The 57,248-nt window shown below is 71.5% G+C and carries 46 protein-coding genes and 3 tRNA genes (2 of these 49 running past the window's edge); 25 read left to right on the forward strand and 24 right to left on the reverse strand.

Features of this window, described 5'->3' with window-relative positions:
• Window positions 1-100, reverse strand: partial view of a carbohydrate kinase gene (locus tag ABZT12_RS04750; protein ID WP_356377253.1) — the 5' portion only. It extends 863 nt beyond the left edge of the window; the window shows 100 of its 963 coding nt (coding positions 1-100); the start codon lies at window positions 98-100; its stop codon lies off the left edge, out of view.
• Between the two features lie 260 nt (window positions 101-360).
• Between ABZT12_RS04750 and ABZT12_RS04755 the strand changes: the two genes are divergently transcribed.
• The 4 genes from ABZT12_RS04755 (at window position 361) to ABZT12_RS04770 (ending at window position 4,504) form a co-directional block, all read left to right on the forward strand.
• Window positions 361-1,377, forward strand: a complete 1,017-nt coding sequence (locus ABZT12_RS04755; RefSeq protein ID WP_356377257.1) for a sugar ABC transporter substrate-binding protein — start codon at window positions 361-363, stop codon at window positions 1,375-1,377.
• A gap of 184 nt (window positions 1,378-1,561) precedes the next feature.
• Window positions 1,562-2,557: an ABC transporter permease gene (locus tag ABZT12_RS04760; RefSeq protein ID WP_356377260.1), complete on the forward strand. Its 996-nt coding sequence runs from the start codon at window positions 1,562-1,564 to the stop codon at window positions 2,555-2,557.
• Window positions 2,554-3,390, forward strand: coding sequence for an ATP-binding cassette domain-containing protein (locus ABZT12_RS04765; RefSeq protein ID WP_356377263.1), 837 nt, complete (start codon window positions 2,554-2,556; stop codon window positions 3,388-3,390). The genes ABZT12_RS04760 and ABZT12_RS04765 overlap by 4 nt, the downstream gene beginning before the upstream one ends.
• A 76-nt stretch (window positions 3,391-3,466) precedes the next feature.
• Window positions 3,467-4,504 (forward strand): LacI family DNA-binding transcriptional regulator, encoded by a 1,038-nt coding sequence (locus ABZT12_RS04770; protein WP_356377266.1) that lies wholly within the window; start codon window positions 3,467-3,469, stop codon window positions 4,502-4,504.
• A 143-nt stretch (window positions 4,505-4,647) separates the two neighbouring features.
• Here the strand turns inward: ABZT12_RS04770 and ABZT12_RS04775 are convergent, their stop codons facing one another.
• Entirely contained in the window at window positions 4,648-6,111 is a 1,464-nt protein-coding gene (locus ABZT12_RS04775) for a benzaldehyde dehydrogenase (RefSeq protein ID WP_356377269.1), read from the reverse strand.
• A gap of 155 nt (window positions 6,112-6,266) precedes the next feature.
• Here ABZT12_RS04775 and ABZT12_RS04780 point away from each other — a divergent pair, with 155 nt between their 5' ends.
• Together ABZT12_RS04780 and ABZT12_RS04785 are read left to right on the forward strand one after the other, a co-directional pair.
• A complete protein-coding gene (locus ABZT12_RS04780; RefSeq protein ID WP_356377272.1) occupies window positions 6,267-8,738 on the forward strand; it encodes a SpoIIE family protein phosphatase in 2,472 nt (823 codons plus the stop codon).
• 367 nt (window positions 8,739-9,105) lie between these two features.
• Window positions 9,106-10,860 carry a LamG domain-containing protein gene (locus tag ABZT12_RS04785; RefSeq protein ID WP_356378091.1) on the forward strand — a complete coding sequence of 585 codons (1,755 nt, stop codon included), beginning with the start codon at window positions 9,106-9,108 and terminating at the stop codon, window positions 10,858-10,860.
• Between the two features lie 88 nt (window positions 10,861-10,948).
• Here ABZT12_RS04785 and ABZT12_RS04790 read toward each other — a convergent pair.
• From ABZT12_RS04790 to ABZT12_RS04800, 3 genes are all read right to left on the reverse strand, one after another.
• A tRNA-Ile gene (locus tag ABZT12_RS04790) sits at window positions 10,949-11,022 on the reverse strand.
• Window positions 11,023-11,189: 167 nt separating this feature from the next.
• Window positions 11,190-11,262: transfer RNA gene (locus tag ABZT12_RS04795), tRNA-Asn, on the reverse strand.
• Window positions 11,263-11,267: 5 nt separating this feature from the next.
• A tRNA-Asn gene (locus ABZT12_RS04800) sits at window positions 11,268-11,340 on the reverse strand.
• Window positions 11,341-11,496: 156 nt separating this feature from the next.
• Here ABZT12_RS04800 and ABZT12_RS04805 point away from each other — a divergent pair.
• The 4 genes from ABZT12_RS04805 (at window position 11,497) to ABZT12_RS04820 (ending at window position 17,078) form a co-directional block, all read left to right on the forward strand.
• A complete protein-coding gene (locus tag ABZT12_RS04805) occupies window positions 11,497-11,802 on the forward strand; it encodes a YtxH domain-containing protein (RefSeq protein WP_356377275.1) in 306 nt (101 codons plus the stop codon).
• Between the two features lie 51 nt (window positions 11,803-11,853).
• Window positions 11,854-13,308 (forward strand): FGGY family carbohydrate kinase, encoded by a 1,455-nt coding sequence (locus ABZT12_RS04810; RefSeq protein ID WP_356377278.1) that lies wholly within the window; start codon window positions 11,854-11,856, stop codon window positions 13,306-13,308.
• A gap of 108 nt (window positions 13,309-13,416) precedes the next feature.
• Window positions 13,417-15,150, forward strand: coding sequence for an ABC transporter ATP-binding protein (locus ABZT12_RS04815; RefSeq protein WP_356377281.1), 1,734 nt, complete (start codon window positions 13,417-13,419; stop codon window positions 15,148-15,150).
• Window positions 15,150-17,078, forward strand: coding sequence for an ABC transporter ATP-binding protein (locus tag ABZT12_RS04820; protein ID WP_356377284.1), 1,929 nt, complete (start codon window positions 15,150-15,152; stop codon window positions 17,076-17,078). The genes ABZT12_RS04815 and ABZT12_RS04820 overlap by 1 nt, the downstream gene beginning before the upstream one ends.
• Before the next feature lie 51 nt (window positions 17,079-17,129).
• On the opposite strand, the gene ABZT12_RS04825 is transcribed toward ABZT12_RS04820, so the two are convergent.
• The 5 genes from ABZT12_RS04825 to ABZT12_RS04845 form a co-directional block, all read right to left on the reverse strand.
• Window positions 17,130-18,302 carry an RNA polymerase sigma factor gene (locus ABZT12_RS04825; protein WP_356378094.1) on the reverse strand — a complete coding sequence of 391 codons (1,173 nt, stop codon included), beginning with the start codon at window positions 18,300-18,302 and terminating at the stop codon, window positions 17,130-17,132.
• Window positions 18,303-18,674: 372 nt separating this feature from the next.
• On the reverse strand, window positions 18,675-20,579 hold the full coding sequence (dnaG, locus tag ABZT12_RS04830; protein ID WP_356377287.1) for a DNA primase: 1,905 nt from the start codon (window positions 20,577-20,579) through the stop codon (window positions 18,675-18,677).
• Between the two features lie 48 nt (window positions 20,580-20,627).
• Window positions 20,628-21,893 (reverse strand): FAD-dependent oxidoreductase, encoded by a 1,266-nt coding sequence (locus tag ABZT12_RS04835; RefSeq protein ID WP_356377291.1) that lies wholly within the window; start codon window positions 21,891-21,893, stop codon window positions 20,628-20,630.
• A 115-nt stretch (window positions 21,894-22,008) separates the two neighbouring features.
• The gene (locus tag ABZT12_RS04840; protein ID WP_356377294.1) at window positions 22,009-23,313 is read right to left on the reverse strand and encodes a deoxyguanosinetriphosphate triphosphohydrolase; all 1,305 of its coding nucleotides are present in this window, start codon (window positions 23,311-23,313) and stop codon (window positions 22,009-22,011) included.
• A gap of 87 nt (window positions 23,314-23,400) precedes the next feature.
• Complete coding sequence (locus ABZT12_RS04845) at window positions 23,401-24,252, reverse strand: sirohydrochlorin chelatase (protein ID WP_356377297.1); 852 nt, start codon at window positions 24,250-24,252, stop codon at window positions 23,401-23,403.
• Window positions 24,253-24,519: 267 nt separating this feature from the next.
• On the opposite strand from ABZT12_RS04845, the gene ABZT12_RS04850 reads away from it, so the two are divergent.
• From ABZT12_RS04850 to nirD, 5 genes are all read left to right on the forward strand, one after another.
• Entirely contained in the window at window positions 24,520-25,218 is a 699-nt protein-coding gene (locus ABZT12_RS04850) for an ElyC/SanA/YdcF family protein (RefSeq protein WP_356377300.1), read from the forward strand.
• A gap of 378 nt (window positions 25,219-25,596) precedes the next feature.
• A complete protein-coding gene (locus tag ABZT12_RS04855) occupies window positions 25,597-26,115 on the forward strand; it encodes a hypothetical protein (protein WP_356377303.1) in 519 nt (172 codons plus the stop codon).
• A gap of 120 nt (window positions 26,116-26,235) precedes the next feature.
• Window positions 26,236-26,856, forward strand: a complete 621-nt coding sequence (locus ABZT12_RS04860) for a class F sortase (protein ID WP_356377306.1) — start codon at window positions 26,236-26,238, stop codon at window positions 26,854-26,856.
• A gap of 309 nt (window positions 26,857-27,165) precedes the next feature.
• Window positions 27,166-29,763 (forward strand): nitrite reductase large subunit NirB, encoded by a 2,598-nt coding sequence (gene nirB / locus ABZT12_RS04865; RefSeq protein WP_356377309.1) that lies wholly within the window; start codon window positions 27,166-27,168, stop codon window positions 29,761-29,763.
• Window positions 29,760-30,113, forward strand: coding sequence for a nitrite reductase small subunit NirD (nirD, locus tag ABZT12_RS04870; RefSeq protein ID WP_356377312.1), 354 nt, complete (start codon window positions 29,760-29,762; stop codon window positions 30,111-30,113). Before nirB ends, nirD begins: the two co-directional genes overlap by 4 nt.
• A 58-nt stretch (window positions 30,114-30,171) precedes the next feature.
• Here nirD and ABZT12_RS04875 read toward each other — a convergent pair whose 3' ends face one another.
• The 3 genes from ABZT12_RS04875 to ABZT12_RS04885 all read right to left on the reverse strand — a co-directional run bounded on the left by ABZT12_RS04875 (window position 30,172) and on the right by ABZT12_RS04885 (window position 35,641).
• Window positions 30,172-31,101, reverse strand: a complete 930-nt coding sequence (locus tag ABZT12_RS04875) for an oxidoreductase (protein WP_356377315.1) — start codon at window positions 31,099-31,101, stop codon at window positions 30,172-30,174.
• A 191-nt stretch (window positions 31,102-31,292) separates the two neighbouring features.
• Window positions 31,293-34,028, reverse strand: a complete 2,736-nt coding sequence (gene ppdK / locus ABZT12_RS04880) for a pyruvate, phosphate dikinase (RefSeq protein ID WP_356377318.1) — start codon at window positions 34,026-34,028, stop codon at window positions 31,293-31,295.
• A gap of 416 nt (window positions 34,029-34,444) precedes the next feature.
• Window positions 34,445-35,641, reverse strand: coding sequence for an ROK family protein (locus ABZT12_RS04885; RefSeq protein WP_356377321.1), 1,197 nt, complete (start codon window positions 35,639-35,641; stop codon window positions 34,445-34,447).
• A 120-nt stretch (window positions 35,642-35,761) separates the two neighbouring features.
• On the opposite strand from ABZT12_RS04885, the gene ABZT12_RS04890 reads away from it, so the two are divergent.
• The 3 genes from ABZT12_RS04890 to ABZT12_RS04900 all read left to right on the forward strand — a co-directional run bounded on the left by ABZT12_RS04890 (window position 35,762) and on the right by ABZT12_RS04900 (window position 41,492).
• Window positions 35,762-37,246 (forward strand): hypothetical protein, encoded by a 1,485-nt coding sequence (locus ABZT12_RS04890; RefSeq protein WP_356377324.1) that lies wholly within the window; start codon window positions 35,762-35,764, stop codon window positions 37,244-37,246.
• Complete coding sequence (locus ABZT12_RS04895; protein ID WP_356377327.1) at window positions 37,243-39,180, forward strand: glycogen debranching N-terminal domain-containing protein; 1,938 nt, start codon at window positions 37,243-37,245, stop codon at window positions 39,178-39,180. Before ABZT12_RS04890 ends, ABZT12_RS04895 begins: the two co-directional genes overlap by 4 nt.
• A 191-nt stretch (window positions 39,181-39,371) precedes the next feature.
• On the forward strand, window positions 39,372-41,492 hold the full coding sequence (locus ABZT12_RS04900) for a CDP-alcohol phosphatidyltransferase (protein WP_356377330.1): 2,121 nt from the start codon (window positions 39,372-39,374) through the stop codon (window positions 41,490-41,492).
• Between the two features lie 15 nt (window positions 41,493-41,507).
• On the opposite strand, the gene dusB is transcribed toward ABZT12_RS04900, so the two are convergent.
• A complete protein-coding gene (dusB, locus tag ABZT12_RS04905; protein ID WP_356377333.1) occupies window positions 41,508-42,650 on the reverse strand; it encodes a tRNA dihydrouridine synthase DusB in 1,143 nt (380 codons plus the stop codon).
• Window positions 42,651-42,731: 81 nt separating this feature from the next.
• On the opposite strand from dusB, the gene ABZT12_RS04910 reads away from it, so the two are divergent.
• Complete coding sequence (locus tag ABZT12_RS04910) at window positions 42,732-44,177, forward strand: MFS transporter (protein WP_356377337.1); 1,446 nt, start codon at window positions 42,732-42,734, stop codon at window positions 44,175-44,177.
• Window positions 44,178-44,434: 257 nt separating this feature from the next.
• On the forward strand, window positions 44,435-44,653 hold the full coding sequence (locus tag ABZT12_RS04915; RefSeq protein ID WP_356377340.1) for a hypothetical protein: 219 nt from the start codon (window positions 44,435-44,437) through the stop codon (window positions 44,651-44,653).
• A gap of 49 nt (window positions 44,654-44,702) precedes the next feature.
• Here ABZT12_RS04915 and ABZT12_RS04920 read toward each other — a convergent pair whose 3' ends face one another.
• From ABZT12_RS04920 to ABZT12_RS04930, 3 genes are all read right to left on the reverse strand, one after another.
• Window positions 44,703-45,284, reverse strand: a complete 582-nt coding sequence (locus ABZT12_RS04920; RefSeq protein WP_356377343.1) for a TetR family transcriptional regulator — start codon at window positions 45,282-45,284, stop codon at window positions 44,703-44,705.
• 26 nt (window positions 45,285-45,310) lie between these two features.
• Complete coding sequence (locus tag ABZT12_RS04925) at window positions 45,311-46,321, reverse strand: aldo/keto reductase (protein WP_356377346.1); 1,011 nt, start codon at window positions 46,319-46,321, stop codon at window positions 45,311-45,313.
• Between the two features lie 186 nt (window positions 46,322-46,507).
• A complete protein-coding gene (locus tag ABZT12_RS04930; protein ID WP_356377348.1) occupies window positions 46,508-47,890 on the reverse strand; it encodes a glycine--tRNA ligase in 1,383 nt (460 codons plus the stop codon).
• Between the two features lie 161 nt (window positions 47,891-48,051).
• On the opposite strand from ABZT12_RS04930, the gene ABZT12_RS04935 reads away from it, so the two are divergent.
• From ABZT12_RS04935 to ABZT12_RS04950, 4 genes are read left to right on the forward strand one after another with little or no spacing between them, the layout of a single operon-like run.
• Window positions 48,052-49,008 carry a metal ABC transporter substrate-binding protein gene (locus ABZT12_RS04935; RefSeq protein WP_356377350.1) on the forward strand — a complete coding sequence of 319 codons (957 nt, stop codon included), beginning with the start codon at window positions 48,052-48,054 and terminating at the stop codon, window positions 49,006-49,008.
• 23 nt (window positions 49,009-49,031) lie between these two features.
• Entirely contained in the window at window positions 49,032-49,802 is a 771-nt protein-coding gene (locus ABZT12_RS04940) for a metal ABC transporter ATP-binding protein (RefSeq protein WP_356378097.1), read from the forward strand.
• Complete coding sequence (locus ABZT12_RS04945) at window positions 49,802-50,704, forward strand: metal ABC transporter permease (protein ID WP_356377352.1); 903 nt, start codon at window positions 49,802-49,804, stop codon at window positions 50,702-50,704. The genes ABZT12_RS04940 and ABZT12_RS04945 overlap by 1 nt, the downstream gene beginning before the upstream one ends.
• Window positions 50,705-50,763: 59 nt before the next feature.
• Window positions 50,764-51,180 carry a transcriptional repressor gene (locus ABZT12_RS04950; protein ID WP_356377354.1) on the forward strand — a complete coding sequence of 139 codons (417 nt, stop codon included), beginning with the start codon at window positions 50,764-50,766 and terminating at the stop codon, window positions 51,178-51,180.
• Window positions 51,181-51,497: 317 nt separating this feature from the next.
• On the opposite strand, the gene ABZT12_RS04955 is transcribed toward ABZT12_RS04950, so the two are convergent.
• The 3 genes from ABZT12_RS04955 to ABZT12_RS04965 form a co-directional block, all read right to left on the reverse strand.
• Complete coding sequence (locus ABZT12_RS04955) at window positions 51,498-52,679, reverse strand: serine hydrolase domain-containing protein (protein WP_356377356.1); 1,182 nt, start codon at window positions 52,677-52,679, stop codon at window positions 51,498-51,500.
• A gap of 158 nt (window positions 52,680-52,837) precedes the next feature.
• Entirely contained in the window at window positions 52,838-53,497 is a 660-nt protein-coding gene (locus ABZT12_RS04960) for a response regulator transcription factor (protein ID WP_356378100.1), read from the reverse strand.
• Between the two features lie 83 nt (window positions 53,498-53,580).
• The gene (locus ABZT12_RS04965; protein WP_356377358.1) at window positions 53,581-54,864 is read right to left on the reverse strand and encodes a sensor domain-containing protein; all 1,284 of its coding nucleotides are present in this window, start codon (window positions 54,862-54,864) and stop codon (window positions 53,581-53,583) included.
• 178 nt (window positions 54,865-55,042) lie between these two features.
• On the opposite strand from ABZT12_RS04965, the gene ABZT12_RS04970 reads away from it, so the two are divergent.
• Window positions 55,043-55,255, forward strand: a complete 213-nt coding sequence (locus ABZT12_RS04970) for a hypothetical protein (RefSeq protein WP_356377361.1) — start codon at window positions 55,043-55,045, stop codon at window positions 55,253-55,255.
• Window positions 55,256-55,273: 18 nt separating this feature from the next.
• Here the strand turns inward: ABZT12_RS04970 and ABZT12_RS04975 are convergent, their stop codons facing one another.
• The 4 genes from ABZT12_RS04975 to ABZT12_RS04990 form a co-directional block, all read right to left on the reverse strand.
• Complete coding sequence (locus ABZT12_RS04975; RefSeq protein ID WP_356377364.1) at window positions 55,274-56,125, reverse strand: isoprenyl transferase; 852 nt, start codon at window positions 56,123-56,125, stop codon at window positions 55,274-55,276.
• A 77-nt stretch (window positions 56,126-56,202) separates the two neighbouring features.
• On the reverse strand, window positions 56,203-56,952 hold the full coding sequence (gene recO / locus ABZT12_RS04980; RefSeq protein WP_356377367.1) for a DNA repair protein RecO: 750 nt from the start codon (window positions 56,950-56,952) through the stop codon (window positions 56,203-56,205).
• 30 nt (window positions 56,953-56,982) lie between these two features.
• On the reverse strand, window positions 56,983-57,198 hold the full coding sequence (locus ABZT12_RS04985) for a hypothetical protein (RefSeq protein WP_356377370.1): 216 nt from the start codon (window positions 57,196-57,198) through the stop codon (window positions 56,983-56,985).
• Window positions 57,195-57,248, reverse strand: the final stretch of a protein-coding gene (locus ABZT12_RS04990) for a hypothetical protein (protein WP_356377373.1). 153 nt of this gene lie beyond the right edge of the window; the window shows 54 of its 207 coding nt (coding positions 154-207); the start codon falls outside the window, past its right edge; it ends in the stop codon at window positions 57,195-57,197. Before ABZT12_RS04990 ends, ABZT12_RS04985 begins: the two co-directional genes overlap by 4 nt.

Below are 57,248 nucleotides of genomic sequence, written 5' to 3' on the forward strand. Positions count from 1 at the left end.
CGGGCAGCACCCGCAGAGCGAGTTCGTTCGGGGCCGTCGCCGGTTCGGCGAAGGCGTCCGCGACGCACTCTCCCAGAACGGTGATCTGACGCGGGCTCATGGGCTTCTCTCTCTCGGAAGGGCGCGCGGGGACCGGGCAGAGGGGCGCGGCGGCCCAGCGCGGCCGCTGACCGGCTGCGCGGGGACGACGGCTGCGGGCGTTGCCGATTTGTGACGAGTGGAAGGCATTGACGTTGCCGGGATCCGGAGTCCATCATCCTCGCCAGGCGGTGTCAACGATGACATAAGTCATCGTTGACACCTCGGGCGGCCTGCTCCGATCCCCACCCCGTGCCGCCCGCTATCTCACAGGAGTCGATCATGTCTCGCACCACTCGCCTGTCCTCCTCCGTCCTCAGAGCCGCCGCGATCACGGGCGTCGCCGCACTCACCCTGACGGCCTGCGGTTCGGGCTCCGGTTCCGGCTCAACGGGTTCCGGCTCGGGCAGCGTCAAGGTCGGTCTGATCACCAAGACCGACACCAACCCGTTCTTCGTGAAGATGAAGGAGGGTGCGGAGAAGGCCGCGAAGGAGAACGGTGCCCAACTGTCCACCGCCGCCGGCAAGTTCGACGGGGACAACGCGGGTCAGGTCACGGCCATCGAGAACATGGTCGCCGCCGGGGTGAAGGGCATCCTGATCACCCCGAGCGACTCCAAGGCGATCGTGCCCGCGATCCAGAAGGCCCGCGCCAAGGGTGTCCTGGTCATCGCCCTGGACACCCCGACCGAGCCGGAGAGCGCGGTCGACGCCCTCTTCGCCACCGACAACCTCAAGGCCGGCGAGCTGATCGGCGCGTACGCCAAGGCCGCCATGAAGGGCAGGTCGGCGAAGATAGCCGCGCTCGACCTGGCGCCGGGCGTCTCCGTCGGCGTCCAGCGGCACAACGGCTTCCTGAAGGGCTTCGGCGCGACCGACAAGGACGTCGTGTGCGCCCAGGACACCGGCGGCGACCAGGCCAAGGGCCAGACCGCGATGGAGAACTGCCTGCAGAAGGCGCCCGGCATCAACGTCGTCTACACCATCAACGAACCGGCCGCGCTGGGCGCGTACACCGCGCTGAAGGCCAAGGGCCGGGAGAAGGACGTGCTGATCGTCTCCGTCGACGGCGGCTGCAGCGGCACCCAGGCCGTCAAGGACGGCAAGATCGCCGCCACCTCCCAGCAGTACCCGCTGAAGATGGCAGCCGAGGGCGTCAAGGCCGTCGTGACGTACGCCAAGGACGGCAAGAAGGCGTCCGGTTACACCGACACCGGCGTCACGCTGATCTCCGACAAGGCGCAGTCCGGGGTCACCTCGAAGAACACCGCCTACGGCCTGGAGAACTGCTGGGGCTGAGCCGCCCCGGCAGGACCGTACGACACCGCCTCTCCCCTCAGCGGGGCGGTCGGCCCGCCTCCCCGACCAGGGGCGACCGCCCCCCTTGTCCCGGCCGCGGGGCCCGTGCCCACGTCCTTTTGACGACGGGGGCCTCGGACCTCGTCCTCCGACAAGGGCATCTGTCTTCCGACAAGGATCCCGCATGACAGCCACGACCACGCCGTACTCGGAGCTCAGAGCACCGACCACGGCCCGCAGACTGCTCACCGCACCGACCACCGGGCCCCTGGCCGCCCTCCTCCTGGCCTGCGTCTTCTTCTCCCTCTCGACCGGCCAGTTCCTGACCGGCGGCAACTTCTCGCTGATCGTGCAGCAGGTCATGGTCGTGGGCACCCTCGCCATCGGGCAGACCCTGATCATCCTCACGGCGGGGATCGACCTGTCGTGCGGGGCGGTGATGGCGTTCGGCAGCATCGTGATCGCCAAGATGGCGGCCGAGGGCTCCGTCCCACCCCTCGTCGCGATCGCTCTGGGCCTGGTCGTCTGCGGCGGCTTCGGCCTGATCAACGGGCTGCTGGTGCAGAAGATCCCACTGCCGCCGTTCATCGTCACCCTCGGCATGCTCAACGTGGCGTTCGCACTGACCCACATCTACTCCGAGGAACAGACGGTCACCGACCTGCCCAGCCCGCTGACGGCCCTCGGGCAGACCTTCCCGCTCGGCCACACGGACATCACCTACGGCTCCCTGGTCACCATCGCCCTGTTCCTCCTCCTCGCCTACGCGCTGAGCAGCACCGGCTGGGGCCGGCACGTCTACGCCCTGGGCAACAGCGCCGAGGCCGCCCGGCTGAACGGCATCCGTACCTCCCGCCTGACCATCGGCATCTACACCGTGGCCGGCCTGCTGTACGGCGTCGCCGCCCTGCTGCTCATCTCCCGCACCGGAGTCGGCGACCCGCAGGCCGGCCAGACCGACAACCTCGACAGCATCACCGCCGTGGTCCTCGGCGGCACCAGCCTCTTCGGCGGACGCGGATCGGTTCTGGGCACCTTCATCGGTGTCCTCATCGTCGGCGTCTTCCGCAACGGCCTCCAGCTGATGGGCGTCGCCTCCATCTACCAGACCCTGATCACCGGAGTCCTGGTGATCCTCGCGGTGACCGTCGACCAGCTCTCCCGGAAGAAGGCACGATGACCGCCACCTCCTCCCCCGTCCCCGTCCTCCAGGCCCGCGGCCTGGTCAAGCGGTACGGCCAGGTCACCGCCATCGACGGCGCCGACTTCGACCTGCTGCCCGGCGAAGTCCTCGCCGTCATCGGCGACAACGGCGCCGGCAAGACCAGCATGATCAAGGCCCTCACCGGCGCGGTGGTCCCGGACGCGGGCGAGATACGTCTCCACGGCGAACCCATCACCTTCTCGGGCCCGCAGAGCGCCCGCGCCCACGGCATCGAGACGGTGTACCAGGACCTCGCCGTGGCCGCCTCCATGGACATCGCCTCGAACATGTTCCTCGGCCGCGAGCTGCGCCGGCCGGGTGTCCTCGGCAGCGCCTTCCGCATGCTGGACAAGAAGCGCATGCGCCAGGAGGCGGCCGAGCACATGGCCGACCTGAAGATCGGCCTGCGCTCGCTGACGCAGTCCGTCGAGACGCTCTCCGGCGGACAGCGGCAGGCCGTGGCGGTCGCCCGTTCCGTCGCCTGGGCCCGCAGCGTCGTCGTCATGGACGAACCCACCGCCGCCCTCGGCGTCAAGGAGTCGGGTCAGGTCCTGGACCTCATCCGCCGAGTCCGCGACAAGGGCATGCCGGTCGTTCTGATCAGCCACAACATGCCCCACGTCTTCGAGATCGCCGACCGGATCCACGTCCACCGGCTGGGCCGACGTGCCGCCCTGATCAAGCCCTCCGACTACTCCATGGCCGAAGTCGTCGCCATCATGACCGGCGCACTCGGCATCGACGACGCCGGAGATACTGTCGTAGCGGATTCGGAGGCCGCGAAGGCCGCCGGAATCCAGGCCACTTGACAGCACAACTCAGCTCTCGCAGTTGCCGGCCGAGGCCGCGGCCGCAACCGAGAGCCATCAGGAGACGGCTTCCTCCATGGCAGCGAACCGACGCCCTACCCTGGCCGATGTCGCCCGAGAGGTCGGCGTCAGCGCCAAGACCGTCTCCCGAGTCCTCAACGAGGACGGACCCGCCTCCGCGCAGACCAGGGAACAGGTACTCGCCGCGGTGGCCAAGCTCGGCTTCCAGCCGAACCTCATGGCCCGCAACATCCGCGTCGGCGGCCCGGACACCACCATCGGCCTGGTCATTCCCGACCTCGCCAACCCCTTCTTCGGAGCCGTGGCCCGCGCCATCGAGGACACTGTCCGCGAACGCGGACTGACCCTGCTCATGGGCTCCTCCGCGGACGACCCCGAGCGCGAACGCGCCCTGACGGACAAGTTCCTCGCCCGCCGTGTCAGCATCCTGATCGTCGTTCCGTCCGTCGGCGCCGACCACTCCCACCTCAGGTCCCACCGCACGGCGGGCCTACCCGTGATCTTCCTCGACCGACCCGGCGTCGGCCTCGCCACGGACAGCATCGTCAGTTCCAACCGTGCCGGAGCCCACGACGGGGTCGTCCATCTCATCGCCCACGGACACCGGCGCATCGGCTTCATGGGCGACCTGCCCCCGACGCTGTACACCCGCCGTGAGCGTCTGGCCGGCTACCGCTCGGCGCTGCGGGAAGCCGGCCTCCCCTACGACCGCTCGCTCGTCACCAACGCCCATGACCAGCAAGGAGCCGAGACCGCGACCACCCACCTCCTCGGCCTGGCCGATCCCCCCACCGCCCTGTTCGCCGGCAACAACATCATGGCGCTGGGGATAATCGCGGAACTGGCCCGCAGCAAGCGCAAGGACGTCGCCGTCGTCGCCTTCGACGACGTGGCGCTCGCCGAGGCACTGGAGCCGGCCCTGACCGTCGTCGCCCAGGACGCGGAGGAACTCGGCAGAACGGCAGCGGCCACCGCGCTGCTCCGCCTGGACGGGGACCGCTCCCGAGCCCTGACCCTCACCGTCCCCACCCACCTGATCGTCCGGGGTTCGGGCGAGCTTCCCGCCCCCGCCCCTGGGCCACGGGGAGCCTGACGCGGAGTCGGCGCCGGGCAGAGAGCCGTGATCGCCGGGATCGGGCCGACGGAGGCAGGGCGTCCCCACCACAGGTGGTGGCCGACGCCCTCCGCCCTGCGCCCTCCGTCGCCCCTGTGGTCGCGGCAGTCGTCACCCTTCGATCACGCGGACCGTCGGACCGTCATCCAGCGCCATTGGGTGAACTGCTCCAGATTGGCGGTGCCACCGATGCGGGAGCCGTTGCCGGACGCTCCCATCCCGCCGAAGGGGGCGTTCGCGGCGTCCTTGGCGGACACGTCGTTGAGGTGCACCATGCCGGTGCGCACCTGCTCGGCGATGACCGCGGCCCGCGACGCCGAACGGGAGTGCACGGCCGCCGTCAGGCCGTAGGCGGTGTCGTTGGCGATCTCGACGGCCTCTCGGTCGGTACGGAACGCGACGACGGGGGCGACGGGGCCGAAGATCTCCTCGGTGAAGACGGGCATGGTCCGCTCGACGTGGTCCAGGACGGTGGGCGGATAGAACAGCCCGTCGCGGCGCCCGCCTGCCAGCACCCGTGCGCCGGCGGCCACGCTCTCGTCCACGATGCGTTCGATCCTCGCGGCCTGGCGCTCGCTGATCACCGGACCGAGGGCCACACCCTCCTCGCGGGGGTCACCGACCCGCAGCTCCTCGGCCTGCCTGATCAGTGCCTCGGTGTAAGGCTCCACGAGGTCGGCGTGCACCAGATGACGTCCGGCGGCGACGCAGGCCTGCCCCTGATATCCGAAGGAACTCATCGCCCCGGCCGCCGCGGCGGAGTCGACGTCCGCGTCGTCGAGCACGACGATCGAGTTCTTGCCGCCCAGTTCCAGGACCACCCGCTTGAGCCCGTCGCCCGCGGCGCGGGCGACCGCCCGTCCCGCCTCGCTGGAGCCGGTGAACACGACCATGGCGACGTGCGGATCGGCCACGACCGCCTCACCGGTGCCGGGGCCTCCCGGCAGCACGTGGAGCAGCCCCTCGGGCAGTCCCGCCTCCTCGAACAGCCGCGCCACGACGACGCCACCGGACACCGGCGTGTGGGGATCGGGCTTGAGCAGGACGGCGTTGCCCAGCACCAGCGCGGGCGCCAGGGCCCGCATGGCGAACAGCAGGGGGGCGTTCCAGGGGTTGATGACGCCGACCACCCCCAGCGGTACCCGCCACGCGCAACTGGTCTGGCCAGGTGCCGACGGGGTCAGGATCTCGCCGCGGGGCGACGACGCGAGTCCCGCCGCCTGCGCCAGCTGGCCGAGTCCGGCCGCGATCTCGTAGTCGCCCTTCGCCGGGACGCCCGCGGACTCCCTGACGATCCACTCGCGTACCGCCCCGCTGTGGTCGCGGAGCGCCCGGGCGGCGCGGAGCAGGACCTCGGCACGCTGCTGGGGTGCCGTCTCGGCCCAGGCCCGCTGAGCCCGGGCGGCCAGAGTCCCGGCCCGGGCGACATCCGCGGGCGCTGCCACACCCACCTCCGCCAGCCGCTCACCCGTGGCGGGTTCGGTGACCGGCAGGACCCCGCCCTCGGTCCGCCGCCAACCGCCGCTGTAGATCTTCCCGGTCCATTCGGCCGCGTTCGGCCATGTCTCCTCGCCGGTGGCAGTCATGGCACGATCCTCCAGCCCCGATCGCTTGGTATCCCTTTTTACATTGGTATCTCTTGCACTCTTATGGCCTTATTGAGCATATATGTCCAACCACTCCCTGTCGGGTGCTCGTGCGGCCGGGCCGGGCACCCAGGGGAAGGCCGAGGTGAGGGCGGATGAACGCGATGACGGGTTCGGACACCGCCGGCGACGACCCGGCGGCGTGGCGGCCGGACGACCCCATCGACACGTCGGCCACGGCCAGAGCCCGCCTGGACGCGAACGGCATCGTGACCGGGTGGAGCGAGGGAGCACGGCGGCTGCTCGGATACCGGTCCGCCGAGGTCATCGGCCGGCCCGCGGCACGGCTGCTCCCCGAGGAGCCGCCCACCGAGACCCTGCGCTCCCTGAAGACGCAGCCGAGGTGGAACGGGACGGTCACTCTCCTGCACCGGGACGGCCACCGCCTCGCGGTGCACCTGCTGGCCCACCGCCGGGCGCCCGACCACGAGGGCGAGGGGGGCGGCGAATGGCTCCTGGTCTCCCCCCTGACCCGGCCGTCGTCGCCGCGCCAGGACGACGCGCTGGTGATGTGGGCTTTCACCCGGTCCCCCTTCACCACGGCGCTCTACGACACCGGCCTGCGGCTGCGACGGGCGAACACGGACATGGAGCGGGTGATCGGGCTGCCCGAAGCCGCGATGCGGGGGCTGCGCGTATCGGAGATCGTGGTCGATCCGGAGAGCGACCGGACGGAACAGTGCATGCGGCGGGCGCTGGAGACCGGCGAACAGCAGCATCTGCAGCAGTCCCTGCACCTCGCCGGCCAGGAGAGCGAGAGCGTCTGGACGACGTTGCTCGTCCCCGTGCGGGACGCCGAGGGGACCGTACGGGGAGTGCTCCTTTCCGCACACGACGTCACCGAGGAACACCTGGCCCGAGGGCGCCTGGCCCTGCTCAACGAGGCCAGCATCCGCATCGGCAGCACCCTGGACCTCGCCCGGACCGCACAAGAACTCGCCGACGTGGCCATCCCGCACCTCGCGGACTTCGTCACCGTCGACCTGCTTCCCGCCATCGAAGGCGGCGACGACCCGCGGGCCGGCTCCCCGCCCAGCCCCGTCGTGCTGCGCCGTGTCGCCTACCAGTCCGTCCTGGAGGGCTGCCCCGAGGTCGTGGTGAGGCGCGGAACGGTGGCCGCCTACCCGGACGAGTCGACCGCGGCCAGGTGCCTGACCACCGGCCGGCCACTGATCGAGAACGTGACCGTCCCCGGGATCGACCAGGTGGCGAGGCAGGCCCCGGACCGGGCCGAGCAGATGCGGCGCTTCGGCTTCCACTCGGTGCTGGCCGTGCCGATGCGCGCCCGCGGCATCACCCTCGGCGTAGCCACGTTCTCCCGCCACCGGCGCCCGGAACCCTTCGAGCGGGACGACCTGCTTCTCGGCGAGGAGATCACCGCCAGGGCCGCCGTCTGCATCGACAACGCCCGCCGCTACACCCGCGAACGCCTCACCTCCCTCACCCTTCAGAGCAGCCTCCTGCCGCAGCGGCTGCCCCCGCAGGCCGCCGTCGACGTCGCCTCCCGCTACCTCCCCGCCAGCACGCGGGCCGGCGTCGGCGGCGACTGGTTCGACGTGATCCCGTTGTCCGGCACGCGGGTGGCGCTCGTCGTCGGCGACGTCGTCGGCCACGGCATCCAGGCCTCGGCCACCATGGGACGACTGCGCACCGCCGTACGCACCCTTGCCGATGTCGACCTCCCGCCCGACGAACTGCTGACCCACCTGGACGACATGGTCATCCGCATGTCCGCCGAGGGCGAGAGCGCGGCCGACACCGTCGGCGACATCGGCGCCACCTGCCTGTACGCCGTCTACGACCCGGTCTCCCGGCGCTGCACACTGGCTCGCGCCGGCCACCCCGGACCCGCACTGGTGACCCCGGACGGCGCCGTGGAATTTCCCGACGTCCCGGCCGGCCCGCCGCTGGGGCTGGGCGGCCTGCCCTTCGAAGTCGCCGAGATCGAACTGCCCGAAGGCAGCCTCCTCGCGCTGTTCACCGACGGCCTCATCGAGGCCCGTGGCCGCGACTTCGACGAAGGCCTCGACGTGCTGCGCAAGGCGCTGGCCCGGCCGGCTCAGTCCTTGGAGAGCACCTGCGACACCGTGCTCCAGGCACTTCTCCCGGACCACGCCGCCGATGACGTGGCGCTGCTGATAGCCCGCACCTGCGCCCTGGACGCGGCCCATGTCGCCACCTGGGACGTGCCACCCGATCCCTCAGCGGTCGCCGAGACGCGCAAGAAGGCCACCCGGCAGCTGGACGCCTGGGGCCTGGACGAGGCCGCCTTCGTCACCGAACTGGTCGTCAGCGAACTCGTCACCAACGCCATCCGCTACGGCGGTGCCCCCATCCAGCTCCGGCTGATCCTCGACCGCAACCTCATCTGCGAGGTCTCCGACGCCAGCAACACCGCCCCCCACCTGCGCCGCGCCCGCACCTTCGACGAAGGCGGCCGCGGCCTGCTCCTCGTCGCCCAGCTCACCCAGGGCTGGGGCACCCGCCAGACGTACACCGGCAAGACGATCTGGGCCGAACAGGCCCTCTCCGTCCCCCCTTCCCCGCCGTCGACGAGGACGGACTGACCGGCGGCCACTTCTCCGCCCGGTGGATCGGCGCGGCCCTGCCCCCGCCCCCGGAATCCTCCCGTCCCCCAGGTCGGTCGGGGTCGTCCAGGCGAGTGCTTCGCAGCCGGCAAGGCAGCGGCCAACGAGATGATGGGCGAACACGAACAGCAACCGCACTTCCGGGCCTCTGCCGAGCCTCCCCGGCGTTGTCGGTTGTTCTGCTTCGACGACACCGAAGGTCTGGAACAGGTCGGCCAGGAAACCCTTCCCGTGCTGTCAGTGGTCTCTGTTAGCTTCAGGCGCTCGTGTGATCCATGAGCGTCAAATACCCACAGGGGAGAGTCACTTGACCAGGTTCACAAGGACAGGCAGACGCAGACGCACGGTGGTGGGGAGTTGTGCGGCGGCGCTGTTGGCCACGGCTGCCGGGACGGCGTATGCGGTGGTCAACCTGCCGCCGAATCAGCCGCTCGTCCAAAACCTCCAGTCGGGAGGCAAGGCATGCACGACTGGTGACGACACGCCATACGTTTCGACGCCGCCCAGGCTCAGTGCGGTGCTGTACGACCCGGAGGAGGACAACCAGCCCTCCGAATCCAGCCCGGTCAGTGGCGAGTTCGAAGCCTGGTGGACGGACGCGGCCGGAGTGGAACAGCGGCGTACCTACACCACCATCGTTCTTTCCTCGGGGTCGCGCCAGTACTGGACGATGCCGAACGACATCCCGGCGAACACCGTCGTCTCCTGGCATGTCCGCGCGAACGACGGCAAGGCGACCTCCGCATGGAGCGACGAGGGCGACGGCTCGGTCTGCTCGTTCGTGTACGACGACGTGAGCCCGGAGAAGGCGACGATCACCTCTCCCGAATATCCCAACCCGGAGGACGTGTTCTGGGTGGACGGAGTGGGCGTCTACGGCCACTTCACCATGGACTCGCCCTCCGACGACGTGGTGTCGTACGCGTACGGCTTCGTGGGCGGCCCTTACGGCACCGTCTCCGCGGAGCGGCCGGGCGCGGCCGTGACCATTCCGTACCTGCCGCTCTCCGCGGGACCCAAGTCGCTGACGGTCCGCGCAATCGACCGGTCGGGCCGAAGCAGCGGGGAGTCGCGTTACGACTTCAACGTGCAGGCCGGCCGTGCTCCCGTCGCCCGCTGGAAGCTGGACGACCCGGCGGACTCCCGCTCGGCCGCCGCCGGGACCGGCACCCCCGCCCGTGCCGGGACCGGCGTGACCTTCGGCGGCCCGGCGCCCACGGGCACCACGGCCACCGCCACGGTCGGCCTCGACGGCAGCGGCCAAGCCTTCCTCACCCCGGACGCCCCGACGACCGACATCCGTAAGACGTTCGCGGTGAGCGCGTGGGTACGGCCCGCCGAAACCGACCGGAACATGACCGTCGTCAGCCAGGATGCCGACGGGGCGCCCGGCTTCGACCTCGGGCTGCGTCTCCAGGACTCCGGGCCCGCCTGGTCGTTCGCGATCGGCGGCGCGCAGGTGTCCGGCGGCACCCCCGAGACCGGCGAGTGGGCCCATCTGCTGGGGCTGTACGACGCCGAGACCGGAAAGGCGCGGCTGTACGTCAACGGCCACGAGGCCGGGACCGCGGCCGACGCGACTCCCGCCGAGGCGGCCGGCGCTTTCCAGATCGGGCGCGCCCTCGGTGCTGCCGACTACGGGGAGCAGTGGCACGGGGACATCGGTGACGTACAGGTTCACGACCGGGTCGTGGTGCCGGCCGAGGTAGCCGAACTCGCCTACCGCAAGCCGAAGTTGCTCGGCCACTGGTCGCTGGAGAACGCGACGGACGGGGTGAGCCCCGAGCAGTCGGACGGCGCGCCGCTGCGGCTCGGCGCGGGGGCTTCGATCTACCGGGGCTCCGACAGTTCCTGTATCCCGGAGATCGACCCGGACTGTACCTACGTGCCGCCGCCACTCGTCGGTGACGGGCATCTGCTGCTGGACGGCGAGAGCGGGTACGCCGCTGCCGACGGGCCCGTCGTGGACACCGGGGACAGTTTCACCCTCGGCGTCGTCGTACGCCTCGCGGACTCCGGACCCGCCCACCCGATGACCGTACTCTCGCAGGCAGGCGAGCACACCGACGCCTTCAAGGTGCGCTCCGGCAGCGTCTCGTAGTCGCGAGCAGCGGATGCAGCCCCGTGGGCCCAACGTCCTGGTTCCGCACCCCTGATGAGACGTTTCCGCGGGTCAGAAGCCTGCACAGTGGGGCGGGTGGGACTCGAACCCACGGCCGACGGATTATGAGTCCGCTGCTCTAACCGGCTGAGCTACCGCCCCGATACGGCGCGTCGCGCACATCTGTGCGCGCCGTCTGCCGCAGCATAGCCGCTCATACGATCTCCTGCTTCGGATGGTCGGCTTCGCTCGACCGTGGAGACAGCGGTGCGCGCCGGGTGGTTCCGGGGGACATGAAAAAGGACCCCAACGGGGTCCCCTTCAGCATGCTCCCCCGACTGGACTCGAACCAGTAACCTGCCGGTTAACAGCCGGCTGCTCTGCCAATTGAGCTACGGAGGACCGAGCTCCCCCGACTGGACTCGAACCAGTAACCTGCCGGTTAACAGCCGGCTGCTCTGCCAATTGAGCTACGGAGGAATGCCTCGTTGCATCGATCGTGCCGGCCTGGGTATTCGCCAGAAGGCGCTCGCTCGCTGCGACACATACATTAGCGCAAGCAGGGGGGTGCTCCGCCAATCGGTTCCCCCGGCGCGGAGCGCGCGCCACGATCTACGCAACGGAAGGGTGGCCACCATGCGGTACAAGCTCACGTTCGTCGCCGGACTGGCTCTGGGTTACGTGCTGGGCACGCGGGCCGGACGAGAGCGCTACGAGCAGCTGAAGAAGTCCGCTCGCCAGATCACGCAGAACCCCGCGGTCCGCAACACCGCGGAGACGGCCGCCCAGCAGGGCCGCCAGTACGCGGGCAAGGCCTACCAGGCGGTGAGCGACAAGGTCGGTGACCGGGTGCCGGAGTCGGTGGCACAGCGCGTACGGTCCCTGCGTGAGCGCAACGCGAACGGCAGCGGCGAGGACGACTGGGGCACCAGCAACACCTAGTGACCCCCGACCCGGCACGGTCACCTCCCGCCGTACGGCAGAATTTTCGCCATGGGGATAGTCGCCGGGTTGGACAGTTCGCCCGATTTCACTCGTATCGTCGTCTGCGACGCGGACTCCGGGTCCGTGCTGCGGCAGGGATACGCACCGCATCCGGTGGAGACGTCGGAGGGCGGCGGGCGGCCCTCCGACGTCGACCCGCAGGCCTGGCTGCTCTCGCTCGGCGAGGCGGCCGGCGGCGGGCTGCTCGAAGGGGTGCAGGCCATCGGGGTGTCGGCCCAGCAGAACGCCGTCGTGCCGCTGGACCCGCAGGGCAACACCGTGCGGCCCGCGATGGTCGGCGGGGACAAGCGGGGGCAGGTGGCGGCGGCCGATCTGATCGACGCGCTCGGCGGCCGTGAGGCGTGGGCGCAGGCGGTGGGCTGCGTACCGCAGGCCACCCAGCCCGTGACCAAACTGCGCTGGCTGAACAGGACCGAGCCGGAGAACGCGCAGCGCACCTCCGTACTCTTGCAGGCCCACGACTGGCTCGTGTGGCAGCTGCTGGGGCGGCCCACGCGCAGGACCACCGACCGCGGCGGGGCGTCCGGGACCGGCTACTGGTCCGCGGCCAGCGGCGGTTACCGGCCCGACCTCGTCGAGCTGGCGCTCGGCCACCAGGCCATGCTGCCCGAGGTGATCGGACCGTCCGACGCCGCCGGTACGACCCCGGAGGGGCTGCTGATCTCGGCCGGCACCGGGGAGACGATGGCCGCCGCCTTCGGACTCGGCATCGGGCTCGGGGACGCCGTGGTCTCGCTGGGCGCCTCCGGTTCCGTGATGGCCGTGCACCACGACGCGCTGGTCGACCAGAGCGGGATGATCACCTCGCTCGCCGACGCGACCGGCATGCACCTGCCGGTCGTCACCACCCTGAACGCCGTACGGACCCTGCGCGGTGCCGTCGACCTGCTCGGGCTGCCCGACCTGGAGAGTCTGTCCGACCTGGCGATGAAGTCGACGCCGGGTGCGCACGGGCTCGTACTCCTGCCGTATCTGGAGGGTGAGCGGACGCCGAATCTGCCGCACACCGCGGGGACCCTCGCCGGGCTGCGGCGGGAGTCGATGAAGGCCGAGCATCTGGCGCGGGCGGCGTTCGAGGGCATGCTGTGCGGGCTCGCGGACGCGCTGGACGTGCTGCGCGGCCGGGGCGTGGAGGTGCGCCGGGTCTTCCTGCTCGGGCAGGCCGCCGAACTGCCCGCCGTCCAGGCCGCGGCGCCCTCGCTGTTCGGGGCGCAGATCGTGGTGCCGCAGCCCGCGGACTACGCGGCGCTCGGTGCCGCCCGCCAGGCCGCCTGGGCGCTCGGCGTCTCACAGGGCACCCTGGACCCGCGCACCCCGCCGCCGTGGCAGGGGCCGGTCGCCCAGGTCTTCGAGCCGGGGGACGAGCTGGCGGTGGGACAGGCGGTGCGTCAGCAGTACGTGTCGGTGCGGGAACAGACCCATCCGGGGGCGTTCCGGTCGTAACGGCATCGCTGTTGGCTTAATCGGTTGAGGTAACGCGGGTGGAGTGCCCGACGATAGGGGCGAGGGGCAGACCGCCCGCCCCTCATCGCCCACTCCGAGAGACGTAGCGTGCTCATACGACTTCTGCGGACCTATCTCAGGCCCTACAGGAAACCCATCGCCCTGCTGGTGCTGCTGCAGTTCCTGCAGACCTGCGCCACCCTCTACCTGCCCACCCTGAACGCGCACATCATCGACAACGGCGTCGTCAAGGGAGACACCGGCTACATCCTCGCCTTCGGCGCGCTGATGATCGGCATCTCGCTGGCGCAGGTCGTCTGCAACACGGGTGCCGTGTACTACGGGGCGCGGACCGCGGCGGCCGTGGGCCGGGACGTCCGGGCCGCCGTCTTCGACCGGGTGCAGTCCTTCTCGGCCCGGGAGGTCGGCCACTTCGGCGCGCCCTCGCTGATCACCCGTACGACCAACGACGTCCAGCAGGTCCAGATGCTGGCGCTGATGACGTTCACCCTGCTGGTGTCGGCGCCGATCATGTGTGTCGGCGGGATCATCCTGGCGCTCGGCCTGGACGTGCCGCTGTCGGGCGTGCTGGTCGCCGTGGTGCCCGTGCTCGGGCTCTCCGTGACGCTGATCGTGCGGAGGCTGCGGCCGCTGTTCCGGGCGATGCAGGTGCGTCTCGACACGGTGAACCGGGTGCTGCGCGAGCAGATCACCGGCAACCGCGTGATCCGCGCCTTCGTCCGGGACGAGTACGAGAAGGACCGGTTCAGGAAGGCCAACACGGATCTGACGGAGATGTCGCTGGGCACCGGCCGGCTGCTCGCGTTGATGTTCCCGATCGTCATGACCGTCGTGAACGTCTCCTCGATCGCCGTCGTCTGGTTCGGCGCCCACCGGATCGACAGCGGCCAGATGCAGATCGGCGATCTCACCGCGTTCCTGGCCTATCTGATGCAGATCGTGATGTCCGTGATGATGGCCACCTTCATGTTCATGATGGTGCCGCGCGCGGAGGTCTGTGCCGAGCGCATCGAGGAGGTCCTCGACACCGAGTCCAGTGTCGTGCCGCCGTCGGCGCCCGTCACCGAGCTGCGCCGGCACGGCCATCTGGAGATCCGGTCGGCGGGCTTCCGCTACCCGGGCGCCGAGGAGCCGGTGCTGAAATCCGTCGACCTGGTGGCGCTGCCGGGCGAGACGACCGCCGTCATCGGCTCGACGGGCAGCGGGAAGTCGACTCTTCTGGGGCTGGTCCCCCGGCTGTTCGACACCACCGAGGGCGAGGTCCTCGTCGACGGAGTCGATGTGTCGACGATCGACCCGAACCTGCTCGCCGGAACGGTCGGCCTGGTCCCGCAGAAGCCGTACCTCTTCGCGGGCACGGTGGCGACCAACCTGCGCTACGGCAATCCGGACGCGAGCGACGAGGAGCTGTGGCACGCGCTGGAGGTGGCGCAGGCCAAGGCGTTCGTCAGCAAGCTGGAAGGCGGGCTGGACGCGCCGATCGCGCAGGGCGGGACGAACGTGTCCGGCGGTCAGCGCCAGCGGCTCGCGATCGCCCGCACCCTGGTGCAGCGCCCCGAGATCTACCTCTTCGACGACTCCTTCTCCGCGCTCGACTACGCGACGGACGCGGCGCTGCGGGCGGCGCTCGGCCGGGAGACCGCCGAGGCGACCGTCGTGATCGTGGCCCAGCGGGTGTCGACGATCCGGGACGCCGACCGCATCGTCGTCCTCGACGAGGGGCGGGTGGTCGGGACGGGCCGCCACCATGAACTGATGGCGGGTAACGAGACCTACCGGGAGATCGTGCTCTCCCAGCTGACGGAAGCGGAGGCCGCCTGATGGCCGGGCCCATGGGGCGGATGATGGCCGGGAGCGGCCCCGACGCGCGTTCGATGGACTTCAAGGCGTCCGGGAAACGGCTGCTGGGGCACTTCAGGCCCGAGCGGATCACCATTTGCGTGCTGCTGGTGTGCGTGGTGGCCAGCGTGGGGCTGAACGTGGTCGGTCCGAAGATCCTCGGCAATGCCACCGACCTGGTCTTCTCCGGCATCATCGGGCGGCAGATGCCGGCCGGGGCGACCAAGGAACAGGTGCTGGAGTCGATGCGCGCGCGGGGCCAGGGCTCCGTCGCGGACATGTTGAAGAGCACGGACTTCACCCCCGGCAAGGGCATCGACTTCGGTGCCGTCGGTGACGTGCTGCTGCTGGCGCTGGGCACCTTCCTGGTGGCGGGTCTGCTGATGGCGGTGGCGACCCGGCTGGTGAACCGGGCGGTCAACCGGACGATGTTCCGGATGCGCGAGGACGTGCAGACGAAGATGGGGCGGCTGCCGCTGTCGTACTTCGACAAGCGGCAGCGCGGTGAGGTGCTCTCGCGCGCCACCAACGACATCGACAACATCGGGCAGACGCTCCAGCAGTCGATGGGCCAGCTCATCAACTCGCTGCTGACCATCATCGGTGTGCTCGCGATGATGTTCTGGGTGTCGTGGATCCTGGCGCTGGTCGCGCTGGTGACCGTGCCGCTGTCGTTCTTCGTGGCGACGCGGGTCGGCAAGCGGTCGCAGCCGCACTTCGTGCAGCAGTGGCGCTCGACGGGCAGACTCAACGCGCACGTCGAGGAGATGTACACCGGGCACACCCTGGTGAAGGTGTTCGGGCGCCAGGATGAGTCGGCGCAGCTGTTCGCCGAGCAGAACGACGCCCTGTACGAGGCCGGCTTCAGGGCGCAGTTCAACAGCGGGGTCATGCAACCGCTGATGATGTTCGTCTCCAACCTCAACTACGTGCTGGTGGCGGTGGTCGGCGGGCTGCGGGTCGCCTCCGGCGCGCTGTCCATCGGTGACGTGCAGGCGTTCATCCAGTACTCGCGGCAGTTCTCGATGCCGCTGACCCAGGTCGCGTCGATGGCGAACCTGGTGCAGTCGGGCGTCGCCTCCGCCGAGCGCGTCTTCGAACTCCTCGACGCGGAGGAGCAGAAGCCCGATCCGATGCCGAGCGAGCGGCCGCGGGAACTGCGCGGCCTGGTCGCGCTGGAGCACGTGTCGTTCCGCTACGACCCCGAGAAGCCGCTCATCGAGGACCTCTCGCTGACGGTGGAACCGGGCCACACGGTGGCCATCGTGGGCCCCACCGGCGCCGGCAAGACGACCCTGGTCAATCTGCTGATGCGGTTCTACGACGTGTCGGGCGGCCGGATCACCCTCGACGGCGTGGACATCGCCCGGATGTCCCGCGACGAACTGCGGTCCACCATCGGCATGGTGCTCCAGGACACCTGGCTGTTCGGCGGCACGATCGCCGACAACATCGCCTACGGCGCCTCGCGGGACGTGACGCGCGGGGAGATCGAGGAGGCCGCGCGGGCGGCCCACGCGGACCGTTTCGTGCGGACGCTGCCCGAGGGCTACGACACCGTGATCGACGACGAGGGCTCGGGGGTGAGCGCAGGCGAGAAGCAACTCATCACCATCGCGCGGGCGTTCCTCTCCGATCCGACGATCCTGGTGCTCGACGAGGCGACCAGCTCCGTCGACACCCGGACCGAGGTGCTGATCCAGAAGGCGATGGCCAAACTGGCGCACGGGCGCACCTCGTTCGTCATCGCGCACCGGCTCTCCACGATCCGCGACGCGGACACGATCCTGGTCATGGAGAACGGGGCGATCGTCGAACAGGGCGCGCACGCCGACCTGTTGGCGGCCGACGGGGCGTATGCCCGCTTGTACCAGGCGCAGTTCGCGCAGGCGGTCGCCGAGGTCGACTGAGGTCCCGCCGGCTGTCAGGGGGCCGCTCACGTCCGCGTGGGCGGCCCCCACTCAGTCGAGGTAGCCGCGCAGTTGGTCGGCGAAGGCGTGGTCGCGCAGCTTGTTGAGGGTCTTGGACTCGATCTGCCGGATGCGTTCGCGGGTCACGCCGAAGATGCGGCCGATCTCCTCCAGGGTGCGCGGCCGGCCGTCCGCCAGGCCGTAGCGGAGCTGTACGACCTTCCGCTCGCGTTCGCCGAGCGTCGACAGGACGGCCTCCAGGTGCTCCCGGAGCAGCAGGAAGGCCGCCGACTCCACCGGGCTCGCGGCGTCGCCGTCCTCGATCAGGTCACCGAGGGCGACGTCGTCCTCCTCGCCCACCGGGGCGTGCAGCGAGACGGGTTCCTGGGCCAGCCGCAGGACCTCGCTGACGCGTTCGGGCGCCAGGTCCAGGTGGTCGGCGACCTCTTCCGGGGTGGGCTCGTAGCCGCGTTCCTGGAGCATGCGGCGCTGGACGCGGACGACCCGGTTGATCAGCTCGACGACGTGCACCGGGACGCGGATGGTGCGGGCCTGGTCGGCGAGGGCGCGGGACATGGCCTGGCGGATCCACCAGGTGGCGTAGGTGGAGAACTTGTAGCCGCGGGCGTAGTCGAATTTCTCGACCGCCCTGATCAGGCCCAGGTTTCCCTCCTGGACGAGATCGAGCATGGTGAGTCCCCGGCCGACGTAGCGCTTGGCGACGGAGACGACGAGCCGCAGGTTGGCCTCGATGAGGCGGCGCTTGGCCATCCGGCCCATGACGACGATGCGGTCGAGGTCGAGGGCGAGCCGGCTGTCCAGGTCGGGGGTGGTGGAGAGCTTCTCCTCGGCGAACAGGCCGGCTTCGACCCGGCGGGCGAGTTCGACCTCCTCGGCGGCGGTGAGCAGGTGGATGCGGCCGATCTCCCGCAGGTACTGGCGGAAGAGGTCCGAGGAGGGGCCGCTGGTGTCGGGGCGGCTGCGGGGCGGCGCGACCGGCTCGGGTTCCTCGGCGGGCTCCACCGCCTCCGCGGGGGGTTCGCCGAGTTCGGCCGGGCTCTCCGGCTCGGCCGTCTCCGGGTGGTGCGCGGCGCGGTTCTGCGGGGGCACGGCCGCGAAGACGTCGGTCTCCGCGTCCGGCTTCGCGCCGTCCGTCGTGCTGATCTCGGTCTGGTCGAGGGTCTGGGTCTGCACGGGGGCGACCTCCAGGATGATCGCTGCCAGGGGGGCGGCAGCGGTACTTCGGGGACGGGGTCGGCGGCCTCGCCGCTGTCCGTCCCGTACGCGATGAGCGGAACCGCGGGGGTGTGGGACCCGTTGGGGACGGGTCGGCCGCGCTCCGAGGACTCAGGCACCGGACCCAGTGTGGGGTACGACACATCGCCGCCACGAGGGGCGTGCGGTGACTTTTTGCGATCGGCCCGTGACCGATCGGTGACCGGACGAATCCGCAGCGTCGCCGTCCAGGCGGCGTCACGTCACTCCCCGCGCTCCGGTACGCGGGCGCCCCGGCCGGCGACCGCGCGGTGCCGGTCGCGTGGCCTGCGGACCTGTGTCCTGAACTCCCCTGCCGGCGGCCGGAGTCGGCGGCGCCGTTCAGAGCGCCTGGGCGCCCCGCTCGCGGAGCGCCTGGCCGTACTGCTGGAGCACCCACAACTCGTTCTGTACGGCGGCCAGACGGGCCGGGTCGTCCTGGGTGCCGGCGCGGGTCAGGGTGCCCTGGATCTCCTGGATACGGCGGTCCACGGCACGGCGGCGGACCGTGACGAGCTGCTCACCCGCGTAGCTCTCGTCGACCGTGCGGCGCATGATCGCCTCGACCGCCAGCTCGGTGACCATGGCGCGCACCGCGTCGTCCGGGGCGGCCTCGCGGACCCGCACCAGGTACTCCTGGGCGTCCTTCAGGCCGTACTCGGCGCCGCCCGCGTCCATGATCGCCTGGCGGACGGCCGCGTAGGGCGCCGCGGTGAACTCGTCCAGGCCGTACGCGTCAAAGGCCGGAGCCACCAAGTCCGGGCGCTGGAGGGCGAGTTTGAGCAGTTCGCGTTCGGTGGCGTAGACCGGGTTGCGCAGGGTGAGGGCGGGGCCGCCGGCTCCGCCGCGGGGGGCCGCGTCGTACCGCTGCTGCTGGGGGCCGCGCGCGGGGGCCGGGCCCTTGCCGCCGCGGTCGCGGGCCCAACGGGCCAGCTGGGCAACGCGCTTGACGACGAACTGGGTGTCCAGAATGCCGAGCATGCCGGCGAGCTGGACGGCGACCTCGTGCTGGGCGCCGCTGTTCTTGATCCGGGCGACGACCGGGGCGGCCTCGTCCAGGGCGGCGGCGCGGCCGGCCGGGGTCTCCAGGTCGTAGCGGGCGACGATCTGGCGCAGCGCGAACTCGAAGAGCGGGGTGCGGGGCTGGACCAGGTCGGCGACGGCCTCGTCGCCCTTGGCCAGGCGCAGTTCGCAGGGGTCCATGTTGTCCGGGGCGATCGCGATGTAGGTCTCGGCGGCGAACTTCTGGTCGTCCTCGAAGGCGCGCAGGGCCGCTTTCTGGCCGGCGGCGTCGCCGTCGAAGGTGAAGATCACGCGCGCCGAGCCGTTGTCCATCAGCAGCCGTCGCAGGATCTTGATGTGGTCGGTGCCGAAGGCCGTGCCGCAGGTCGCGATCGCGGTGGTCACGCCGGCCAGATGGCAGGCCATGACGTCGGTGTAGCCCTCGACGACGACCGCGCGGCTCGACTTCGCGATGTCCTTCTTGGCGAGGTCGATGCCGTAGAGGACCTGGGACTTGCGGTAGATGGCGGTGTCGGGCGTGTTCAGGTACTTCGGGCCGTTGTCCGCGTCGTAGAGCTTGCGGGCGCCGAAGCCGACGACCTCGCCGCCGATGTCGCGGATCGGCCACATCAGGCGGCCCCGGAAGCGGTCGATGGGGCCGCGGCGGCCCTCCTGGGCGAGGCCGGACGAGAGCAGTTCCTTGTCGGTGAAGCCCTTGCCGCGCAGGAAGCGGGTGAGATGGTCCCAGCCCTGGGGGCTGTAGCCGACGGAGAAGTGCTCGGCGGCGCCCTGGTCGAAGCCGCGCTCGGCGAGGAACGTACGGCCGGTGTCGGCCTCGGGGCTGGTCGCCAGCTGCTCCGCGTACCAGTCGGCGGCGATCTTGTGGGCCTCGACCAGGCGGATGCGCTCGCCGCGCTGATGGGCGGGGTTGTACCCGCCCTCCTCGTACCGCAGGGTGATGCCGGCCTGGGCGGCGAGCCGCTCGACCACCTCGGAGAAGGTGAGGTGGTCGACCTTCATCACGAACGTGATGGTGTCGCCGCCCTCCTGGCAGCCGAAGCAGTGGAAGAGTCCCTTGCTCGGGCTGACCTGGAAGGACGGCGACTTCTCGTCGTGGAAGGGGCAGAGTCCCTTGAGGTTCCCGCCGCCCGCGTTGCGCAGCTGGAGGTACTCGGACACCACGGCGTCGATCGGGACCGCGTCCCGAACCGCCTTCACGTCCTCGTCGTTGATCCGTCCTGCCACGCGTGAATTCTACGGGGACGGACCGGCACTCCTGACGGCCCGGAGGCGCTACGGGACCAGATCGGCGAGCGGGACGCGCGGGTCGGCCAGGGCCTCGGCGTCCACCGGTGCCCCGGACCTGATCAGCCGCTGGACCGGCTCTGTGACGTCCCACACGTTCACGTTCATCCCGGCGAGCAGTCTGCCTCCGGAGAGCCAGAAGGCGATGAACTCCCGCTTGCCCGCGTCACCCCGGACCACCACCTGGTCGTAGGAGCCGGGGGGCGCCCAGCCGGAGTACTCAAGGCCCACGTCGTACTGGTCGGAGAAGAAGTAGGGCACGCGGTCGTAGACGGCGTCCCGGCCGAGCATCGCGCGGGCCGCGGCGGGGCCGCCGTTGAGGGCGTTGGCCCAGTGCTCGACGCGCAGCCGGGTGCCGAAGAGGGGGTGCGGGAAGGCGGCCACGTCACCGGCCGCGTAGATGTCGGGGTCGGAGGTGCGCAGCCGGTCGTCGACCGCGATGCCGCCGCCGTGCGCGCGGTCGGCCAGCTCCAGGCCGGCCGCCTCGGCGAGCGCGGTGCGCGGGGCCGCTCCGATGGCCGCCAGGACGTCGTGCGCGGGGTGCTCCTCGCCGTCGTCGGTGCGGGCGGCGAGGACCATGCCGTCGTGGCCGACGATCTCGGTGAGCCGGGCGCCGAAGTGGAAGCGGACCCCGTGCTCACGGTGCAACTCCGTGAAGAGTTCGCCGAGTTCGGGGCCGAGCACCCCGTGCAGCGGGGTCTGCGAGGGCTCCACGACGGTGACCTCGGCGCCGTACTCCCGGGCCGCCGCCGCGACCTCCAGGCCGATCCAGCCGGCGCCGGCGATCACGAGGTGTCCGTTGTCCCGGCCCAGGGCGGTCAGGACGTGCTTGAGGCGCTCGGCGTGGGCGAGGCGGCGCAGGTGGTGGACGCCGGCGAGGTCGGTGCCGGGGATGTCGAGGCGGCGGGGCTCGGCGCCGGTCACGAGCAGGAGCTTGTCGTAGCGGACGAGGGTGCCGTCGTCACCGAAGCGGACCGTCTTCGCCGCACGGTCGACGGCGTCGACGGTCTGGCCGAGGTGCAGCTCGATGTCGTTGCGCGCGTACCAGGCGGGTTCGTGCACGAAGACGGTGTCGCGCTCCTCCTTGCCGAGGAGGTAGCCCTTGGACAGGGGCGGCCGCTCGTAGGGGTGGTCCCGCTCGTCGCAGATCAGTATCACCCGGCCGGTGAAGCCCTCCGCTCGGAGCGTCTCGGCCGCCTTGGCGCCGGCCAGGCCACCTCCGACGATGACGAATGTCTGGTCCGCGTCGACCACTTGATGCCTCCTCGTAACGGTGCCGCCACAGGCGAGCGTCCCGCACGCAGTGTGATGCGGGAAGGGGGTGAGACCCGATCGGGCCACGGAGGGTCACCTTCGGGCTGGTTTCACGTCACTGGGGTTCATGGTGGACCGCGCCCGTCAGCCGCGCGTGCAGGGACCGGGCCGAGGCGTCGGTGAGGGACGCGATCTGGTCGACGATCACCCGCTTGCGGGCACGGTCGTCGGGCGCCCGGTCGAAGAGGGCGCGGAACTGCGGGTCCAGGCCCTCCGGGGCGCGCGCGGTGAGCGCCTCGGCCAGCTCGGCCACCACGACGCGCTGGTCGGCCCGGATCAGCTCCTGCTCGGCGCGCTGCATCACGTACCGGTCGGCGACCGCCTTGAGGACCGCGCACTCCAGCCGCGCCCGCTCCGGTACGACGAGTTCGGCGTCGTAGCGGGTGAGGCGCCCGGGGCCGTACCGGGCGCGGGTGGCGGTCTCGGCGGCCAGGCAGAAGCGGCCGATGAGCTGGCTGGTGGCGTCCTTCAGGCGGGCCTGGGCGACGGCCGACCCGTCGTAGCCGTGCGGCCACCACTCCTGCCCCTGGAGCCGGTCCAGCGCCTCGGCGAGGGCGGCCGGGTCGGTGTCGGCGGGCACGTACCGTCCGAGGGCGACCGCGAAGACCGCCTGCCGTTCGGGCTCCACGCGCAGGCACTCGGGGTCGATGTGCCCGGCGTGCAGGCCGTCCTCGACGTCGTGCACCGAGTACGCCACGTCGTCCGACCAGTCCATCACCTGGGCCTCGAAGCAGGTACGGGTGGCCGGGGCGTGCTCGCGGGCCCAGTCGAAGACCGGCCGGTCGTCCTCGTAGACACCGAACTTCGGGGACTTGGGGTCGTCGGGGCGGGCGCCGCGCCGCCAGGGGTACTTGGTGGCGGCGTCGAGCGCGGCGCGGGTGAGGTTGAGGCCGACGCTGACCAGGTCGCCGGTCTCCGTCCGTACGAAGCGCTTGGGCTCGATGCGGGTGAGCAGCCGGAGCGACTGGGCGTTGCCCTCGAAGCCGCCGCAGTCCTCGGCGAACTCGTTGAGCGCGTGTTCGCCGGTGTGCCCGAAGGGCGGGTGGCCGAGGTCGTGGGCGAGACAGGCGGCCTCGACGAGGTCGGGGTCGCAGCCGAGGACGGCGCCGAGTTCGCGGCCGACCTGGGCGCACTCAAGGGAGTGGGTGAGGCGGGTGCGGGGGCTGGCGTCCCAGACGCGGCTGCGGGTGCCGGGCGTCACGACCTGCGTCTTGCCGGCGAGCCGTCTGAGCGCGGAGGAGTGCAGGATGCGGGCGCGGTCCCGTTGGAAGGCGGTGCGGCCGGGGCGTTTGTCGGGCTCGGGGGCCCAGCGGGCGGCTGACGCCGGGTCATAGGCGGTCGGGAGTGCGGTGGCGTCCATGGTTCGACAGTAAGCGGCGGGGGTGACAACGCGGGTGCCGGTGGGGGCCTTCGCGGGTGCCTCGTGCCGCTTCGTACGGGTACGGGGCTACACGGACGCCAGCGCGGGCGGCTTGAGCGGCTGCGTCGCCCGGGCCCGGTCGTAGCGGTGGAGGATCAGGCGGGCCATCGCCGGGTGGGCGCCCAGGGGTGCCGACGCGATCCAGGGGGCGGCTTCCGCGCACTGGGTGGCGAAGCGGCCGGGGGCGGTGAAACAGGAGGCCACGGCGGTCCGGTGACGGCCCCGGGCGGCCAGCGCCCGGACGGCTTCGGAGACCGTGGGGGCGGCGGCGGAGGCGTAGGCCGGGACCACGGGCACGCCGAGACGGTCGGCCAGGAGGTCGGCCGTGCGCTGGGTGTCGACCTTCGAGTCGGGGTCGCGGGAACCGGCGGCGGCGAGCACGACCGCGCTCGCCCGGCGGGTCTCCTCGTCCATGCCGGTGGGCCAGCCGGCCTCGACGAGCCGGTCGCGCAGGGTCTCCACGACGAGGGGGTGCGGCGCCAGCGGGGCGGCCACCCGCGCGCGTACCGGAGTCCGGGCCGCCAGCTCCGGGATGTCCCGCTTGACGTGGTAGCCGCGGGTCAGGAGAAGGGGGACGAGAACCGCCTCGCCGGTGCCCAGTTCGGCCAGGGTCTCCGGGAGCAGGGGCGCGTTCAGCTCGATGTGGCCCAGGTGGACGGAGAGGCCGGGGCGGAGGGCGCGGACGCGCTCGGCGAGGGCGCTCACCGTCCTCAGCGCGCGCGGGTCGCGGCTGCCGTGCGCCACCAGGACCAGCGCGGGCCGGCGGGGCCGCCCAGCGCCGGCGAGAGGGGCGGGACCCGGGTGACTGCCGATCCGGTTCATGGGCTGCGCCGTCCTGTCGGGGGTGGACTCGTCGCGGAGGGGATGCGACGCCGTCATGAACCGATGGTGACCGGGGGAGGTTGCCGCCCCGTTGCACGGGAATGACGGGTTTTTTCCGGGGGATCACGGCGGGGCGCCGGGGGGTGTGAGGCGGTGTGGACTCACGGTCCCGGGTTGCGGTGTGGACTCACGGTCCCGGGTTGCGGTGTGGACTCACGGTCCCGGGTTGCGGGGTGAAACCGGTCACCACGCCCGACCGGTGAACCGGGGGGCGTCGCCTGGCGTCTGTGACTGTCGACGACACACCCGGGAGGGGCCTTGCCCATGCGCCGACTGAGACTGCGCCTGCCGCGTCCGCCACGCACGCGTGCGGGACGCCGGCGGCTGGTGCGGGCGGTGGCCGCCGCGTGCGTCCTCGCCCTGCTGCCGATGACCTGGCTGTGGCTGACGGCCGGCGGCCGGCTGCGCACGGCGGCGGACGTGCCGCGCACCGACGTCGCCGTCGTCTTCGGCGCGGGGCTGTGGGACGGGGAGCCCTCGCCGTACCTCGCGCACCGGCTGGACGCGGCGGCGGCGCTCTACCGGACGGGCCGCGTGAAGGTGCTCCTCGTCACCGGCGACAACAGCCGCGAGGACTACGACGAGCCCGACGCGATGCGCGCCTATCTGACGGAGCACGGGGTGCCGGACGGGCGGATCGTGAGCGACTACGCCGGCTTCGACACCTGGGACTCGTGCGTCCGCGCCAAGAAGATCTTCGGCGTGGACCGGGCCGTGCTGATCAGCCAGGGCTTCCACATCCGCCGGGCGGTGGCCCTGTGCGAGGCGGCGGGCGTCCGCTCGTACGGCATCGGGGTGGACGACACGCACAACGTGACCTGGTACTACGGCGGCACGCGCGAGGTGTTCGCGGCGGGCAAGGCCCTGCTGGACGTGGTCTTCGCACCGGACCCGACCTTCCTCGGCCCCCGGGAGCCGGGGGTGGCCCGGGCGCTCGCCACCGCTGCCGCCACCGCTGGGTGACCCGCTCTTGACCGGCCTCGTCGACCTGAATCCCGTTGACGCGGACGGGAGTTGAGGGGACGGGCGCGTGCGGGCCGAGGCGGTCGGCTCCCGCTCGAGCACCGCGGCGCGCGCGGCCCGGCTCCCCCGGTCTCCCCGGTCCGGGTCGGCCGAGGCCGCGCGGGGTCACCCGTTCACACGTGTGCCCCGCGGCCTTCGGGTTCGGTGCGGGATGCGACCGCCGTACGCCGGTGACCTGGTGAAACAGTGGCGGCGCGGGAGTTGGGGGCGCGTGGCGGCCACCCGTTCGACGTAATGGCGACGTCCGCTCGGGGAGCGGGCCCGGGCCGGTGCCACTTACCTCGGAAGAGCAGCCACCCACAGCTCGGAGGAGCACCGATGCGACGCACCGCCCGTCTGCTCACCGGTACCGCGCTCGCGGTCGCCGCCGCGGGACTCACGACCGCACCCGCCTACGGCGGACAGAACGGCAGCCTTGAGGTGTTCCCGTCGAACGCGGTGCCCGGCAACAAGGTCACCGTCAACACCCACGGCTGCGGAGACGGCGGAACCGCCGACGGTGACGCCAGCGCGGTCGGCGGTGGGCGGTTCACGCTGGCGCCGAGCAGCCACGAGGACGACTCGATCGGGGAGTTCCGGGTGCCGCCGAGCGCGCAGCCGGGAACGTACGAGATCGTCGCGAAGTGCGCCGGCGGCAAGCGGGTCACCGGCGATCTGGTGGTGACGCCGACCTCGATGCGCGCGCAGGTGCAGCCTCGGGGCAGTGTGAAGACGGGGGTCGGCGGCGCGTTGGGCCCCGACCCCGTACAGACCGCGGCCGGTGTGGCGGCTCTCGCCGTCGCCGCCGCGGGCGGTACCTGGCTCCTGCATCGCCGGGCGAGAGGCGACGGGATCTGACGGACACCCTCCGCTGTCCGTCCGCCGGTACCGCGTGACCCCTCCCCTTCCGGGCCCGACGCCCCTCGCGGCCCGGAAGGGGGTGCGGGGCCGGCCGGGGCCGCTGGAGAGGGGATCGTGATGCGCAGGACCGTCAACACCGCGATAGGGGCCGTCACCGCGGCCTCCCTCTGCGCGGGCGCGTGGCTGCTGAGCGGGGGCGACGCGACCCGTACGCCGCCGCAGCCCGCCGCGGCCGAGGCGCGGCCCGACCCGGTCGCCGAGCGCCGGACGGCGCCCGCGCTGCCGCCGTCACCGCCGGCCCGTATCCGCATCCCGTCGATCCGCGTGGACGCCCCCCTGATGGGCCTGAAGCTCACCGCGGGTGGCAGCCTCGACGTCCCGCCCGCCGCGAAGAAGAACCTCGCCGGCTGGTACGAGGCCGGTACCACCCCGGGTGAGAGGGGAACCGCCGTCGTCGCCGGCCATGTCGACAACACCGAGGGCCCCGCCGTCTTCTACGACCTGGGGGCCGTGAAGAGGGGCGCCGCCATCGAGATGGACCGGCTGGACGGCGGTGTCGCCGTCTTCACGGTGGACGCCGTCGAGGTCTACGACGCCAGGCGCTTCCCCGACGAGAAGGTGTACGGCGCGGCGCCCCGGCCCGAGCTGCGGGTGATCACCTGCGGGGGCGGCTACTCGCGGACGACGGGCTACCAGGGGAACGTCGTGGTCTTCGCGCACCTCACCGGCAGCCGGTAGCGCCCTGCCATCCCGGCGAGCACCTCGCGTTCGCGGGGCACGAGCCGGGCCGCGTCAGCCGTCCCGACCTACCGCGCGAAGATCGGGAGGCCGGTGCCGGGCCGCTCCGGGCGCGGCCGTACGGCCGTCCGCCGCCGCTGCCGCCGTACCCGAGGGTGGCCGTACGGAACCGAGGGGTTCGGCGGGTCCACCCCCGGGGCGTACGGGCGAAAACCCTCACACCCCGGTCGCCCTCCCGCTGAGCGCAGCGTTCCTCCCGGGAAACAGGCGTGATGCGGCCGGGTAACGCCGACGGCGCAGGCTCCACGTATGACCTCGAACTCGCGTGGGGTGCCCACGATCGTCCTCGTCGGCCACGGCATGGTCGGCCAGCGCTTCCTCGAAGCGCTCGCCGAACGCGGCCTGACCGCGGCGCACCGGGTGGTCGTGCTGTGCGAGGAACCACGGCCCGCCTACGACCGGGTGCGGCTGACCTCGTACTTCTCCGGCAGCACACCCGACGAACTGTCCCTGACGGACGCGGAGTTCATCCGTGAGCACGGGATCGAGCTGCGTCTCGGGGACCCGGCGGTGGCGATCGACCGGGCGGCGCGGACGGTGACCGCCCGCTCCGGGCTGACCGTGGCGTACGACACGCTGGTCCTCGCCACCGGCTCCTATCCGTTCGTGCCGCCCGTGCCGGGCCGGGAGGCGGAGGGCTGCTTCGTCTACCGGACGATCGAGGACCTTCTCGCCATCGAGGCGTACGCCGGGGCACGGGCGACGACGGGCGCGGTGGTCGGCGGCGGGCTGCTCGGTCTGGAGGCCGCCGGTGCGCTCAAGGGGCTCGGACTCGCCACGCACATCGTGGAGTTCGCGCCGCGGCTGATGCCGGTGCAGGTCGACGAGGGCGGCGGCGCGGCCCTGTTGCGCACCATCGAGGAGATGGGCCTGACCGTGCACACCGGCACGGGCACGCAGGAGATCGTGACGGACGCCTCGGGCGCGGTCACCGGCATGAAGCTGTCCGACGGCTCCGAACTCGCCACGGATCTCGTGGTGTTCTCGGCGGGTGTCCGGCCGCGCGACCAACTGGCTCGCGAATCGGGCCTGTCGGTCGGCGAGCGGGGCGGGATCGCGGTGGACGAGCAGTGCCGTTCCGTCTCCGATCCGCGGGTGTTCGCGATCGGCGAGTGCGCGCTGGCGGCGGACGGCCGGGTGTACGGGCTGGTGGCGCCCGGTTACGAGCAGGCCGTGACGGCCGCCGCGACGATCGCCCGGGACGAGTCCGCCTTCACCGGCGCCGACCTGTCCACCAAGCTGAAGCTGCTCGGCGTGGACGTGGCGTCCTTCGGCGACGCGCACGGCACCACCGAGGACTGCCTCGAAGTCGTCTACTCCGACGCCCGTTCCGGTACGTACAAGAAGCTGGTCGTCGGCCGGGGCGGCGAGTTGCTGGGCGGCATCCTGGTCGGTGACGCGGAGGCCTACGGCACCCTGCGGGCGTTCACCGGTTCCGTACCGCCGGTCTCCCCCGAGCAGTTGGTGCTGCCCGCCGGCGTCGGCGCCCCGGCCGCCCTCGGCCCCTCGGCGCTCCCCGACGCGGCGGTCGTCTGCTCCTGCCACAACGTCACCAAGGGCGCGATCCGCGGCGCGGTCACCGAGCACGCGTGCACGAGCGTGCCCGAGGTGAAGACGTGCACCAAGGCCGGTACCGGCTGCGGGAGTTGCGTCAAGGTGCTGGGCCAGCTGGTCACCGCCGAGCTGGAGGCGAGCGGCATCGAGGTCGACAAGGGCCTGTGCGGCTGCTTCGCGCGGACCCGCGAGGAGCTGTACGAGATCGTCCTCGCCCTGCGCATCACGTCGTACCACGACCTGCTCGACCGGTACGGCCGCGCGGAGGCGCGGGGCGGCGACGGCTGCGAGGTCTGCAAGCCGACGATCGGCTCGATCATCGCGTCGCTGGCGCCGACGGTGGGGGCGAGCGGCTACGTCCTGGACGGCGAGCAGGCCGCGCTCCAGGACAGCAACGACCACTTCCTCGCCAACCTCCAGAAGAACGGTTCGTACTCGATCGTGCCGCGCGTCCCGGGCGGCGAGATAACCCCCGAGAAGCTCATCGTGATCGGCGAGGTGGCACGGGACTTCGGCCTCTACACGAAGATCACCGGCGGCCAGCGCATCGACCTGTTCGGCGCCCGCGTCGAACAACTCCCGCTGATCTGGTCCCGGTTGGTGGACGCCGGCTTCGAGTCCGGACACGCTTACGGCAAGGCGCTGCGCACGGTGAAGTCCTGTGTGGGGCAGACCTGGTGCCGCTACGGCGTGCAGGACTCGGTGCGGATGGCGATCGACCTGGAGCTGCGCTACCGGGGGCTCAGGTCGCCGCACAAGCTGAAGTCGGCGGTCTCCGGGTGCGCCCGCGAGTGCGCCGAGGCCCAGTCGAAGGACTTCGGTGTCATCGCGACGGCGAACGGCTGGAACCTGTACGTCGGCGGCAACGGCGGCGCGACCCCGCGCCACGCCGACCTGCTGGCCCAGGACCTCTCCGACGCCGAACTGGTGCGCCTGATCGACCGGTTCCTGATGTTCTACATCCGGACGGCCGAGCGGCTGGAGCGCACGAGCGTGTGGCTGGAGCGGCTCCCGGGCGGCCTGGACCACGTGCGGGACGTGGTGGTGGACGACTCGCTGGGCATCTGCGCGGAGCTGGAGTCGCTGATGGCCGCGCATGTCGCCGGATACCGCGACGAGTGGGCCGAGACGATCAACGACCCCGAGAAGCTGGCCCGGTTCGTCTCCTTCGTCAACGCGCCGGACACCCCGGACCCGGTCGTTGGGTTCGTGCCCGAGCGCGACCAGATCAAGCCCGACCTGCCGCTGCTGTCCATCGGCCGACGCCCCCTGGAAGGAAGCGCCCAGCGATGACCCTGGCACCCGAGACGACGACCGCCCTGAAGGTCCAACTCCGCCTGGAGGAAGACTGGTTCGAGGTCTGTGACCTGACCCTGCTGACCCCGGGCCGCGGCATCGCGGCCCTGCTGCCCGACGGCCGCCAGGCAGCCCTGTTCCGCGACCGGTCGGGCGCCCTCCACGGCATCGACAACCGCGACCCGTTCAGCGGCGCCGCGGTCCTCTCGCGCGGCCTGACGGGTACCGACCGGGGCCGCCCGTTCGTCGCCTCGCCCCTGCTGAAGCAGCGGTTCGACCTGCTGTCGGGGCAGTGCCTGGACGACGCGACGGTACGGGTGGCCGTGTACGAGGTACGGGCGCGCTGACCCGGCCGGGCGGCGGCCGACGAGCAGCGGACGGCGGATCGCGGGCGGCGGGACGGGCTCACGGCGCCCGCGGTCCGTCGTAGGACACTCCCGTCAGCTGCTCGGAGGCGGTCCAGAGGCGTTGTGCGGCCGTGTCGTCGCGGGTCCACGGTGCCCTGCGGGAGGGTCCGGGGGCACCGCGCCAGTGCGCGAAGGACGGGCCGATGAACGCGTCGGGGTGTACGCCGGGCGCGGTCGCCGCGTAGAGGGTGGGCAGGGCGCCGGCCTCCGCCGACTGGGCGAAGATCCGGTTGCCGAGCCGCATGAGGCGCTCCCTGCTCCGGCGCCCCTCCGCACGGGGGCTCGCGGTCTGGAGGCCGGTGTCCGCGTACCCCGGGTGGGCGGAGACCGCGACCGTGTCCGCGCCGCGGGCCCGCAGCCGACGGGCCAGTTCGTGCGTGAAGAGCAGGTTGGCGGTCTTGGAGCGGGCGTAGGCGGTCCAACGGCGGTACCGGCGTTCGCTGTTGAGGTCGTCGAGGTCGATGTCGGCCTGCAGGTGCATCATGCTGGACAGGTTGACGATCCGGGCGCCCGGCGCGTCGAGCAGCGCGGGCAGCAGCAGTCCGGTGAGGGCGAAGTGGCCCAGGTGGTTGACCCCGAACTGCGTCTCGAACCCGTCCGTCGTGGTCCCGTACGCCGTGCCCATCACGCCCGCGTTGTTGACGAGCAGGTCGAGCCGCTCGTAGGGGAAGCCGTCGGCGAAGCGCCGCACGGACGCCAGGTCCGCGAGGTCGAGCCGCCCGAACTCCGCCTCCGCGTACGGGACTTCGGCGGTGAGACGGTCGACGGCCGCGTTCCCCCGTCTCTCGTCGCGGCAGGCCAGCACCACCCGGGCGCCCTTGCGCGCCAGCTCCCGCGCGGTGACGTAGCCGAGGCCGCTGTTGGCGCCGGTGACGACGGCGGTGCGGCCGGTCCGGTCGGGGATGTCGCGTGTGCTCCAGCCGCTCATGTCCGGACTCCCTCGCTCGACGGATGTCTCCCGGCAGCAGTAAAGCGGCCGGAGGCGCGGACCGGGGCGGACGCCACGCGCCCGCGTACGACGAGAGGGCGGCATCCCCCGCACAGGGATGCCGCCCTCTCCTGCGGTCCGGGGCCGCCGTCGGGTCGGTGAGGGTGTGACCGGCGGCGGCTCCGGAGGTATCAGCGGTGGTCGCTGCCCTGTGCCGAGGAGGCCGCGCGGCCCGCTTCCAGCCGGGCGACCGGGATGCGGAACGGGGAGCAGGAGACGTAGTCGAGGCCGACCTCGTGGAAGAAGTGGACGGACTCCGGGTCGCCGCCGTGTTCGCCGCAGACGCCGAGTTTGAGGTCGGGGCGGGTGGCGCGGCCGGCCTTGGCGGCGAGTTCGACGAGGGAGCCGACACCGTCCCGGTCGATCGTCTCGAAGGGGGAGACGCCGAAGATGCCCTTCTCCAGGTAGGCCGTGAAGAACGAGGCCTCCACGTCGTCGCGGCTGAAGCCCCACACGGTCTGGGTGAGGTCGTTGGTGCCGAAGGAGAAGAACTCCGCGGCCTCCGCGATCTGGCCGGCCGTCAGCGCGGCGCGCGGCAGCTCGATCATCGTGCCGATCGCCAGCTTGAGCCGGGTGCCCGTCGCCGCCTCGACCTCGGCGATGACCTGGTCGGCCTCCTCGCGGACGATCTCCAGCTCCTGGACGGTGCCGACGAGCGGGATCATGATCTCGGCGCGCGGGTCGCCCTTGGCCGCCTTGCGTTCGGCGGCGGCCTCGGCGATCGCCCGTACCTGCATGGTGAAGAGGCCGGGGATGACGAGGCCCAGGCGTACGCCGCGCAGGCCCAGCATCGGGTTCTGCTCGTGCAGGCGGTGCACGGCCTGGAGCAGCCGCAGGTCGTTCTCGTGGGACTCCTGGCGGGCCTCGGCGAGTGCGACCCGGACGGAGAGTTCGGTGATGTCGGGCAGGAACTCGTGCAGCGGCGGGTCGAGGAGGCGGACGGTGACGGGCAGTCCGTCCATCGCCTTGAACAGTTCGACGAAGTCCTGCTTCTGGAGCGGCAGCAGCCCCTTGAGGGACTCTTCGCGCTCGGTCTCCGTGTCGGCCAGGATCAGGCGTTCCACCAGCTCACGGCGGTTGCCGAGGAACATGTGCTCCGTCCGGCAGAGGCCGATGCCCTGGGCTCCGAAGCGGCGGGCGCGCAGGGCGTCCTCGGCGTTGTCGGCGTTGGCGCGCACCCGCAGCCGGCGGACCCGGTCCGCGTAGCCGATGATGCGGTGGACGGCCGCGACGAGTTCGTCGGCGTCGTCGGCGCCCGCGTGCATCCGGCCCTCGAAGTACTCGACGACCGGGGAGGGTACGACCGGGACCTCGCCCAGGTACACCTTGCCGCTCGATCCGTCGATGGAGATCACGTCGCCCTCCTCGACGACGTGTCCGCCCGGCACCGTCATCCGGCGCCGCTTGGTGTCCACTTCGAGCTCCTCGGCGCCGCAGACGCACGTCTTGCCCATGCCGCGGGCGACGACGGCGGCGTGCGAGGTCTTGCCGCCCCGGCTGGTGAGGATGCCCTCGGCCGCGATCATGCCGTCGAGGTCGTCGGGGTTGGTCTCGCGGCGGACGAGGATCACCTTCTCGCCGGAGCGCGACCACTTCACCGCCGTGTACGAGTCGAAGACCGCCTTGCCGACGGCGGCGCCCGGCGAGGCGGCGATGCCGCGGCCGACCGGCCGTACCTTCGCCTCGTCGTCGAAGCGGGGGAACATCAGCTGCGCCAACTGGGCGCCGGTGACGCGCTGGAGGGCCTCGGCCTCGTCGATCAGGCCCTGGTCGACGAGTTGGGTGGCGATCCGGAAGGCGGCCCCGGCGGTGCGCTTGCCGACCCGGGTCTGGAGCATCCACAACTGGCCGCGCTCGATGGTGAACTCGATGTCGCAGAGGTCCTTGTAGTGGTTCTCCAAGGTCTCCATGATCCGCATCAGCTGGTCGTAGGACTTCTTGTCGATCTGTTCCAGCTCGGCGAGCGGCACGGTGTTGCGGATGCCGGCGACGACGTCCTCGCCCTGGGCGTTCTGGAGGTAGTCGCCGTAGACGCCCTGGTGGCCGGAGGCGGGGTCGCGGGTGAAGGCGACGCCGGTGCCGCCCCCGATCGATGTAGCCGTGGGGCCGAGGTTGCCGAAGACCATCGAGCAGACGTTGACGGCCGTGCCCAGGTCGTGCGGGATGCGTTCCTGGCGGCGGTAGAGCTTGGCGCGGTCGGTGTTCCAGGAGTCGAAGACGGCGTGGATGGCGAGGTCCATCTGCTCGCGCGGGTCCTGCGGGAAGTCCCGGGCGGCCTCGGCCTTGACGATCCGCTTGAAGCGGGTGACCAGCTTCTTCAGGTCGGCCGCGTCGAGTTCGGTGTCGACCGTGACCTTCTTGGCGGCCTTGGCCTTCTCCAGGGCCTCCTCGAAGAGTTCGCCGTCGATGCCGAGGACGGTCTTGCCGAACATCTGGATGAGGCGCCGGTAGGAGTCCCAGGCGAACCGCTCGTCGCCGGCCTGTTCCGCCAGTCCCTGCACGGACTTGTCGGAGAGGCCGATGTTGAGGACGGTGTCCATCATGCCGGGCATGGAGAACTTGGCGCCCGAACGGACCGACACCAGAAGGGGGTTGTCGGGCTGGCCGAGCTTCTTGCCCATCGTCGTCTCCAGGGCGGCGAGGTGGGCGCTCACCTCGTCACGGAGTGCCGCGGGCTCGTCGCCACTGTCGAGGTAGGTCCGGCACGCCTCGGTGGAGATCGTGAAACCCGGAGGGACGGGGAGGCCGAGGTTGGTCATCTCGGCGAGGTTGGCGCCCTTGCCGCCGAGCAGGTCCTTGAGATCCTTGTTGCCCTCGGTGAAGTCGTAAACGAACTTCACTTCCTGAGCTTCCTTCTTTTCCGACACGGGTCTCGACTCCTCGACGACTCGGTGGCTGCCCTGACGGCCAGGAACATACCCAGATCAAAGGCGTCTGGGTACGTCCACTCCTGCGACTCGCGCCCTTAACCTGTCGTCCGCCAGGGGATCGAAAGTCAATGGCGGTCAAGATTTGGCAAGCGGCAGCCGCCGGATGTTTTCACTTCCTGAACGCACTTCCCTGCGGAAGAGCGCGTTTCCGCTCAAGTGAGCATCAAGTGGCACGTCTGATTTCGATCGATGAACGATCACGGGGTGGCACTCGGTGCCACCCTTTGGAGAAGTGCAGCCGTGCCCGATCTGCTCATCTGAGCGCCATCCCTATCAAGGGTGGCGAGAATCACGCTTCCACAGGAGCCCGGATTCCACCATCCGGACGCGGACGCGAGACGGCAACCCGTCCGTCACACACCCAGGGCGAGCAGCCGTTCCTCGGCCCGCTCCGGCGCGTACAGGTGCTCCACGACCAGCGCGCCCGCCCCCACCAGCCCGGCCCGCTCGCCGAGCCGCGAGGTGACTATCTCCAGATGAGCGGTGGAACGCGGCAGCGCCCGCTGGTAGAGCAGCTCCCGCACCCCCGTCAGGAAGGGGGTTCCGGCCAGATCCCCGGCGATCATCAGCACGCCGGGGTTGAGCAGCGTCACCACCGTCGCCAGTACGTCCCCGACGCTGCGCCCCGCCTCGCGCGCCAGCGCCATCGCCTCCGGATGCCCGGACGCGAGCAGCTCCCGTACGTCCGAGCCCGAGGCGGCGGGCACCCCGGCCTCGGCCAGCCGCCGCGCCACGGCGCCGCCGCTCGCCACGGCGGCGAGACAGCCGTAGGAGCCGCAGCGGCACAACGCCTCGGTGCCGACCCGGATATGACCGATGTCGCCCGCGCCCCCGTCGATGCCCCGGAAGACGGAACCGCCGACGACGACCCCGGCCCCGATCCCCGTCGACACCTTGACGAGGACGAACGCCGAACAGTCGGGGTGTCCGGTGCGCTGCTCGCCGTAGGCCATGAGGTTGGCGTCGTTGTCGACGAGGACCGGGACGGGCGGCGCGCCGGTGTGTTCGGTGAGGGCCCGGGCGAGCCGGCCCCGTATGTCGTAGCCGTCCCAGCCCGGCATGATCGGCGGCTGGACCACCCGGCCGGTCTCGCTGTCGACCGGTCCGGGCACGCCGAGTCCGATGCCGCAGACCTCCGCGGCCCGGTGGCCGGCCTCCTCCAGCAGTCCGGCGAACCAGTGGCCGAGCGCGCCCAGCACGGCCTCCGGGCCGTCGTCGACGGCCAGCGTGCCGGAGCGCTCGGCGAGGAGTTCGCCGGTGAGCGAGAGCACGGCCGCGCGCGCGTGCCGGGTGTCCAGGTCCGCCGCGAGGACCACCGCGTGCGCGTCGTCGAACTCCAGGGTGATGGCGGGCCGGCCGCCCAGTGGGGAGTCCACCGGGCCGCCGGCGCCCTCGCGCAGCCAGCCCGCGCGGAAGAGCCGGTCCAGCCGCTGGCCCACGGTCGCGCGGGAGAGTCCCGTCACATGCTGGAGTGCGCCGCGCGTGGTGGCCCGCCCGCTGCGCACCAGTTCCAGCAGCTCTCCGGCGCTCGCCTGACCTCGTCCCGTCATGCGCACCCCCTTGTGTTTCTCAACTCTGCATTACATATTGGGTTTTGCGTGTTAACTAGACGTAACCCTACGGTAGCCCCGACCGCACCGGTCGGCCCGTCGTCCTTCGTGGAGCCCCGAGTGGATCGCACCGTCCAGCTCACCGCCCGTCCCGTTGCACGCGCTTTCGCATACGATCCGCCGCCCCCGAGGCGTTCCCTGCACCTCAGGGCCGCCGCCGTACTGGAGGGCAACTGGACGGGAACCTCCACCGTCCCCTCCCACGGCCTGTATCCGCACCAGTGGTCGTGGGACTCCGCGTTCATCGCGATCGGCGTGCGGCACCTGTCGCCGCTGCGGGCGCAGACGGAGCTGGAGACGCTGCTCGCCGCCCAGTGGGGCGACGGCCGCATCCCGCACATCGTCTTCAACCCCTCCGTACCCCTGGACGCGTACTTCCCGAGCCCCGACTTCTGGCGCTCCTCGACCGCCGGACGCGCCGCGGGCGCCCCGCGCACCGTACAGACCTCGGGCATCGTGCAGCCACCGGTGCACGCGCTGGCGGCCTGGCTCGTGCACTGCGCCGACCCCGGCCTGTCCAGGGCCCGTTCCTTCCTGGCCCGGGTCTACCCCAAGCTGGCCGCCTGGCACCGCTATCTCCTGCACCGCCGGGACCTCGGCGGCGGCGGGCTCGCCTCGGTGGTCCACCCCTGGGAGCAGGGCATGGACAACAGCCCTTGCTGGGACGCCCCGTTGGCGCGGGTGACCCCGGCCCCGGCCCGCTCCTTCCGCCGCGCCGACCTCGCCCACGGCTCCCCGGAGGACCGGCCGACGGATCTGGACTACGGGCGGTACGTACGGCTCGCGGCGGAGTACCGGGACGGTGAATACGCCGACGGGCAGGGCGAGTTCGCGGTCGAGGACCCGTCCTTCAACGCCCTGCTCATCGCCTCCGAGCACGCGCTGGCCCGGATCGCCGGTGAGCTGGGCGCCACCGGCACGGCCCGGCACGCGCGCGCGGAACGGCTGACCGCGGCGCTGGTCGAACGGCTCTGGGACCCCGCGGAGGGCATGTTCTTCTGCCGGGACCTGCGGGGCGGGGGCCTCATCCCCGAGCGCGGCGTCTCCGGGCTGGTCCCGCTGCTCCTCCCCGGCCTGCCCCGCGACCTCGCCGCCACCCTCGTCCGTACGGCGTGCGGACCGCACTTCGGCCTCGGCTCCAGCACCCGACTCCCGCCCAGCTACGACCTGTTGGGCGAGGCCTTCGACCCGCACCGCTACTGGCGCGGGCCGGCCTGGTCCAACACCGCGTGGCTGCTGGAGCGCGGCCTCCGGCTGCACGGGGAGCGCGCCCGCGCCGACGCCCTGCGCGAGGCGGTCCTGGAGACCGCCGACGCCACCGACTTCGCCGAGTACGTCGACCCGTACACCGGCGAGGCGTGCGGCGCGACCGGCTTCGGCTGGACCGCCGCCCTCGCGCTCGATCTGCTGCACGAGCCCACCGGACACGGCGTGTCCACGACGGGCACCGGCACGTTCGACGGGCGCGGCCTGAGCGATGTGAGCGACTTGAGCGGCACGGACGGCGAGGCCGCCAAGGCAGGCAAGGGAGGGGAACGGGGATGACGGACCGGCATCATCTGCTCGTGCACGGCGGGACGTTCGCCGCCGTGGGCGACGGCGGCGACATCAGCGGCGTCCGGGGCGGCAGCTCTCCGGACGGGTTGTTCGTACGGGACGCGCGGCATCTGAGCCGCTGGCAGCTCACCGTCGACGGCGCGGTCCCGGAGGCGCTCACACCGGTCGCCGACGGGGACACCGCACGGTGCGTCCTCGTCCCGCGCGGTGGCCGCCAGGAGCCGCCCGCGCACACGCTCTTCCGTGAACAGGCCGTCGGCGAGGGCGCGTTCGTCGAATCGCTCAAGGTCACCAGCAACCGCCCGGTACCGACCACGATCCGCCTCGCGGTCACCGCCGACGCCGACTTCACCGACCAGTTCGAACTCCGCTCCGACCACCGCACCTACGCCAAGGCCGGCGCCACCCGATCCCGCCACGTCCTCGACGACGGCGTGGAGTTCGCCTACCAGCGCGGCGAGTGGCGGTCCTGTACGACGGTCACCGCCGAGCCCGCCCCAGACGGCGTCGAGGAGACCGGCACCGGCGCCCGCCGCCTCGTGTGGACCCTGGGCCTCGCACCGCACGGCACCGCCGAACTCGCGCTGCGCGTACAGGCCCGGCCGCACGGCGACCGGCCACCAGCCGCCGTCCCGCGCTCGCCCGCCGCCCTCACCAAGCAACTCATCGCCCTGGAGGGCGAGTTCGTGCGGGACGTGCCCTTCCCCACCGGCTGGCCCGAGCTGGCCGCCGCCTGCTCCCGTGGCCTGTCGGACCTCGCCTCGCTCCAGGTCCCGGCGACCGGCCCGGACGGCGAGGAACTGCGCGTACCGGCCGCCGGGGCCCCCTGGTTCCTCACCCTCCTGGGCCGCGACGCCCTCCTGACCTCGCTCTTCGCCCTCCCCTACCGGCCCGAGCTGGCCGCCGCCACCCTCCCCGCACTCGCCGCCACCCAGGCGACCGACGTGGGCGTGGACTCCGTCGCCCAGCCCGGCAAGATCGTCCACGAGGTACGCCACGGCGAGCTGGCCCACTTCGGGCAGGTGCCGTACGGGCGGTACTACGGCTCGGTCGACGCGACCCCGCTCTTCCTGGTGCTGCTCGGCGCCTATGTGGAGCAGACCGGTGACAGAACCCTCGCCCGGCGCCTGGAACCCCACGCCCGCGCGGCGATCGGCTGGATGCTGGACCACGGCGGCCTGACCTCACGCGGATACCTGGTCTACCGCGCGGACCAGGGCGGCCTGGCCAACCAGAACTGGAAGGACTCCCCCGGCGCGATCTGCTCGGCCGACGGCACCCGCGCGAGCGGGCCGGTGATGGCGGCCGGGGCCCAGGGCTACGCGTACGACGCGCTGCGCCGCACCGCCCAACTGGCCCGCACCGTATGGGACGACGAGGTGTACGCGGCGCTCCTCGAACAGGCGGCCGGTGACCTCCGGGACCGGTTCCAGCGGGACTTCTGGATGCGGGAGCACTCCTTCCCGGCGCTGGCCCTGGACGGCGAGGGCCGCCAGCTCGACGCGCTGGCGTCGGACGCCGGGCATCTGCTGTGGTCCGGGCTGCTGGACAAGGAGTACGGCGAAGTGGTCGGCCGGCGGCTGGTGGAGCCGGACTTCTTCTCCGGCTGGGGCGTCCGCACGCTCGCCTCCGGCCAGGCGGCGTACCACCCGCTGTCGTACCACCGCGGTTCGGTCTGGCCGCACGACAACGCGCTGATCACGCTGGGCCTCGCCCGCTACGGCCTGCACGACGAGGCGCGTACGGTCGCGCACGCCCTGGTCGACGCGGCGACCGCGACCGGCCACCGCCTCCCGGAGGTCCTCGCGGGCTACGGCCGCGACACCCACACCGAGCCGGTGCCGTACCCGCACGCGTGCGTTCGGGAGTCCCGGTCGGCGGCGGCGCCGTTGGCCCTGCTCACGGCGGTGGGCGGCGCGTAGCCGGGCGGCGGCGGGACCGTGCGGCGCGGTCCGGTACGGGGATTGACGCGGGGTTTACCGGGTGTTTGCCCGACACTGGCCGGGTCCGGCTGAACAGGGCACCCGGCAACCCCGTACGGAAGGGTGGCGGGCACTGCCTCCCCAGCGTGGGCCCGCCACTCCGCCACGCCGCGCACGGAAGGACCTTCGGGGTGCCTCAGCACACGAGTACACGCCAGTCACCGGGAACACCCGAGGTTGCCGGGGACGAGGTCCTCCCGCCGGACGCGGCGGAGAAGACGGCCGCGAAACCCGGGGCGGCCGACTCCGCCGAGGAGGCGGCGGCTCCCGCCGGCCCGGCGGACGTCACGGAGCCGCCGGCGGGGGCGACGACACCGGTCTCCGAGCCCGCCGACACGGACACCGACATGAACGCCGCCGCGGACCCCGAAGCAGAAGCCGAACCCGGACCGGAGATCGAGACCGAGCGCCAACCCGGCCCCGCGGAAGCCGAGTTGCTCGCGGACACCGAAGCCGCCGAAGCCGCCGAACCCGCCCCGGCTCCCACCGCCCCGGCCCCCGAGGCGGATCCCGGCCCCGACCCGGCACCCGGCCCCCAACCCGGCTCCCTCCGGGCCAAGTTGACCGGCCTCCCCGGTGTCCGCCGAGTGCGCGGCTGGCGGGGCAGGTACCCCGTCGCCGCCCGGGTGCTCGCGATCCTCACGACCGTCCTCGCCGTCGGCATCGTCGTCGTGGCGCTGGTGCTGCCGAACAAGGAGGACAACTTCCGTACGGCGCAGTTCACCCGCATCCCGGTCGAGGCGCTGCTCGGGGCCGCCGTGCTGATCGCGGTGCCCCGCCGGCCCCGGCTCGTCCTCGCGGTGCTGGGCGGGCTCTCCATCGGTGTGCTGACCGTGCTGAACCTGCTCGACGTGGGGTTCAACGAGTACCTCGGCCGGGGCTTCAACCCCCTCCTGGACTGGCCCCTGCTGACCGACGCGCAGTCGTACGTCGCGGACACGATCGGCGGTACGGGCGCGACGCTCGCCTCGATCGGCGTGGTCCTGCTCGTCGTCCTGCTGCTGGCGGTGACGGTGCTGGCGGTGGTCCGGGTCGGCAATGTGCTGGGCCGGCAGAAGAGCCTCTCGACGCGCGTGCTGCTCGTCCTGTGCGCGGTCTGGATGACCGCCGCGACGCTGAACATCTCCTACGACGGTGTGCCGGTCTCCTCCGAGCACACCGTCGCCATGCTCAAGTACCGCGAGCAGCAGGCCCGCGCCACCTACCGCGACGAGCGCGAGTTCACCAAGACCGCGAAGGTGGACGCGTTCGGCAACACCCCCGGCTCCCAGCTCGTGCCGGACCTGCGGGGCAAGGACGTGATCTTCACCTTCATCGAGAGCTACGGCCGCAGCGCGATCGAGGACCCGGTCGAGGCCCCCGGCGTGGACAGCACGCTGGACGCGAGCACCGCCGCCCTGAAGAAGGCGGGCTTCGCCGCGAAAAGCGGCTGGCTGACCTCGGCGACGTACGGCGGCAGCAGCTGGCTCGGGCACTCGACGACCATGTCGGGCCTGTGGATCAACAACCAGAACCGCTACCGCACGGTCACCGCCAGCGACCACCTCACCCTGACCAAGGCGTTCCAGAAGACCGGCGACTGGGACACCGTCGGCGTCATGCCGGGCGTGCAGAAGGCCTGGCCCGAGTCGAAGTGGTACGGCCTGGACAAGGTCTACAACGCCTTCCAGACCGGCTACAAGGGACCGAAGTTCAGCTGGTCGACCCAGCCCGACCAGTACGCCCTGGAGGCGTTCCAGCGGCTGGTGCACGGCAAGAAGCGCACCGACGGCAAGCCGCTGATGTCTCTGGTCATCCTCACGTCGAGCCACCAGCCGTGGGCGCCGATCCCGAAGATGGTCCCCTGGGACCAGCTGGGCGACGGCTCGATCTTCGACGCGATCGAGAAGGCCGGCAACAAGCCGACCGACATCGTGACCAGCTCCACCAAGTCCCAGCAGGAGTACGGCAAGTCGGTCCAGTACTCGGTGACCAGCCTCACCCAGTGGATGGAGCGCTACGGCAACAAGAACACGGTCCTCGTCTTCCTCGGCGACCACCAGCCGATCGCCCGGGTCAGCGGCAGCCACGCCAGCCGTGACGTGCCGATCTCGATCGTCGCCAAGGACCCCAAGGTTCTCGCGAAGATCGGCAGTTGGAACTGGTCGGACGGTCTCCGCCCGGCGCACGACGCGCCGGTGTGGAAGATGAGCGACTTCCGCGACAAGTTCCTCACCGCCTACGGCTCCACCCCGCACCCCTCGAAGGGCTGACCGGAGCGGGGGAGTTCAGCCTCCGGACGTGTCCAGTTCCGCGTCCTCGCCGATCCCCGCGCAGTCGTAGGGGTCCTTCAGCCAGCCGTCCGGCAGCACCACCCTGTTGTTGCCGGACGTACGGCCGCGGGGCCCGTCGGCGCCCGCGGGCCACGGCTGGTCCAGATCCAACTCATCCAGCCCGGAACGGAGTTCGGCCAGCGAGGAGGTGATCGCGAGCCGCTTGCGCATCTCCGAGCCGACCGCGAAGCCCTTGAGGTACCAGGCGACGTGCTTGCGGAAGTCGATGACCCCGCGCGCCTCGTCCCCGAGCCACTCGCCGAGCAGGGTCGCGTGCCGGACCATGACGTCCGCGACCTCGCGCAGCGCGGGCCGGTGGAGATCCTGCTCCCGGCCCTCGAAGGCGGCGACGAGGTCGGCGAAGAGCCACGGCCGGCCGAGGCACCCGCGCCCGACGACCACTCCGTCGCAGCCGGTCTCCCGCACCATCCGGACCGCGTCCTGGGCCGACCAGATGTCGCCGTTGCCGAGGACGGGGAGCTCCGGCACATGCTCCTTGAGGCGGGCGATCGCGTCCCAGTCCGCCGTACCGCCGTAGTGCTGGGCGGCCGTGCGGCCGTGCAGGGCGATGGCGGTGACGCCCTCGTCGACGGCGATCCGGCCCGCGTCGAGGAAGGTGAGGTGGTCGTCGTCGATGCCCTTGCGCATCTTCATCGTGACGGGCAGCTCACCCGCCCCGCTGACGGCCTCGCGCAGGATGGCCCGCAGCAGGTTCCGCTTGTACGGCAGCGCGGAGCCGCCGCCCTTGCGGGTGACCTTCGGCACGGGGCAGCCGAAGTTCAGGTCGATGTGGTCGGCGAGGCCCTCCTCCGCGATCATGCGGACGGCCTTGCCGACGGTCGCCGGGTCGACGCCGTACAGCTGGATCGAGCGGGGTGTCTCGGTCGCGTCGAAGCGGATCAGCTGCATGGTCTTCTCGTTGCGCTCGACCAGCGCCCGGGTCGTGATCATCTCGCTCACGAACAGGCCCTTGCCGCCGCTGAACTCCCGGCACAGGGTCCGGAAGGGCGCGTTGGTGATGCCGGCCATGGGGGCGAGCACGACGGGCGGCCGGACGGTGTGCGGGCCGATCTGAAGGGGGGAGGCGGGCGTGAGCATGAGGCCATTGTCACGCATCGGCCGAGCCGGTGTAACGGTAATTAGTTAGCCGCACTATCGATGTTCGTCTACGATGGAACCATGCCCGAGCTCAGCCACCGCGGACGTCTGCTGGTGCTCGCGATCTGCTGCATGAGCCTGCTGATCGTGAGCCTCGACGTCACCATTCTGAACGTCGCCCTCCCCTCGATGCAGCGCGATCTGCACGCGACCACGTCCGGCATGCAGTGGACGATCGACGCCTACACCCTCGTCCTGGCCTCGCTGCTGATGCTGGCCGGCTCCACGGCCGACCGGATAGGCCGCAAACGGGTCTTCCTCACCGGTCTGGTCGTCTTCGCCGTCGGCTCGCTGCTCTGCTCGCTCGCCTGGAACCTCGACGCGCTCATCGTCTTCCGCATGGTCCAGGCGGTCGGCGGCTCGATGCTCAACCCGGTCGCCATGTCGATCATCACCAACACCTTCACCGAGCCGCGTGAGCGCGCCCGTGCGATAGGCGTGTGGGGCGGCGTCGTCGGCCTGTCGATGGCGGCGGGACCGATCATCGGCGGCCTGCTCGTGGACTCGGTCGGCTGGCGCTCGATCTTCTGGATCAACCTGCCGGTGGGCCTGGCGGCGCTGCTGCTCACGCTGAAGTTCATCCCCGAGTCCCGCGCGCCCAAGGCCCGCCGCCCCGACCCGGTCGGCCAGTTCCTGGTGATCGCCCTGTTCGGCTCCCTGACCTACGCGATCATCGAGGCCCCGGACTCCGGGATCGTCACGGTGCTGCCCTTCGCCATGATCGCCGTCGCCGCGCTCGCCGGTCTCCTCTGGTTCGAGCCACGCCGCACCGAACCCCTGATCGACCTGCGGTTCTTCCGCTCGGCGCCGTTCAGCGGGGCCACCGTCATCGCGCTCAGCGCCTTCGCCGCGCTGGGCGGCTTCCTCTTCCTGTCCACGCTGTACCTCCAGAACGTCCGGGGACTCGACGCCCTGCACGCCGGCCTGTGGATGCTGCCGATGGCGGTCCCGATGCTGCTGTGCGCCCCGCTCTCCGGGCGGCTGGTCGGCAGCCGGGGACCCCGGCTGCCGCTGCTCATAGCCGGGCTCGCCATCACCGTCAGCGCGCTGCTGTTCGCCGTGTTCGAGGCCGAGACGTCGGACGTCTCCCGCTTCATCGGGTACGCCCTGTTCGGCGTCGGCTTCGGCTTCGTGAACGCGCCGATCACCAACACGGCGGTCTCCGGGATGCCCCGGGCGCAGGCGGGAGTGGCGGCGGCCATCGCCTCCACCAGCCGGCAGCTGGGGCAGACGCTGGGCGTCGCCGTGGTCGGCGCGGTGCTGGCCTCGGGCGTGGTGTCGTCGTCGTACCGGCAGACGTTCGTGCCGGCGGCCCGGCCCGGCTGGTGGATCCTCACCGGATGCGGGCTCGCGGTGCTGGTGCTGGGGGCGGTGACCAGCGGACGCTGGGCGCGCCGTACCGCCGAGGACACGGCGGAGAAACTGAAGTCCGCCGAGGTACGCCAAGCGGTGGGCGCCACCGCCTAGTGCTCCGACCGGAGCGGCTCCCCCCGCGTTCCCTGGTTCCGGGCACGGGCGTGCGGGACGCGCTGGTGGTGGCCCTGCTGGTGTGGCTCGCGGGGGTGATTCTGACCGGTCCGCTCGCGCCGCGGCTGTCCCGGATTGCCGGCCGAGTTGCTCACGGCTTGGACAACTCGGCCCGCCCGGGCCCCTGTTGATGTTGGTCTTGCTGCACACTCCTGCGCGGAAAGGTTCTGCCCGGGATGTGGCCGTTGGAGGCGTCGATGCCGCAGGACAGCACGAGCAAGGTAAGCCGCTGGGACCGGCACGGCCGGGAGCATGTGGTGCGGGTGGGACGGGCGGGCGTGCAGCGCACGATCAGCTGTGACACGTGCGGCTGGCGGCAGGGCGCGCAGTTCCTGCCCTGGCTGAAGGCGGAGGACCATCTGGCGGAGGCCCACCAGGCGACGGTGGACCCCACGGCGGCCCAGTCGGAGCGCTGAGGCGCCCGCCGCGACCGGAACCGGTGAACCCGGCCGCGGCCGGTCCGGATCAGGCGCGCAGTCCGCGCAGCAGCAGCTCCACCAGAGCCTCGAACTCGGCCTCCACGCCCGGCTTCTCCCACTTCTTCGCGTAACCGGGGTCGTGGAAGCGGCCGGTGGCCTGGAAGACCGCACGGGCCGCGACCTCCGGGTCGGGGACGGCGAAGACACCGGTGTCCGTCCCGGCCCGGACGAGCGTGGCCAACTGGCCGATCAGTTCCGCGATGTGCTCGCTGACCACCGCGCCGGCCTCGCTCGCGAGGACGGAGTAGGTGGCGAAGAGTTCCGGGTCGTCGCCCGCCTTGCTGCGCTTGGCGTCGAACAGGCTGCGCAGCCAGTCCCGCAGCCGGTCCCGGGGATCGCGGTCCTCGGCGACGACCCGGGCCAGCCGGTCGGCGGTGCGGTCCAGCCAGCGCTTGGTGACGGCCTCCCGCAGCGCGGCCTTCGTACGGAAGTGACGGTAGACCGTGCCGTGGCTGACGCCGAGCGCGCGGGCCACGTCGACCACGGTGGCCTTGGCCGGGCCGTGGCGGCGCAGCACCTCCTCGGTCGCTTCGAGGATGCGCTCGGCGGTCAGGGTCTCGGTGGCCATGAGGGAGACCGTACCCGGCGGCCGGATCAGCGCTCGCTGTCGAGGTGGGCCATGGCCGAGGCCGGGTAGCGGTCGCCCGCCGCGGCGTCGGCCGGCACGGCCAGCTCGATCGCGGCCAGGTCCTCCGCGTCCAGCGTGACCTCCAGGGCGCCCAGCGACTCCGCGAGCCGCTCCCGGGTGCGCGCGCCGATCAGCGGCACGATGTCCTCGCCTCGGGAGAGCACCCAGGCGATCGCGATCTGCGCGACGGAGACGCCCTTCTGCTCGGCGATCTTCCGCAGCGACTCGACGAGGGCCAGGTTGTGCTGGAGGTTGTCGCCCTGGAAGCGGGGCGAGAAGGCCCGGAAGTCGCCCGCGCCGAGCTTGCGGTCGGCGGTGAAGTGGCCGGAGATCAGCCCGCGGGAGAGCACACCGTACGCGGTGATGGCGATGCCCAACTCCCGTACGGTGGGCAGGATTTCGGCCTCGATGCCGCGCGAGATCAGCGCGTACTCGATCTGTACGTCCGAGATCGGGGCGGTGGCCGCGGCGCGGCGGATGGTGGCGGCGCCGACCTCGCTGAGGCCGATGTGCCGGACGTGGCCCTTCTCCACCAGTTCGGCGATGGCGCCGACGGTCTCCTCGATCGGTACGTCGGGGTCGACCCGGGCGATCCGGTAGACGTCGATGTGGTCGACGCCGAGGCGCTGGAGGGAGTAGGCGGCGAAGTTCTTCACGGCGGCGGGGCGGCCGTCGTAGGCGTTCCAGCCGCCGTCCGGGTCGCGCAGCGCGCCGAACTTGACGCTGGTGAGCGCCTGTTCGCGGCGGGCGGCGGGGGCGGTGCGCAGGGCTTCGCCGATCAGCATCTCGTTGTGGCCCATGGCGTAGAAGTCGCCGGTGTCGAGCAGGGTGACGCCCGCTTCCAGGGCGGCGTGGATGGTCGCGACGGACTCGGCCCGGTCGGCCTCGCCGTAGAGCGCGGACATGCCCATGCAGCCGAGGCCGAGGGCGGAGACCTGGGGGCCGGTGGTGCCGAGGGAACGCGTGGGGATCGTCATACGGTCACCCTCCCATAACAGCTGACAGCTTTCAATATTTGTCAGCTGTCACCCATCGGGCGCCGAGTCGCGATCAACAGGCGGGAAGCGCACCCGAGTTGAGCCCGGGGCCGGCCCGGCACGACGGAACGCCGGACGAGCCTCGGCTCGTCCGGCGTTCCGTGTGGACCTGTGACCAGGCGGCGGTCAGGCGCCGATCAGACGCCCCGCGAGGTAGCCCTCGATCTGGTCGAGCGACACCCGCTCCTGCTTCATCGAGTCGCGCTCGCGGACCGTCACCGCGTTGTCCTCAAGCGTGTCGAAGTCGACCGTCACGCAGTACGGCGTGCCGATCTCGTCCTGGCGGCGGTAGCGGCGGCCGATGGCGCCGGCGTCGTCGAACTCGATGTTCCAGTTCTGCCGCAGCGCGGTGGCGAGCCCCTTGGCCTTCGGGGACAGCTCCGGGTTGCGGGAGAGCGGGAGCACCGCGACCTTCACCGGGGCGAGGCGGTGGTCGAGGCGCAGCACCGTGCGCTTCTCCAGCTTGCCCTTGGCGTTGGGGGCCTCGTCCTCGACGTAGGCGTCGAGGAGGAACGCCAGCATCGCGCGGCCCACACCGGCCGCGGGCTCGATGACGTACGGCGTCCAGCGCTCCTGGGCCTCCTGGTCGAAGTAGGAGAGGTCCTGGCCGGAGGCCTTGGAGTGGGCGCCGAGGTCGTAGTCGGTGCGGTTGGCGACACCCTCCAGCTCGCCCCACTCGTTGCCGCCGAACTGGAAGCGGTACTCGATGTCAGCGGTGCGCTTGGAGTAGTGGGAGAGCTTCTCCTTGGGGTGGTCGTACCACCGCATGTTCTCCTCGCGCAGGCCCAGGCCGGTGTACCAGTTCCAGCGCTGCTCCATCCAGTACTCCTGCCACTTCTCGTCCTCGCCCGGCTTGACGAAGAACTCCATCTCCATCTGCTCGAACTCGCGGGTGCGGAAGATGAAGTTGCCGGGGGTGATCTCGTTGCGGAAGGACTTGCCCATCTGGGCGATGCCGAACGGCGGCTTGCGACGCGAAGTGCTCTGCACCTGGGCGAAGTTGGTGAAGATGCCCTGGGCGGTCTCGGGGCGCAGGTAGGCGACGGAGCCGGTGTCCTGGGTGGGGCCGAGGTGCGTGGCGAGGAGACCCGAGAACTGCTTGGGCTCGGTGAACTGGCCCTTGTTGCCGCAGTTGGGGCAGTTGACGTCCGCCAGGCCCTTCTCGGGGAGACGGCCGTGCTTGGCCTCGAAGGCCTCTTCCAGGTGGTCCGCGCGGAACCGCTTGTGGCAGGCGGTGCACTCGGTCAGCGGGTCCGAGAAGGTGGCGACGTGACCGGAGGCGACCCAGACCTCGGGCGCGAGGATGACGGACGAGTCGATACCGACCACGTCCTCGCGCGACGTCACCATGTAGCGCCACCACTGGCGCTTCAGGTTCTCCTTGAGCTCGACACCCAGCGGCCCGTAGTCCCAGGCGGCGCGCTGGCCTCCGTAGATCTCACTGCAAGGGAATACGAAGCCACGGCGCTTGCTCAGGCTGACGATGGTGTCGATCTTGTCGGCGGCCACGGTGCTCTCTTCATTACGACGACGGGCGACGAAGCGAGACGCTTCAGAGCTAACAGCTCAGAGTACCGGCGGCTCCTCCCCCTCGACCAAATCGGTTGTCTGAACAGGCCCCTGACAAGGCTTGTTGACAACGGTTTCCATCTTAGTTGAAAATGACTGTCATGAACGTACGACGACGCCTCATATCCGCGGCCGCGGCGACCGCCGCCACCGCCCTCGGCCTCGGGGCCCTCTCCGCCTGCTCCTCCGGGGCCGCCGCCGCCAACACCGGCAAGTTCGACGTCGTCGCGTCGTTCTATCCGCTGGAGTTCCTCGCCGAGCAGATCGGCGGCAGCCACGTGCACGTCACCAACCTGACGAAGCCCGGCCAGGAGCCGCACGACCTGGAGATCAGCGCGCGGGAGACCGTGCGGCTCCAGGAGTCCGACGCGGTGCTCTACCTGAAGAACCTCCAGCCCGCCGTCGACGGCGCGGTGGCCCAGTCCGAGGTCAAGACCAAGATCGACGCCGCCTCCCTGACCACCCTTGAGCAGCACGGCAACGAGGTCGGCGGCCACGCGGCCTCCCACGACACCGCCAAGAACGGTGAGGCGGCCGGCCTCGACCCGCACATCTGGCTCGACCCGGTGCGCTACGCCCAGGTCGCCCAGGGCGTCGGCACCGCCTTCGAGAAGGCCGACCCCGGCCACGCGGCCGACTACCGGAAGAACACCGCCGCCCTGGTCAGGAAGCTGGACGCGCTCAACTCCCGTTTCCGGGACGGACTTTCGCACACCCGCACCAAGGTCTTCATCACCACCCATGCCGCCTTCGGCTACCTCGCCGAGCGCTACGGCCTCACCGAGGAGGCCATCAACGGCCTGGACCCCGAGTCGGAGCCGAGCGCGAACCGGGTCAGGGACCTTGAGAGGATGGCGAAGGCCGACGGCGTCTCCACCGTGTTCTACGAGACGCTCGTCAGCGGGAAGACCGCGCAGACCATCGCCGGGGACGCCGGCCTGAAGACCGACGTCCTCGACCCGATCGAGGGCATCACCGACAAGCCCCGGGGCACGGACTACTTCTCGGTCCAGGAAGCCAACCTCAAGGCGCTCGAGAAGGCCCTGGGCAGCAAATGACCCGTACCACGGAGGACGACTTCATGAGCGACGAGCCCGTCATCGCACTGCGCCGGGTGAGCGCCGAACTGGGCTCGCGCCCCGTCCTGCGCGGCATCGACCTCACCGTCCGGCGCGGCGAGGTCGTCGCGCTGCTCGGTGCCAACGGCTCCGGCAAGTCGACCGCGATCCGCACCGTGATCGGCCAAGTGCCGCTCAGCGGCGGCGAGATCGACCTGTTCGGCGCCCCGCGCGCCCGCTTCCGCGACTGGCGGCGCGTGGGCTACGTACCGCAGCGCACGACGGCCGCCGGCGGGGTCCCCGCCACCGTCACCGAGATCGTCGCCTCCGGCCGGCTCTCCCGCGCCCGCTTCGGCATGCTGCGCAGGGCGGACCACGCGGCCGTCACCCGGGCCCTGGAGCTCGTCGGCATGGCGGACCGGGCCAAGGACTCCGTCAACGCCCTCTCCGGCGGCCAGCACCAGCGGGTGCTGATCGCCCGCGCGCTCGCCGCCGAACCCGAACTGCTGATCATGGACGAGCCGATGGCGGGCGTCGATCTGGCCAGCCAGGAGGTGCTCGCACGCACCCTGGAGGACCAGGTCGCCCAGGGCGCCACCGTCCTCCTCGTCCTGCACGAACTGGGGCCGCTGGAGCCGCTCATCGACCGGGCCGTCGTCCTGCGCGACGGCTGCGTCCAGCACGACGGCCCGCCCCCGCGCGCCCTCGGCCAGCACGCCCTGCCCGGCCACGACCACGTACACCCGCACTCGGCGGCCGACGCCGCACCGATCCGCACGGGACTGCTGAGCTGATGGACTTCCTGAACTACGCCTTCATGCAACGGGCCCTGCTCGCCGCCGTCCTGGTCGGCATCACGGCCCCCGCCGTCGGCATCTACCTCGTCCAGCGCCGCCAGGCCCTCATGGGCGACGGCATCGGCCATGTCGCGATGACGGGCGTCGGCCTCGGCTTCCTCCTCAACACCTCCCCGGTCTGGATGGCGACGGCCGTCTCCGTCCTCGGCGCGGTCCTCATGGAGCTGATCCGCTGGTACGGCAGGACCCGCGGCGACATCGCCCTCGCCATGCTCTTCTACGGCGGCATGGCCGGCGGCGTGATGTTCATCAACCTCGCCCCCTCAGGGTCCAACGCCAACCTCATGACGTACCTCTTCGGCTCGCTCTCGACGGTCTCGCAGTCCGACGTGAGCGCGATCTGTCTGCTGGCCGCGTTCGTGGTGCTCGTCACGGTGGGACTGCGCAGGCAGCTCTTCGCGGTGAGCCAGGACGAGGAGTTCGCCCGGGTCACGGGCCTGCCGGTACGCGCCCTGAACCTGCTGACGGCGATCACGGCGGCGGTGACGGTGACCGTCGCGATGCGGGTGGTCGGCCTGCTCCTGGTGTCGGCGCTGATGGTGGTGCCGGTGGCCGCCGCGCAGCAGCTCAGCCGGAGCTTCGCCGCGACCTTCGCGATCGCGGTGGCGATCGGCGTGAGCGTGACGATCGGCGGCACGGTCACCTCGTACTACCAGGACGTCCCGCCCGGCGCGACGATCGTGCTGCTGACGATCGCCGGGTTCGTCGTCCTGACTGTGCTGGCCGCGCCGCTGGCCCGGCGACGGGCCCGGGCAGCCGCCGCGGCCCGGCCCGCGGGGGACCCCGCAGAGTGCGCGATTCCGGCCACCAGAGGGGCCGGCGACGAGGTCGGAGTCTGACCCGGTCCAGCCCGGACTGGCACAATGGCCCGGCAGAGTGCAGACGTGAGGAGGCAACGGTGACGACGGCCGGCCCGCCCGTACGAGGACGATCAACCCGCCAGCGCGCCGCTGTGGCGGCGGCCCTCGACGAGGTCGACGAGTTCCGCAGCGCCCAGGACCTGCACGACATGCTCAAGCACAAGGGCGACTCCGTCGGGCTCACCACGGTGTACCGCACCCTTCAGTCCCTCGCCGACGCCGGCGAGGTCGACGTCCTGCGCACCTCCGAGGGCGAGTCGGTCTACCGCCGCTGCTCCACGGGCGAACACCACCACCACCTCGTCTGCCGCGTCTGCGGCAAGGCGGTGGAGGTGGAGGGTCCGGCGGTGGAGAAGTGGGCGGAGGCCATCGCCTCGGAACACGGCTACGTCAACGTGGCCCACACGGTGGAGATCTTCGGCACGTGCGCGGAGTGCGCGACGGCCTCCGGCTGAGGACCCGGGTTCTCAGACGCGGCTCAGGTGGGCGTCGAGTATCGCCCGCAGCCGGTCCACGTCGGCCGGGTCCTGTACGGCGCGCTTGGGCAGCAGGGTGAAGTCGAGGGCCCAGCTGTAGCGCAACCGAGGCGGCGCGCGGACGGCCTCGGCCGCGTAGCGACGTACTGGCCCACGACCGCAGCGAGCACGCTCTGCTCGCCGGGCACCTCGCCGCCGGACAGCATGCATGCGGACGAAGGACCTCGCCCGGCAGTGCCGGGAGCCTCCCTGTCATGCGGCGCCCCGGTCTCGTGGCGCCGCCGACCGGGCTTCCTCTACTTCCTTCCTGCGGCGCAGAGTTCCGTGTCGATCAGCGCGTTCTGGGCCATCTCCGTGGACAGGTCGGACGCGCCGTCGCCCGTTGCCTCCAGGACCACGGTGTGGCGGCCGTCCGCGCTGACCCCGTCGCGGGTGGTGTAGCCCATCAGGTCACCGGCGTGGCTGTAGTAGACGCCGCCGCAGGTCAGGGGGATCTCCATCAGGCCCAAGCCGTAACGGGCGCCGGGCCAGACGGGGTCCAGGGACGCGGCTCGTACCGTCGTCTTCATCTCCGCCAGTTGGGCCGGGTGCAGGAGCCTGCCGCCCAGGAGGGCCGAGAAGAAGCGGGTGAGGTCGCCGGTCGTGCTGATCATCGCGCCGGCCGAGCCGGCGGCCGTCGGGTTGAGGTCGGTGACGTCGATGGTCGGACCGGACCCGCCGAAGTCCGAGTAACCGTGCAGGTGTTGGCCGGGGATGCGGGTCGAGGTGTCGGGGGCGGAGGTGTCGCGCAGGCCCAGCGGGCGGATGATGCGCCGGGTGACCTCCTGCTGCCAGGTGTGGCCGGTGGCCTTCTGGATGATCATTCCGGCGAGAATGTAGTTGGTGTTCGAGTACTCCCACTGGGTGCCCGGCGCGAAGTCCGGGGCGTGCCGCATCGCGATGCCGACCAGGTGTTGTGGGGTCCAGGTGGTGTACCGGTCGGCCTCGAAATCCGCCACCGTGCTGATCGCGGGGAAGTCGGCCGTGTAGTTGAACAGTCCGCTGGTGTGGTTCAGCAACTGCCTTACGGTGATGGCGCTTCCGTCGTTCCCGTTGCCGTCCACCGTGCCGGGCAGCCAGTGTTCGACCGTGTCGTCCAGTGATACCCGTCCCTCGCCGACCAGTTGGAGCATCACCGTCGACACGAAGGCCTTGGTGCTGCTCGCGATCCGGAACGTGTCGGTGACGCGGGCCGCCCGGCCCGTGGCCGTGTCCGACACCCCGGTGGCGGCGTAGCGCCGTCCGTCCGGACCCGTCGACTGGGCTACGACGGCGACGGTGCCCGTCTCCTCGATCGCGTCCACGCTCTGCTGGAGCGTGGTGCGCTGCCGGGACTTCGTGGAGCTCGTGGTGTCCTTCGCGCTGGCCGCGGGTGTCGCCAGGCCGAGGCCGAGTGCGGCCAGTGCTGCTACGGAAATTAGCTGACGACTCGTCAACATAAATTGTCTCCCAGCAAGTTGATGATCCGTCACACTCAACTCGCGGTGTGTTCCGGTGTGTTCACCAACCTAGGGAGACGGCACGTGGTGATCGATCCAGTGCGCGGGCCGGTCCGCCGTACAGCCTGCTGTACCAAGACCCGCCACCGGTACGGGCGTCAGCCCAGCCGCCGTAGATCCTCCAGGTAGCGCAGGACGGCGGCGACCCGGCGGTCCACCTGGTCCGTCGGGGACAGGTCGAGCTTGGCGAAGATGCTGCGGATGTGTTTGTGGACGGCGCCGTCGGTCACGACGAGTTTCCCGGCGATGGCGGAGTTGCCCAACCCCTCGGCCATCAGGGTGAGTACGTCCCGTTCGCGCGGGCTGAGCCGGTCGAGGCGGCTGCCTTGGCGGGAGCGGGTGAACAGCTGGGCGACGACCTCGGGGTCGATGGCGGTGCCGCCGGCCGCCACGCGGTACAGGGCGTCGAGGAACTCCTCGACCCGGCCCACCCGTTCCTTGAGCAGATAGCCGAGGCCGCTCACCCCGCCGCCGAGCAGCTCGGTCGCGAAGCTCTGCTCCACGTATGCCGACAGCACCAGCACCGCCAGGTCGGGCCGCCGTCGCCGGGCCTCGACCGCGGCGACGATCCCCTCGTCGGTGTGGGTCGGCGGCATCCGTACGTCGAGGATGGCGACGTCCGGTCTGTGTGCGTCGATGGCGTCGAGGGCTTCGTCCGGGGTGCCCGCGGTGGCCACCACGTCCAGCCCCTCGGCGCGCAGCAGCAGGGCGAGGCCCTCGCGCAGCAACGGGTCGTCCTCGGCGATGACGATCCGCATGTCAGTCACGCTCCACAGCTCGGACTCCACACCTTGCGTTCCGCATCGCAGGCTCTCTCTTTTCGCTCGTCACGGTCCCCGCCTCACTGGCCACAGGGGAGATCCGCGGTGAGGACGGTCGGGCCGCCCGGTGGGCTGGTCAGGGTGAGGTCGCCGTCGTGGGCCGCGATACGGCGGCGGATGCCGGTGAGGCCCGAGCCGCCGTCCGCATCCGCGCCCCCTCGCCCGTCGTCCTCGACGCGCAGGACGAGGCGGCCGCCGGTGCCGCGTGCCGTGATCGTGGCGTGTGCGGCGCCGCTGTGTTTGGCGATGTTGGTCAGGGCCTCGGCGACGACGAAGTAGGCGGTCGCCTCGACGGAGGCCGCGCAGCGAGCGGGTACGTCCACGTCGATCCGGCACGGCACCGCGCAGTCCGCGGCGAGACCGGAGAGCGCGCCCGCGAGCCCCCGGTCGGCCAGCACCGGTGGCAGGATGCCGCGCGCGACCGTCCGCAGTTCGGCCAGCGCCTGTTCGGCGGCGGACTGGGCACGTTCGAGGAGTTCGTCGGCACCGGCCGGGTCACGGGCCGCCATACGTCGGGCCGCCCCGAGCAACACGGCCACGGAGACGAGGCGGTTCTGCGCGCCGTCGTGCAACGAGCGCTCTATCCGCCGGAGTTCGGTGGCGTGCGCGTCGAGAGCGGCGGCGCGGGTGGCGGTCAACTCCGCCACGCGCAGGACGAGATCCACGTCAGGACCGGCCGCGAGGAGCCGCCGCCCCGGTCCCGACTGCAACTGGGCCATGCCGGGCGCCAGCCCCAGGATGATGGCGACCCAGCCCACACCCAGCAGCGCCACGGCGAGGGCGTCCGGCCAGGTGTGCGCGTTGCCGATGCCGAGCGATGTGGCCGTCGCGTTCTCCGGCATGAACGTCCAGTACAGCGGGAACGCGCTGTCCCGCACGGCCGTGATCGGCAGCAGGACGCCAAGAAGTCCGAGCAGCAGGCCGAGGGTGGAGTGCCGTAGCAGCCACCGCAGTTCGCGGTGGGTGGTGGGGTCCACGAGCGCGGCCCGGAGCCGGATGGGCGGGAGCTGCGGGGCTACGACCTCGGGGCCCCGGCGGGCGAGCCGGTCACGTTCGCGTCCGGCCAGGGCGTGCAGGGCGCGCAGCGACGCGGGTGCCATCAGCAGCCCCACCCCGACCACGCTCGTCACGGCGGTGAGGACCAGCCAGAGCAGCAACAGCACCGCGAGCACCGCCGTGTTGAGCCCGGAGGCGAGCTGGGCGACGGCCCGGCCCGCGGCGCTCAGGGTCCGTAGCGCGATGTCTGTGAAGCTCTCGCGTTGGGCGGCTGCCCCACCGCCCGCCTCGCTCGTGCTCGCCGTCATGCGAACGACCTTATGCCGTCAGCGGGTTCGCCATGGACGGAGGAAGAGGGGAGTACAGCCTGCTGTACCCCGAACCGGGCGGGCTGCGGGATCGGCCGCGAGGGGCGCTGATCCATAGCGTCGATGATGACAGCCGGACCCCCGGAACGCATCGCTCAGCACCACGGGAGAAGCCCCCATGCGGAACACGACGACGTCCACCGAGCCCGACCGTCTCAGCCCCGGGGACATCGCCCGCACCCTCCTCTGGACCGTGGTCGTGGCCAGTGCGTTGGCCAACATGGCGACCTCCTTCGGAGGCGCCGACACCTGGGTGCACCTGGTGTGCGGCGCGGTCACCGTCCTGTGCGCGGGCACCCTCGTCGTACGCAACCTGCGGGGCCGGCGATGAACACCACAGCCACCCGCCCTAGGCCTCCTCGGGCCGCCCCCGCATCGCCTTCTCCATCTCCAGCAGCCGCTCGTTCGGTACCGCGCCGCCGAACCGGCGGTCGCGCTGGGCGAATTCGACGCAGGCGCGCCACAGGTCGCGGCGGTCGAAGTCGGGCCACAGCACGTCCTGGAAGACCATCTCCGCGTAAGCGCTCTGCCAGAGAAGGTAGTTGGAGGTGCGCTGCTCGCCGCTGGGGCGCAGGAACAGGTCGACCTCGGGCATGTCCGGGTAGTACAGGTACTTGGCGAAGGTCTTCTCGTCCACCTTGGCCGGATCGAGGCGGCCCGACTTCACGTCCTCGGCCAACGCCCGCGCCGCGTCGGCGATCTCGGCCCGGCCGCCGTAGTTCATGCAGAAGTACAGCGTCAGCGCGTCGTTGTCCTTCGTCTGCTCCTGGGCGATCTGCAACTCCTTGGCCACCGACCGCCACAGCTTGGGCATACGGCCCACCCAGCGCACCCGGATGCCCAGTTCGTCGAGCGTGTCCCGGGTCTTGCGGATGAAGTCGCGGTTGAAGTTCATCAGGAAGCGCACCTCGTCGGGCGACCGCTTCCAGTTCTCGGTGGAGAAGGCGTAGAGCGAGATCGCGCCCACCCCCATCTCCACCCCGCCCTGGAGCACGTCCAGGACGCGCTCGGCGCCGACCTTGTGCCCCTCCGTCCGCGGCAGGCCCCGCTCCTTCGCCCACCGCCCGTTGCCGTCCATGACGATCGCCACGTGCTTGGGGATCAGCTCACCGGGCAGCTTCGGCGCGAGGGCTCCGGACGGATGCGGCTCCGGCGCCCTGTACTCACGGCGCTGGCGCCCCAGAATCCCGCGTACGACCATGACGTTCCTGTCTCCCTCAACGACCTGCGACCACAACCGACCACGCCTGACCCCACCTGACCACGGACGGCCACGCGCTACGCCTTCTCCACGTACCGCAGCGACCGCAGCCCCCGCTCAAGATGCCAGTGCAGATAGGCGGAGACCAATCCGCTCCCCTCCCGCACATGCCGCGCCTCGCACGCGTCCGCCGTCTTCCAGTCTCCCGTGAGCAGCGCACCGAGCAGTTCCAGCGCCTGCGGTGAGGGTACGACGCTGCCGGCCACCCGGCAGTCCGGGCAGACGACCCCGCCCGACGCCACGGAGAAGAACCGGTTCGGTCCCGGCATCCCGCACCTCGCGCAGTCCCCGAAGCTCGGCGCGTACCCGTTGACGGCGAGCGAGCGGAGCAGGAACGCGTCGAGAATCAGATGCGGCGCGTGCTCACCGCCCGCGAGCGTCCGCAGCCCGCCCACGAGCAGCAGGTACTGCTGTACGGCGGGCTCGCCCTCGTGGTCGGTGAACCGCTCCGCCGTCTCCAGCATGGCCGTCCCGGCGGTGTACCGGGCGTAATCCGCGACGATCCCGCCACCGTACGGAGCGATGGTCTCACTCTGCGTGCACAACGGGAGCCCGCGCCCGATCAGTTCGCTGCCCCGCGCGAAGAACTGCACGTCCACGTGGGAGAAGGGTTCGAGCCGGGCGCCGAACTTCGACTTGGTCCGCCGCACCCCGCGCGCCACGGCCCGTACCCGGCCGTGACCGCGGGTGAGCAGGGTGATGATCCGGTCCGCCTCACCCAGCTTCTGGGTGCGCAGCACGATGCCGTCGTCGCGGAACAGACTCATGGGGCCCATTGTCCCTTACGGCCCACCGGGTCAGGGCACCTCACCCCGGCTGCGGGCGTTGGCGTACGCCGTCGCCGCGCTGAGCCGCTCCGCCAGGGTGGCCGGACGCACACGGTCCGGCGCCACGTCCCACTCCGGCCCGCCGCCGTACGGTCGCAGCCGGACGTACGGTCCGTCCTGCCCCGTCACGATGCCCACTCTCCCGGTACCGGTGTCCACGGCGCAGCAGCCGACGGGCGGCATCACCGCAACGCCGCCGCGAGGCGGGCCGCCGTCTCCACGGAGCAGCCGCCCAA

The organism is Streptomyces sp. NPDC005423, from assembly GCF_040606415.1.
Taxonomy (GTDB): Bacteria; Actinomycetota; Actinomycetes; order Streptomycetales; family Streptomycetaceae; genus Streptomyces.

Excerpts from the sequence above, each read along its gene's own strand:
- ABZT12_RS04875 (WP_356377315.1), bottom strand. The coding sequence starts at position 31,101 with ATGAGCGGCTGGAGCACACGCGACATCCCCGACCGGACCGGCCGCACC.
- ABZT12_RS04970 (WP_356377361.1), top strand. The coding sequence starts at position 55,043 with ATGCGGAACACGACGACGTCCACCGAGCCCGACCGTCTCAGCCCCGGG.
- ABZT12_RS04935 (WP_356377350.1), top strand. The coding sequence starts at position 48,052 with ATGAACGTACGACGACGCCTCATATCCGCGGCCGCGGCGACCGCCGCC.
- ABZT12_RS04860 (WP_356377306.1), top strand. The coding sequence starts at position 26,236 with ATGCGCAGGACCGTCAACACCGCGATAGGGGCCGTCACCGCGGCCTCC.
- ABZT12_RS04895 (WP_356377327.1), top strand. The coding sequence starts at position 37,243 with ATGACGGACCGGCATCATCTGCTCGTGCACGGCGGGACGTTCGCCGCC.
- recO (WP_356377367.1), bottom strand. The coding sequence starts at position 56,952 with ATGAGTCTGTTCCGCGACGACGGCATCGTGCTGCGCACCCAGAAGCTG.
- ABZT12_RS04850 (WP_356377300.1), top strand. The coding sequence starts at position 24,520 with ATGCGCCGACTGAGACTGCGCCTGCCGCGTCCGCCACGCACGCGTGCG.
- ABZT12_RS04910 (WP_356377337.1), top strand. The coding sequence starts at position 42,732 with ATGCCCGAGCTCAGCCACCGCGGACGTCTGCTGGTGCTCGCGATCTGC.
- ABZT12_RS04945 (WP_356377352.1), top strand. The coding sequence starts at position 49,802 with ATGGACTTCCTGAACTACGCCTTCATGCAACGGGCCCTGCTCGCCGCC.
- ABZT12_RS04780 (WP_356377272.1), top strand. The coding sequence starts at position 6,267 with ATGAACGCGATGACGGGTTCGGACACCGCCGGCGACGACCCGGCGGCG.
- ABZT12_RS04845 (WP_356377297.1), bottom strand. The coding sequence starts at position 24,252 with ATGACGGCGTCGCATCCCCTCCGCGACGAGTCCACCCCCGACAGGACG.
- ABZT12_RS04855 (WP_356377303.1), top strand. The coding sequence starts at position 25,597 with ATGCGACGCACCGCCCGTCTGCTCACCGGTACCGCGCTCGCGGTCGCC.
- ABZT12_RS04915 (WP_356377340.1), top strand. The coding sequence starts at position 44,435 with ATGCCGCAGGACAGCACGAGCAAGGTAAGCCGCTGGGACCGGCACGGC.
- ABZT12_RS04975 (WP_356377364.1), bottom strand. The coding sequence starts at position 56,125 with ATGGTCGTACGCGGGATTCTGGGGCGCCAGCGCCGTGAGTACAGGGCG.
- ABZT12_RS04960 (WP_356378100.1), bottom strand. The coding sequence starts at position 53,497 with ATGCGGATCGTCATCGCCGAGGACGACCCGTTGCTGCGCGAGGGCCTC.
- ABZT12_RS04805 (WP_356377275.1), top strand. The coding sequence starts at position 11,497 with ATGCGGTACAAGCTCACGTTCGTCGCCGGACTGGCTCTGGGTTACGTG.
- ABZT12_RS04755 (WP_356377257.1), top strand. The coding sequence starts at position 361 with ATGTCTCGCACCACTCGCCTGTCCTCCTCCGTCCTCAGAGCCGCCGCG.
- ABZT12_RS04885 (WP_356377321.1), bottom strand. The coding sequence starts at position 35,641 with ATGACGGGACGAGGTCAGGCGAGCGCCGGAGAGCTGCTGGAACTGGTG.
- nirB (WP_356377309.1), top strand. The coding sequence starts at position 27,166 with ATGACCTCGAACTCGCGTGGGGTGCCCACGATCGTCCTCGTCGGCCAC.
- ABZT12_RS04765 (WP_356377263.1), top strand. The coding sequence starts at position 2,554 with ATGACCGCCACCTCCTCCCCCGTCCCCGTCCTCCAGGCCCGCGGCCTG.
- ABZT12_RS04770 (WP_356377266.1), top strand. The coding sequence starts at position 3,467 with ATGGCAGCGAACCGACGCCCTACCCTGGCCGATGTCGCCCGAGAGGTC.
- ABZT12_RS04925 (WP_356377346.1), bottom strand. The coding sequence starts at position 46,321 with ATGACGATCCCCACGCGTTCCCTCGGCACCACCGGCCCCCAGGTCTCC.
- ABZT12_RS04920 (WP_356377343.1), bottom strand. The coding sequence starts at position 45,284 with ATGGCCACCGAGACCCTGACCGCCGAGCGCATCCTCGAAGCGACCGAG.
- ABZT12_RS04810 (WP_356377278.1), top strand. The coding sequence starts at position 11,854 with ATGGGGATAGTCGCCGGGTTGGACAGTTCGCCCGATTTCACTCGTATC.
- ABZT12_RS04760 (WP_356377260.1), top strand. The coding sequence starts at position 1,562 with ATGACAGCCACGACCACGCCGTACTCGGAGCTCAGAGCACCGACCACG.
- ABZT12_RS04940 (WP_356378097.1), top strand. The coding sequence starts at position 49,032 with ATGAGCGACGAGCCCGTCATCGCACTGCGCCGGGTGAGCGCCGAACTG.
- ABZT12_RS04955 (WP_356377356.1), bottom strand. The coding sequence starts at position 52,679 with ATGTTGACGAGTCGTCAGCTAATTTCCGTAGCAGCACTGGCCGCACTC.
- dusB (WP_356377333.1), bottom strand. The coding sequence starts at position 42,650 with ATGCTCACGCCCGCCTCCCCCCTTCAGATCGGCCCGCACACCGTCCGG.
- ABZT12_RS04820 (WP_356377284.1), top strand. The coding sequence starts at position 15,150 with ATGGCCGGGCCCATGGGGCGGATGATGGCCGGGAGCGGCCCCGACGCG.
- nirD (WP_356377312.1), top strand. The coding sequence starts at position 29,760 with ATGACCCTGGCACCCGAGACGACGACCGCCCTGAAGGTCCAACTCCGC.
- ABZT12_RS04965 (WP_356377358.1), bottom strand. The coding sequence starts at position 54,864 with ATGACGGCGAGCACGAGCGAGGCGGGCGGTGGGGCAGCCGCCCAACGC.
- ABZT12_RS04775 (WP_356377269.1), bottom strand. The coding sequence starts at position 6,111 with ATGACTGCCACCGGCGAGGAGACATGGCCGAACGCGGCCGAATGGACC.
- ABZT12_RS04840 (WP_356377294.1), bottom strand. The coding sequence starts at position 23,313 with ATGGACGCCACCGCACTCCCGACCGCCTATGACCCGGCGTCAGCCGCC.